Source organism: bacterium, from assembly GCA_024226335.1.
In the GTDB taxonomy this organism is placed as follows: domain Bacteria; phylum Myxococcota_A; class UBA9160; order SZUA-336; family SZUA-336; genus JAAELY01.
The window spans coordinates 1-57,671 of the sequence record JAAELY010000499.1; the positions used below are offsets into that span (position 1 = coordinate 1).

Annotated in this window: 54 protein-coding genes and 2 tRNA genes (1 of these 56 running past the window's edge); 38 read left to right on the forward strand and 18 right to left on the reverse strand. The window is 62.6% G+C overall.

The window, feature by feature from the left end; genetic code table 11:
• The first annotated feature begins 102 nt into the window (after positions 1-102).
• Both GY725_24385 and GY725_24390 read left to right on the forward strand, forming a co-directional pair.
• Positions 103-189, forward strand: a tRNA-Leu gene (locus GY725_24385).
• Between the two features lie 17 nt (positions 190-206).
• Positions 207-614 (forward strand): hypothetical protein, encoded by a 408-nt coding sequence (locus GY725_24390; protein MCP4007334.1) that lies wholly within the window; start codon positions 207-209, stop codon positions 612-614.
• A gap of 43 nt (positions 615-657) precedes the next feature.
• Here the strand turns inward: GY725_24390 and GY725_24395 are convergent, their stop codons facing one another.
• Positions 658-1,176: a hypothetical protein gene (locus tag GY725_24395; GenBank protein MCP4007335.1), complete on the reverse strand. Its 519-nt coding sequence runs from the start codon at positions 1,174-1,176 to the stop codon at positions 658-660.
• 132 nt (positions 1,177-1,308) lie between these two features.
• The gene (locus tag GY725_24400) at positions 1,309-2,520 is read right to left on the reverse strand and encodes a glycosyl transferase (GenBank protein ID MCP4007336.1); all 1,212 of its coding nucleotides are present in this window, start codon (positions 2,518-2,520) and stop codon (positions 1,309-1,311) included.
• Positions 2,521-2,552: 32 nt separating this feature from the next.
• Between GY725_24400 and GY725_24405 the strand changes: the two genes are divergently transcribed.
• On the forward strand, positions 2,553-3,554 hold the full coding sequence (locus tag GY725_24405; GenBank protein ID MCP4007337.1) for a hypothetical protein: 1,002 nt from the start codon (positions 2,553-2,555) through the stop codon (positions 3,552-3,554).
• On the opposite strand, the gene GY725_24410 is transcribed toward GY725_24405, so the two are convergent.
• Complete coding sequence (locus GY725_24410; GenBank protein ID MCP4007338.1) at positions 3,527-3,883, reverse strand: PilZ domain-containing protein; 357 nt, start codon at positions 3,881-3,883, stop codon at positions 3,527-3,529. The genes GY725_24405 and GY725_24410 overlap by 28 nt on opposite strands.
• Positions 3,884-4,001: 118 nt before the next feature.
• Between GY725_24410 and GY725_24415 the strand changes: the two genes are divergently transcribed.
• Positions 4,002-5,183 carry an efflux RND transporter periplasmic adaptor subunit gene (locus tag GY725_24415; protein MCP4007339.1) on the forward strand — a complete coding sequence of 394 codons (1,182 nt, stop codon included), beginning with the start codon at positions 4,002-4,004 and terminating at the stop codon, positions 5,181-5,183.
• Between the two features lie 24 nt (positions 5,184-5,207).
• Positions 5,208-8,282, forward strand: a complete 3,075-nt coding sequence (locus GY725_24420; GenBank protein ID MCP4007340.1) for an efflux RND transporter permease subunit — start codon at positions 5,208-5,210, stop codon at positions 8,280-8,282.
• Here GY725_24420 and GY725_24425 read toward each other — a convergent pair.
• Genes GY725_24425 through acpS form a run of 3 tightly spaced genes read right to left on the reverse strand, consistent with a single transcriptional unit; the run spans position 8,268 to position 12,163 of the window.
• Positions 8,268-9,317: a hypothetical protein gene (locus GY725_24425; protein ID MCP4007341.1), complete on the reverse strand. Its 1,050-nt coding sequence runs from the start codon at positions 9,315-9,317 to the stop codon at positions 8,268-8,270. The genes GY725_24420 and GY725_24425 overlap by 15 nt on opposite strands.
• A gap of 57 nt (positions 9,318-9,374) precedes the next feature.
• Positions 9,375-11,747 carry a penicillin acylase family protein gene (locus tag GY725_24430; GenBank protein ID MCP4007342.1) on the reverse strand — a complete coding sequence of 791 codons (2,373 nt, stop codon included), beginning with the start codon at positions 11,745-11,747 and terminating at the stop codon, positions 9,375-9,377.
• Complete coding sequence (gene acpS / locus GY725_24435; GenBank protein ID MCP4007343.1) at positions 11,744-12,163, reverse strand: holo-[acyl-carrier-protein] synthase; 420 nt, start codon at positions 12,161-12,163, stop codon at positions 11,744-11,746. Before acpS ends, GY725_24430 begins: the two co-directional genes overlap by 4 nt.
• A 125-nt stretch (positions 12,164-12,288) precedes the next feature.
• Here acpS and gap point away from each other — a divergent pair, with 125 nt between their 5' ends.
• From gap to GY725_24470, 7 genes are all read left to right on the forward strand, one after another.
• Positions 12,289-13,305 carry a type I glyceraldehyde-3-phosphate dehydrogenase gene (gap, locus tag GY725_24440; protein ID MCP4007344.1) on the forward strand — a complete coding sequence of 339 codons (1,017 nt, stop codon included), beginning with the start codon at positions 12,289-12,291 and terminating at the stop codon, positions 13,303-13,305.
• Entirely contained in the window at positions 13,302-14,456 is a 1,155-nt protein-coding gene (locus GY725_24445; GenBank protein MCP4007345.1) for a phosphoglycerate kinase, read from the forward strand. Before gap ends, GY725_24445 begins: the two co-directional genes overlap by 4 nt.
• Before the next feature lie 21 nt (positions 14,457-14,477).
• Complete coding sequence (locus tag GY725_24450) at positions 14,478-15,245, forward strand: triose-phosphate isomerase (GenBank protein MCP4007346.1); 768 nt, start codon at positions 14,478-14,480, stop codon at positions 15,243-15,245.
• Between the two features lie 3 nt (positions 15,246-15,248).
• Positions 15,249-15,653 (forward strand): preprotein translocase subunit SecG, encoded by a 405-nt coding sequence (gene secG / locus GY725_24455; GenBank protein MCP4007347.1) that lies wholly within the window; start codon positions 15,249-15,251, stop codon positions 15,651-15,653.
• 49 nt (positions 15,654-15,702) lie between these two features.
• Positions 15,703-15,791, forward strand: a tRNA-Leu gene (locus GY725_24460).
• 446 nt (positions 15,792-16,237) lie between these two features.
• Positions 16,238-16,645 (forward strand): hypothetical protein, encoded by a 408-nt coding sequence (locus GY725_24465; GenBank protein MCP4007348.1) that lies wholly within the window; start codon positions 16,238-16,240, stop codon positions 16,643-16,645.
• A gap of 70 nt (positions 16,646-16,715) precedes the next feature.
• Positions 16,716-18,875, forward strand: coding sequence for a PQQ-dependent dehydrogenase, methanol/ethanol family (locus GY725_24470; protein MCP4007349.1), 2,160 nt, complete (start codon positions 16,716-16,718; stop codon positions 18,873-18,875).
• A gap of 27 nt (positions 18,876-18,902) precedes the next feature.
• Here GY725_24470 and GY725_24475 read toward each other — a convergent pair whose 3' ends face one another.
• Genes GY725_24475 through GY725_24485 form a run of 3 tightly spaced genes read right to left on the reverse strand, consistent with a single transcriptional unit; the run spans position 18,903 to position 24,021 of the window.
• Complete coding sequence (locus tag GY725_24475) at positions 18,903-22,070, reverse strand: efflux RND transporter permease subunit (GenBank protein MCP4007350.1); 3,168 nt, start codon at positions 22,068-22,070, stop codon at positions 18,903-18,905.
• On the reverse strand, positions 22,067-23,230 hold the full coding sequence (locus tag GY725_24480; protein MCP4007351.1) for an efflux RND transporter periplasmic adaptor subunit: 1,164 nt from the start codon (positions 23,228-23,230) through the stop codon (positions 22,067-22,069). The genes GY725_24475 and GY725_24480 overlap by 4 nt, the downstream gene beginning before the upstream one ends.
• Positions 23,227-24,021 carry a FadR family transcriptional regulator gene (locus GY725_24485; protein MCP4007352.1) on the reverse strand — a complete coding sequence of 265 codons (795 nt, stop codon included), beginning with the start codon at positions 24,019-24,021 and terminating at the stop codon, positions 23,227-23,229. Before GY725_24485 ends, GY725_24480 begins: the two co-directional genes overlap by 4 nt.
• A gap of 259 nt (positions 24,022-24,280) precedes the next feature.
• Here GY725_24485 and GY725_24490 point away from each other — a divergent pair, with 259 nt between their 5' ends.
• Entirely contained in the window at positions 24,281-25,402 is a 1,122-nt protein-coding gene (locus GY725_24490) for a nitronate monooxygenase (GenBank protein MCP4007353.1), read from the forward strand.
• Between the two features lie 40 nt (positions 25,403-25,442).
• On the opposite strand, the gene GY725_24495 is transcribed toward GY725_24490, so the two are convergent.
• The 9 genes from GY725_24495 to GY725_24535 form a co-directional block, all read right to left on the reverse strand.
• Positions 25,443-25,919: a flavin reductase family protein gene (locus tag GY725_24495; protein MCP4007354.1), complete on the reverse strand. Its 477-nt coding sequence runs from the start codon at positions 25,917-25,919 to the stop codon at positions 25,443-25,445.
• A gap of 8 nt (positions 25,920-25,927) precedes the next feature.
• A complete protein-coding gene (locus tag GY725_24500) occupies positions 25,928-26,737 on the reverse strand; it encodes a DUF5347 domain-containing protein (GenBank protein ID MCP4007355.1) in 810 nt (269 codons plus the stop codon).
• 1 nt (position 26,738) lies between these two features.
• On the reverse strand, positions 26,739-27,302 hold the full coding sequence (locus GY725_24505) for a hypothetical protein (protein MCP4007356.1): 564 nt from the start codon (positions 27,300-27,302) through the stop codon (positions 26,739-26,741).
• Positions 27,289-28,569, reverse strand: coding sequence for a DUF4147 domain-containing protein (locus GY725_24510; GenBank protein ID MCP4007357.1), 1,281 nt, complete (start codon positions 28,567-28,569; stop codon positions 27,289-27,291). The genes GY725_24505 and GY725_24510 overlap by 14 nt, the downstream gene beginning before the upstream one ends.
• The gene (locus GY725_24515; GenBank protein MCP4007358.1) at positions 28,566-29,348 is read right to left on the reverse strand and encodes an OmpA family protein; all 783 of its coding nucleotides are present in this window, start codon (positions 29,346-29,348) and stop codon (positions 28,566-28,568) included. Before GY725_24515 ends, GY725_24510 begins: the two co-directional genes overlap by 4 nt.
• Positions 29,345-31,738: an endopeptidase La gene (gene lon / locus GY725_24520; GenBank protein ID MCP4007359.1), complete on the reverse strand. Its 2,394-nt coding sequence runs from the start codon at positions 31,736-31,738 to the stop codon at positions 29,345-29,347. The genes GY725_24515 and lon overlap by 4 nt, the downstream gene beginning before the upstream one ends.
• A complete protein-coding gene (locus GY725_24525) occupies positions 31,738-32,178 on the reverse strand; it encodes an Hsp20/alpha crystallin family protein (GenBank protein MCP4007360.1) in 441 nt (146 codons plus the stop codon). Before GY725_24525 ends, lon begins: the two co-directional genes overlap by 1 nt.
• Positions 32,179-32,184: 6 nt before the next feature.
• Positions 32,185-34,089 carry a molecular chaperone DnaK gene (gene dnaK, locus GY725_24530; GenBank protein MCP4007361.1) on the reverse strand — a complete coding sequence of 635 codons (1,905 nt, stop codon included), beginning with the start codon at positions 34,087-34,089 and terminating at the stop codon, positions 32,185-32,187.
• A 90-nt stretch (positions 34,090-34,179) separates the two neighbouring features.
• Positions 34,180-34,650: a hypothetical protein gene (locus tag GY725_24535; GenBank protein ID MCP4007362.1), complete on the reverse strand. Its 471-nt coding sequence runs from the start codon at positions 34,648-34,650 to the stop codon at positions 34,180-34,182.
• A gap of 152 nt (positions 34,651-34,802) precedes the next feature.
• Here GY725_24535 and GY725_24540 point away from each other — a divergent pair, with 152 nt between their 5' ends.
• From GY725_24540 to GY725_24660, 25 genes are all read left to right on the forward strand, one after another.
• Positions 34,803-35,711, forward strand: a complete 909-nt coding sequence (locus GY725_24540) for a hypothetical protein (GenBank protein MCP4007363.1) — start codon at positions 34,803-34,805, stop codon at positions 35,709-35,711.
• Positions 35,712-35,718: 7 nt separating this feature from the next.
• Positions 35,719-38,208: a type II secretion system secretin GspD gene (gene gspD, locus GY725_24545; GenBank protein ID MCP4007364.1), complete on the forward strand. Its 2,490-nt coding sequence runs from the start codon at positions 35,719-35,721 to the stop codon at positions 38,206-38,208.
• 13 nt (positions 38,209-38,221) lie between these two features.
• Complete coding sequence (gene gspE / locus GY725_24550; GenBank protein ID MCP4007365.1) at positions 38,222-39,964, forward strand: type II secretion system ATPase GspE; 1,743 nt, start codon at positions 38,222-38,224, stop codon at positions 39,962-39,964.
• A 6-nt stretch (positions 39,965-39,970) separates the two neighbouring features.
• Positions 39,971-41,194, forward strand: coding sequence for a type II secretion system protein GspF (locus GY725_24555; GenBank protein MCP4007366.1), 1,224 nt, complete (start codon positions 39,971-39,973; stop codon positions 41,192-41,194).
• Positions 41,195-41,219: 25 nt separating this feature from the next.
• Positions 41,220-41,678 carry a type II secretion system major pseudopilin GspG gene (gene gspG, locus GY725_24560; GenBank protein MCP4007367.1) on the forward strand — a complete coding sequence of 153 codons (459 nt, stop codon included), beginning with the start codon at positions 41,220-41,222 and terminating at the stop codon, positions 41,676-41,678.
• Between the two features lie 3 nt (positions 41,679-41,681).
• Positions 41,682-42,251 carry a prepilin-type N-terminal cleavage/methylation domain-containing protein gene (locus GY725_24565; protein ID MCP4007368.1) on the forward strand — a complete coding sequence of 190 codons (570 nt, stop codon included), beginning with the start codon at positions 41,682-41,684 and terminating at the stop codon, positions 42,249-42,251.
• Complete coding sequence (locus GY725_24570) at positions 42,251-42,799, forward strand: type II secretion system protein (GenBank protein ID MCP4007369.1); 549 nt, start codon at positions 42,251-42,253, stop codon at positions 42,797-42,799. The genes GY725_24565 and GY725_24570 overlap by 1 nt, the downstream gene beginning before the upstream one ends.
• Positions 42,796-43,719 (forward strand): prepilin-type N-terminal cleavage/methylation domain-containing protein, encoded by a 924-nt coding sequence (locus GY725_24575; GenBank protein ID MCP4007370.1) that lies wholly within the window; start codon positions 42,796-42,798, stop codon positions 43,717-43,719. Before GY725_24570 ends, GY725_24575 begins: the two co-directional genes overlap by 4 nt.
• Entirely contained in the window at positions 43,719-44,774 is a 1,056-nt protein-coding gene (locus GY725_24580) for a general secretion pathway protein GspK (protein MCP4007371.1), read from the forward strand. Before GY725_24575 ends, GY725_24580 begins: the two co-directional genes overlap by 1 nt.
• Positions 44,774-46,342: a pilus assembly protein PilM gene (locus GY725_24585; GenBank protein MCP4007372.1), complete on the forward strand. Its 1,569-nt coding sequence runs from the start codon at positions 44,774-44,776 to the stop codon at positions 46,340-46,342. Before GY725_24580 ends, GY725_24585 begins: the two co-directional genes overlap by 1 nt.
• A complete protein-coding gene (locus GY725_24590) occupies positions 46,339-46,908 on the forward strand; it encodes a hypothetical protein (protein ID MCP4007373.1) in 570 nt (189 codons plus the stop codon). Before GY725_24585 ends, GY725_24590 begins: the two co-directional genes overlap by 4 nt.
• A gap of 56 nt (positions 46,909-46,964) precedes the next feature.
• Positions 46,965-47,840, forward strand: coding sequence for a beta-lactamase-like protein 2 (locus GY725_24595; protein ID MCP4007374.1), 876 nt, complete (start codon positions 46,965-46,967; stop codon positions 47,838-47,840).
• A complete protein-coding gene (locus GY725_24600) occupies positions 47,837-48,574 on the forward strand; it encodes a hypothetical protein (GenBank protein ID MCP4007375.1) in 738 nt (245 codons plus the stop codon). Before GY725_24595 ends, GY725_24600 begins: the two co-directional genes overlap by 4 nt.
• Before the next feature lie 12 nt (positions 48,575-48,586).
• Positions 48,587-49,171, forward strand: a complete 585-nt coding sequence (maf, locus tag GY725_24605; protein ID MCP4007376.1) for a septum formation protein Maf — start codon at positions 48,587-48,589, stop codon at positions 49,169-49,171.
• Positions 49,168-49,872 (forward strand): YggS family pyridoxal phosphate-dependent enzyme, encoded by a 705-nt coding sequence (locus tag GY725_24610; protein MCP4007377.1) that lies wholly within the window; start codon positions 49,168-49,170, stop codon positions 49,870-49,872. The genes maf and GY725_24610 overlap by 4 nt, the downstream gene beginning before the upstream one ends.
• Before the next feature lie 13 nt (positions 49,873-49,885).
• Positions 49,886-50,710 (forward strand): pyrroline-5-carboxylate reductase, encoded by an 825-nt coding sequence (locus GY725_24615; GenBank protein MCP4007378.1) that lies wholly within the window; start codon positions 49,886-49,888, stop codon positions 50,708-50,710.
• A 39-nt stretch (positions 50,711-50,749) separates the two neighbouring features.
• Positions 50,750-51,274, forward strand: coding sequence for a DivIVA domain-containing protein (locus GY725_24620; GenBank protein ID MCP4007379.1), 525 nt, complete (start codon positions 50,750-50,752; stop codon positions 51,272-51,274).
• 3 nt (positions 51,275-51,277) lie between these two features.
• The gene (locus GY725_24625; protein ID MCP4007380.1) at positions 51,278-51,574 is read left to right on the forward strand and encodes a DUF167 domain-containing protein; all 297 of its coding nucleotides are present in this window, start codon (positions 51,278-51,280) and stop codon (positions 51,572-51,574) included.
• A gap of 64 nt (positions 51,575-51,638) precedes the next feature.
• Positions 51,639-51,995, forward strand: a complete 357-nt coding sequence (locus tag GY725_24630; protein ID MCP4007381.1) for a zinc ribbon domain-containing protein — start codon at positions 51,639-51,641, stop codon at positions 51,993-51,995.
• Positions 51,996-52,052: 57 nt separating this feature from the next.
• Positions 52,053-52,904: a bifunctional 5,10-methylenetetrahydrofolate dehydrogenase/5,10-methenyltetrahydrofolate cyclohydrolase gene (locus GY725_24635; protein ID MCP4007382.1), complete on the forward strand. Its 852-nt coding sequence runs from the start codon at positions 52,053-52,055 to the stop codon at positions 52,902-52,904.
• A gap of 1 nt (position 52,905) precedes the next feature.
• Positions 52,906-54,000, forward strand: coding sequence for a glycine cleavage system aminomethyltransferase GcvT (gene gcvT / locus GY725_24640; protein ID MCP4007383.1), 1,095 nt, complete (start codon positions 52,906-52,908; stop codon positions 53,998-54,000).
• The gene (gene gcvH, locus GY725_24645; protein MCP4007384.1) at positions 54,000-54,407 is read left to right on the forward strand and encodes a glycine cleavage system protein GcvH; all 408 of its coding nucleotides are present in this window, start codon (positions 54,000-54,002) and stop codon (positions 54,405-54,407) included. Before gcvT ends, gcvH begins: the two co-directional genes overlap by 1 nt.
• Positions 54,408-55,730, forward strand: a complete 1,323-nt coding sequence (locus tag GY725_24650) for an aminomethyl-transferring glycine dehydrogenase subunit GcvPA (protein MCP4007385.1) — start codon at positions 54,408-54,410, stop codon at positions 55,728-55,730.
• Positions 55,727-57,226, forward strand: coding sequence for a glycine dehydrogenase subunit 2 (locus GY725_24655; GenBank protein MCP4007386.1), 1,500 nt, complete (start codon positions 55,727-55,729; stop codon positions 57,224-57,226). Before GY725_24650 ends, GY725_24655 begins: the two co-directional genes overlap by 4 nt.
• On the forward strand, positions 57,226-57,671 hold the 5' end (the start) of the coding sequence (locus GY725_24660; protein MCP4007387.1) for a M48 family metalloprotease. 1,105 nt of this gene lie beyond the right edge of the window; 446 of the gene's 1,551 nt are visible here — the first part of the coding sequence; the start codon lies at positions 57,226-57,228; its stop codon lies beyond the right edge, outside the window. The genes GY725_24655 and GY725_24660 overlap by 1 nt, the downstream gene beginning before the upstream one ends.

The window sequence follows — 57,671 nt, forward strand, 5'->3', positions numbered from 1 at the left end:
ATCGAAGCCACCGAGACGGCACTGGCCGGTTGAACGGGGCCAAAACAACCCTGGCCCGGGTCCCGCCATTCAGCTACCGTGCCCGCTCGCTTCGCGACACCTGCCCAGGTGGCGGAATTGGTAGACGCGCTAGGTTCAGGACCTAGTTCTCGCAAGGGAGTGCTGGTTCGATTCCAGTCCTGGGCACCAACCTCCCGGAGTGCGCCGTGTCCGCAGTGTGCATCGTGCTAGGCATCCTGATCATCGCCAGCCGCGCGCCGCTCGTCTTCGCGCCGCAGGCGACGCTCTTGTTCTATCGCCAGATGGTTGCCACCAATGGGCGGGTTCGCGCACTGGGCGTCGTGGTTGCGGGCCTCGGACTGGCGATGCTGATCAGCGGCCGGAATTCGGACGCCGGGGCTGAACTGGCGTTGTTCTGGTTCGGCGTGTTCATGAGCGCGGTCGCGGGCGGACTGCTCCTGATCCTGCCGGGCGCCTATCGCACGATGGCCGCGGGCGTGCTCGATTTCATGGGAGATCCGGAGTCCGCCGACCTGGCCGTCACTCGCGTGGCCGGTGTCTTCGGAGTCGCTGTGGGAGGGTTCTTCGTCTACCTGGGCGCTCGCGTCGTCTGAGAAGCGCGTCCGTCTGAGAACCCGCCTTTCTGAGACTCACCTGTCAGGCCGATTCCTCAAACTCCTGGTACATCGTGCGCGCGAGTTCCACGCGACTGATGCCCATGGGAGCCACGCGAATGTCGAGCCGCGCACCGGGCAGATCGAACTGACGTTCCTTGAGGATCTCCTCGGAGAGATCATTCTCGTCCAGATAGTCGAGCAGTTCGTCTTCGGACATCTGGAAGCGCGCGGCGACCTCGCTCGGTCTCTGCTCCCGGTAGCCATCGCGTTCGGTAATGAACAGATGGAACGCACAGAACACACTGAAGGGTGTCAGATCCGTCAGCTCACTGAGGATCGGTGCGTCTGCGCGCTCGCTACTCGAGTGGCGATTGCGATCGGGATTCTGGCCGGACCTGCCCCCGCGCGAATGCGGCTGACCTCTACCGCCACGGCCGCGACCATTGCCTCGGCTCCCGTCTCGTCCGCTTCCATCTCGTCCGCTTGGTCGGCCCTGGCGCTCGGAGGCTCCGCCGCCCTGGGAGCTACCGCTACGACCTCGCCTTCGGGATCCGCTCATTCGTTTTCCGTTTCGGAGTGGAGCCCCTCCAGGGGCTTCTCCACTCATCGTCACGGACCGGAGTTTTCTAGATGCCGGGGGCCGAAGAATCGCCAGGCGCTACAGACCGCGGCAGAACGCCTCAGGATCGGATCAGCCGCGGCGGTCGATCTCTGCGGCGTAGCGCAGATCGGCCAGGAACTCGGGCAGCGCGGCGCTCACGCGGTGCCAGTTCGGAATCAGGCGCTTGGGTGCGGGATCGCCCACGAATGTCAGGCCCGCACCGCGCAGACCGGACGTGAAGGTCTCGACCATGAGTTCTTCGTCGTGCTGGTCGAAGCGCAATCCGTTGATCAGCGCGTCGTCCGCGTAGGAAGAAACCGTGTCCTGGGCCTGGCGCAGATAACCGGCGCACAGGGTGTTCAGGAAACCCGCATCGAACTGCACGCCCACACTCGCCAGGTTGTGGAACAACGTCGATGCGATATCGATCACCATGCGGTGCAGACCGCGCGTGGCGTCCTCAGCGGATAGCTCCTGATGCTTGTGATCGTAGTTGTCGCAGAGTTCCACCTGACAGATTCGATGGGGTGAAGCGGTGCGGAATACTTCGGCGAGTAGACCGATCTCCAGACCCCAGTCGCTTGGAATGCGTACCTGACGCGCCAGGGCGGTCTTCATGGCGAACTCTCCGGCCAGTGGATACCGGAAGCTCGAAATGAATCCAATGAGCGGTAACTCGGTCAGAGTCTGCTTGAGGGCGGCCAGTAACGGGGTCAGGAAAAGGCGCGTCACACGACCGTGAAGTCGGTCGGTCGCTCTGCCGTAGTAACCCTTGCAGTAGTCGTAGTCGAGATTCGGATGGATGACGGGAAAGCAAAGGCGCGCCAGAAACTCGCGGTCGTAACTCAATACGTCGCAATCGTGGAATGCGAGTGCGTCGGTCTGGCCGCGCGCCAGCGCGTAGCCGGCACCGATCCAGACCGCCCGGCCCTTCCCGTCCGGCCCTGGCGCCAAACCGCTGGAACGCAACTGATTGAGCAACTCGCCCACGGTCGGACCGCTGCTCCAGATGCAGAGCGCGTTGGGCAGGGCTTCGAAGTATTTCTGAACGTCCCGGAACTTTTCCGCGTCCGCGGTCCCCGAGACGCTGACGATCACCTCCTGCAGATAGGTGACCTCACGCAAGACCTCGAGGATGCCCGGGAGCCCGGGTCCCTGGATCTCCGTGTACAGACAGGGCAGCACCAGCCCCATGGGCCGGTCGCGCGCGAAGTGTTTCAACTCGCCCTCCAGGCGGCCCACATTGGGGGGGCCCAGCCGGTGCAGGGTGGTCGTCGCTCCGCTCTGATGGAAATCGCTCATTTGAATCGGCAGCTTAGCGGCTCGGCGGTCGAATGACTACGCTCCGCCTCATGCAGCCTGGGAGCAAACGCAGCCAGAAGCGGCACACGCTCGGCCTGGCCCTGGGCGCGGGCGGTGCCCGAGGACTCGCCCATGTCGGGGTTCTGAAGGCTCTCGGCGAAGCCGGCGTCCAGATCGATGCGATCGTGGGCACGAGCATCGGCGCTCTGGTCGGAGCGATCTACGCCGCAGGCCAGCTCGAGAACTTCGAACGCCAGGTGGCGGAACTCGAATGGGCCGATGTGATGCGCCTTTTCGATCCGGTCTGGCCCCGCTCCGGGCTCGTGTCGGGCGAGCGCGCCACAGAGTGGCTCCAGGGCCTGCTGGGCGATTGGCGCATCGAAGACCTGGCGATCCCGTTCGCCGCCGTCGCCGTCGATCTGGTGACCGGCGAAGAAGTCCTGATGGACAAGGGGCGCGTGGTCGACGCCGTGCGTGCGAGCATCTCGATTCCCGGCATCTTCGTACCCCATCGCATGGGCAAGCAACTGCTCGTAGATGGCGCGTTGCGCAATCCGGTACCGGTTTCGGATCTGGAATCCTTCGACGTCGATGTTCGAGTCGCAGTCAATCTGCACGCCCAACCGGTCCGCGAGATCATCTCGCGCAAGACGAACGGCACGAAACTCAGCATCGGCGGCCGGGTGTCGGAAACGATCGAGAAGGGACTCGCGCGTTTTCGCCGCAAGGGCAGCCGCTCCAATGCCGGGGCCGTAAGCGACGAGAGTGGACCGAATCTCTTCGAGGTCCTTACCGCATCGATGACGGTACTGGAACACGAACTCGCCCGGCACCGTCTGGCCAATGACCCCGTCGACGTGGTGATCGCACCCGATGTGCGCGGAATCCGCGCGCTGGAATTCCACAAGAGCAAACGCGCCATCCAGGCCGGGCACCGGGAAGTCGCTGCCCATCTGGACGACATCGAAGCCGCTCTCAAGCGCAGACGCCGAAAGCGTACGCGCCGTTACTGGTCGGCGGGCTCGATCTCGTGAGGCTCCGGCAGGTACTGCTGGAGCAACTCGAGTACCTCCGGATCGATCTCCAGGAATGACAATCCCAGTTCCTGGGTAAACGTGTCGAGGTCCGTGACGCGCACCAGTTCGCCGACGATGTCGACGGTCTTGTCGCCCAGCGTCAGCGATACGCGTATCCGCTCACCGACCTGGAGATCCAGGCCGACGGTCTGGAAGCGAATCCCGCCGATCGAAACATCGAGGGCCTGGGCCAGGCTGTCGCCGGAATCCACGCGGGCGATCGACACCAGGGATTCGGTGTGTACGCGATGGAATTTTCTTCGTTCGTCGCTGCTGTCTTCGGCCACGGCTGCTCCTCCGCTCTACCCTTCGGAAAGCGCCCCGGGTGGGCTTTAGCGGCGTCCCTGACTTCGGTCCCGGTCGAAGCCCTTGACGGGCCCCGGCCAGGACAGGTAAACACGTGATGTGCCGAGGGTTTTTCCTCACGCGCGAGGCTTCTCGAAGAGCATTCGAGGAGTTCTTGCCCTGCTGCTCGCCGTTGTCGCAACGAGCTGTTCCGACACCGCCGAGAAGAAGGGGCCGCCGGATTCGAAAGACAAGGCGACGCCTGTTGCGGTCGTGCGCGTGGTGCAAGAGCGCGTGGAGGGCGCTTTTCTCGAGCGAGAGGCCACGCTCCATCCCGTTTCACAGGTCGTTCTTTCGACGCGTCAAGAAGGCTTCGTGTTGTCGCGCCACATGGAAGACGGCGACACGTTGCACAAGGGCGACCTGGTCGTCGAGATCGATTCGACCGAACACCGCCTGGAACTCGCCGAACTGCGCGCGGCCGTGCGCAGGACATCGGCGACCCTCGACGACGCACAACGCGCACTTGCGCGCACCCAGGCGCTGTTCAAGAAGAACGTGATCTCCGAGGGCGAGCGGGACGATAAGCGGACGGCACTCGCACGCGCCGAAGCCGACGTCGCCGAAGCCCGCGCCCGACTCACGCGCGGCGAGGAAGCACTTCGCGAATTCTCGGTGCGCGCACCCATGGACTCTGTGGTCTCGGATGTCTTCCTGGAAGCGGGCACCTATCTCGAACGCGGCGACAAGATCGTGCACCTCAAGCGCATCGACAATATGCTGGCCGTCGCCAGCATTAGCGAACGCTACCTGTCACAGATCAAAGAGGGCATGCCGGTCGAGGTCTCCGTTACGGCCTTCCCCGGCCGAACCTTCGAAGGACTGCTCTGGAAGATCATCCCAGACGCGTCACTGGAAAGCCGCAGCTTTCCCGTACGCATTCTGGTGCCCAACCTCCGGCACGAACTCAAACCGGGCATGTCTGCAAGTGTGAAGTTCACTCACGAAATCCACGACGCCCTCCTGGTGCCAAAAGATGCAGTGATCGGCTCGAAGGCTCACCCGTACGTCTTCATCGCGAGCGAAGAACACGCAGAAAGGCGCGAGATCGAGATCGGTCAGGCCGTCGGCGACCGTTGGCATGTGCTGTCGGGCCTGACGACCGAAGACTGGGTCGTGGTCACAGGCAACGAGGAACTCTCCGAGGGCCGCGAGATCCAGATCGTAGACCTGCCCACTCCGGGTCTGCCCAAGCTACCCACCCAGCTCGAAGCAGGACGCCCCGAAGCTTCGGATTCCTGAGCGCGTCGCGGAGGTCGTCAAGGAATGAAGCTCGTCGAGGTCTCGATCCGCTATCCGGTGAGCGTGATCGTCGGCGTGTTGTTCTGCGCCACCTTCGGAATCCTGTCGTTCTACCGGCTGCCCGTGCAGCTGATCCCGACCGTCGACAAACCAGAGATCTCGGTCGAAACCTGGTATCTCGGCGCAGGTCCACTCGAGGTCGAAGAAGAAGTCACGGCCCGCCAGGAGGAACTGCTCAACACCCTCGAGAACCTGAAGGAGATGCAATCCACCTCCTCGGAGGGTCGCAGCCAGATCGTACTCAAGTACGAGTGGGGTACGAACAAGGACGTCGCGCGCATCGACGTATCTGAAAAACTGGCGGCCGTTCGCGACCTTCCGGATGACATCGAAGAGCCGATCGTGCGCGCGGTCAACTCCGTCGAGCAGTCGCCCGTAGGCTGGATCGTCTTGCTCGCCCCCGGGCAGGACCTCAACGATGTCCGCCCCTATGCGGACGACGTCATCAAGCCGCAACTGGAGCGCGTTGCGGGAGTGGGCCAGGTCTGGTTCTTCGGCGGCGAGGAACGCGAAGTCCACGTAACGGTCGATCTGGCGGCGCTCGCACAACGCGGCATCTCGGTCGACCAGGTTCGCCAGGCCCTGATCCAGGAGAATCGAACGATCAAGGCGGGCGGTTTCGACGAAGGCAATCGCCGCTACGGTGTGCGCACCGAGGGTCGATACCGACGCCTCGAGGACATCGAACAGACGATCGTCTCGCGAGATGCCTTTGGCTCGATCCGCGTCAAAGACGTGGCCGATGTCGAAATGAGCAACGAGGAAAGAACTTTCGTCATCCGCCAGAGCGGCGAACCGGCAATCATCTTTGGCGCCATCCAGAAAACGGGTTCGAACACCCTCGACGTGATGACCAAGGTGCGCGAAGTCGTCGATCAGGTCAACGAGCGCAATCGCGACCGCGGCATCGAGTTGCGCCTGGTCTACGATGCCTCGATCTACATCGAAGAAGCACTGGCCCTCGTGCGTTCGAACGTGGTCCTGGGCGCGGCGCTCGCGATCGCCGTCCTCTTGTTCTTCCTGCGCAGCGGTCGCGCGATTCTCGTGCTGGGACTTTCGATCCCGATCTCTCTGATCTCGACATTCATCTTCATGGCGGCTCTCGGTCGATCGCTGAACATCATCTCACTCGCAGGCCTGACCTTCGTGACGGGCATGGTGCTCGACAGTGCAATCGTGGTGGTGGAGAACGTCTTCCGACATCGAGAAATGGGCAAGGGCGCGGCGCGGGCCGCGGGAGACGCAACCACAGAAGTCTGGGGTGCCATTCTCGCTTCGACACTCACGACGCTGGTCGTCTTCTTGCCGGTCCTCCTGATCGAGGACGAGGTAGGTCAGATCTCCCGGGACATGGCGATCGTGATCTCGATTGCGGTCGCGTTGTCGCTCTTCGTGTCCATGACCGTGATCCCGATGCTCTCGGCCAACCTGCTCAACAAGCCGCTTCGAGAGTCGATTGGCGGTCGACTCGTGGGCCGCTTCTCTTTGTGGCTGACCGCCAAGGTGGACTGGATCCTGAAAGAGAACTGGCGCAAGGTCGCCGTGATCGTCGGTATTCCGATCGCGGCGCTCGTCATCGGCCGGGTCAGCCTGCTCGACCGGGACTACCTGCCGGAAGGCAACCGCAACCTGGTCTTCGCCTCGATTCGCACCCCACCCGGCTATAACCTGCCCCAGATCGAACGCATTATCGGTTCCGCCGAAAGACAGATTCTCGCCCAGCCCGAGGTCTATCGAATGTTCTCGGTGGTGCGCTATGAGCGAGCTTTCCTCGGAGTCGTTCTCAAAGAGGAACATAAGGACAAGCAGACGCTTCAGGCCTTCGTCGACACCGTGAGGGGAATCGTCACGGGGATTCCCGGGGTCAAGGGCGCCGGCGTCAGTCAGATGCCACTGATCCGCACCGGCAGAATCGGTGGGGGCAAGATCAATCTCGTCGTCACCGGACCCGAACTGAGGCAGATCCGCAAGATCGCAGACGATATCGAGTTCGACCTGGCAAAGGTCGACGGCGTGACCTTCACCGACGTGAGTTTCGAAGAAGGCAAGCCGGAGTACGTGGTCGATGTGAATCGCGCGCGCGCCTCCGAGGTCGGACTGTCGGTTTCTGAAGTCGGAACGGTGGTCGAAGCCTCCGTCAACGGTCTGCTCGTGGGAACCTACGACGATCAGGGCCGCGAGATCGATCTGCGCCTGCAAGCGCCCAAAGGAGCGGTCACCAGCGACCGCGAACTCGGCCACATCGTGCTCGACACGCCCGCCGGCCAGACCATCCAACTCGCCGACGTCGCGCGAGTCGATGCACGGGCAGGACCGACCAAGATCGAGCACCTGGACATGGACCGGATCGTGAAGGTCTCCCTGGGCATCGAAAAAGAGCTACCGCTGGGCACGGCCGTCGCCAATCTGGATGAGGTCTTGCGTGGGCATCGCGCCAGGCTCCCGTTGGGCTACGCCGTGGAGTTCACCGGAAATGCCGCTGACCTCGCGAGCACCGAACTTCAACTCTACGGCGTGATCGCCCTGGCGATCTTCATCACCTATCTACTGCTCGCCAGCCTTTTCGAGTCGTTCACGCTTCCGCTGGTCATCATCATGACGGTTCCGTTCGCCGTCACCGGTGGACTGGTCGGGCTCAAGCTCCTGTCGGCCTTCGATTCCAGCGTGAAACTCGACACGATCACGATGATGGGCTTCGTCATCCTGATCGGGGTCGTCGTCAATAGCGCGATCCTCATCGTGCATCAGACCCTGCTGCGACTCGACGAAGGTCTGGAACTGAACCAAGCCGTCCTCGACGGGCTGTCGAGCCGTGTCCGGCCGATCTTCATGACCACGTGCACGACCGCATTCGGCCTACTGCCTCTGGTACTTGCGGCAGGATCGGGTTCCGAACTCTATCGCGGTCTCGGAGCGGTGCTGGTATCGGGACTGATCGTCGCCATGATCTTCACGATGGTGCTGATTCCGACGCTACTGTCCGCCGCCCTCGGCTTCCGCCAGCGCGCACCCTCGGGGGTCGCCTCAGAACAGCCGTAACTGGCGATTGTCGCCGCTGTCGGAAACGCTGCGAAGCCGGGTCACCTGCAGTTTCAGGCGGCGTGCGCGACGCACGCCCGCGCGGGCCCTCACCAGGAGTTGCAACGCCACCTCGGCAATTTCAGCGCGCGTGCTGATCGCTGGATCGACGGACTGAGTACGTGTGATCTGCGTACCATCCACGTAGGCGAGACCGAGCGTCAGAGTGCCGGCAGCGCGACGTTCGCGCGCGAGCAGGGTCTCGATCAGGCCCGCGAGTTCCTGGATTTCTTCACCTAACGAACGCAAGTCCACAGTCGGCTCATCGAGCGTGCGCTCCTGCGAGATCGACTTTGGCCGCGGATTCGGTTTGAGTGGGTCGTCGTCTTCACCCCTCGCAAGTTGCAAGAACTGATCGGCATTGCGCCCGACGATCTCTTTCAACTCCTCCACGGCGAGGTCTTGCAGGTCGGAAATGCGCTGAAATCCGCTTTCGGCCAGTTTCTCTGCGCTGCTCGGACCCAATCCCCAGATCTCGGTGACCGCGAAGCCGCCCAGGAATTCGCGCACCTCATCGAGCTTCACTTCTCGAAGACCCGACTCGCCCGAGTGATTCGCGGCCATGTACGCCACGTACTTGCTCGGACCGATGCCCGCGCATGCAGCCAGTCCCAGTTCGGTCTTCAGACGCACACAGAGTTCAGCGGCCGTCGTTACGGGATCGACGGAAGGCAGCGGTTCGATGAAGGTACCGCCGGGCTTGAACTCCTCGATGCGTTCGTGTTCGTTGCGCAATAACGCCCGGATCTCCGCGCCAACCTCGCGGTAGCGCTTGAGACGCGTGGGCCGGATTTCCGCTTCGGGGCACAGCTTCAGGGCCTCTTCCACCCGCATGCCCGTGACGATGTCGAACTGGGCCGCCTCACGGCTCACGCTCGTGACCGTTCCGCGTTTGCCGGGATTGCCCCCGACGATCACGGGGCGGCCGCGCAAGCCGCTGTCATCGGCCTGTTCAATGACCGCGTAGAACCCCGGAACGTGGATATAGACGATCATGCGCGTCGCTCAGACCCCATGGAGTCTTGCGACCGGAGCGCGGGAGATCCCCGTCGCTCAGTCACCCGTCGGTCGCAATTCCCACTTTCCAACTTGATGATAGGAAACATCGCTCCAGTGCATCCACAGGGGCCGCGCGCGACCCGCCAGCCAGTCCTGGAGCGCATCCGAATAGTTGGGGTGCCCGGCGTGCCCCGACTGTCCACCGGCCAGACCGATCTGCGCGTGGTCAGCATCCGACATATCGACGGCGTAGCGAAGCGCCGGTCCCACTTCCGCCTCGTTCTCGGGCAGGCTGCGGTGGTACATCGTCCAGGCAGAATCGGGCCCCCCGGCCGCCGGAAACGGGCCCAACCCCAGAGGTTGTCCGGCCAGCTGTACGCGCCCGATACCCAACTTCTCGAAGTCGTGCTTCAAACGAACCTGGTGTAGGCGCCCCCAGTTCCATTTCTTTGGATTGGAACTGACGTGCGTGCGCATATGACGCCAGGTGTCGTCGAGGGCTTGCTCGACCACGCCCTTCAACTGGCGATCGCGTGCGCGGTCCAGATAGCGCGCCAGCACGATGCCCGGCAACGGACCCGTGTTCGCAGTGATCTGCTCCAACCGCTCGTCGGCCTTCTCGAAGCGGTCCTGCAAAAGCCGCACGGTGAGCCGTTGACGAAACACGTGATAGACCGACGCGCCAATCGAGTCCTCGACCGCGCGACCATCCCAATCGAGCAGGAGCGTTCGAATACGTCTGGCGTGCTCGGCCGTGGGTTCGACATCATCGACCAGATAGCGAACCGTCGAGCGGCCGCGATGGGAGCCGCGGTCTCGCTGAACCTCCAGTACGCGTTCCAGATCGATGTGCCGACTCGACGAAAGCAGCCCGCCGATGCGCCGGGCCCCCGCGGGACTGCTCCACAGCCAGACGATCGGAGCCTTGAAATCCGCAGCGTCGGGATGCGTCGACACGACGATCCACGGCTTGTCGCCATACGAACTGGGCAGACCGTCAAAATCCATGAATCCACGCCAGTCGTAGAAACTCGAACCGCCGGTCACCGGCAGCAGACCGGTCTCGATTGCGCGCACCGGCAGATGCCCAGCGACTTGCGTACCGATATGGCCTTCGCGATCCGCGTACAGGAAGGTCGCTGCTGGGGCGGGCAGCCGCCTCAGACTCTTGCGGAATTCGTCCCAATCGCCCGCGCGCTGCACGCGCAACAGCGCTTCGAAACCACTGCGCTTGTGATGCCCGGTCCAGCGCAGCGCAAGCGTGTGCACGCGCGTTTCTTCGGGCTCCATGGAGCGGAGTACCGGTCCGTGATGGGTCGAAAGAACTTCGACCTCGAGAGGTTCGGCGTCCTTGATCTGTATGGTCTCGACCCGACGAACGGCCTTGCGCCAGCGACCATTGCGATCGAAACGCAGTGGATCGGTCGGATGGAAGGTCTCATCGAAGAGATCCGACACGCTGGCGTGTAGCGCGACCTGACCCCAGGCGATCTCTCCGTTGTTTCCGGCAAAGAACAGCGGAACCCCCGGCCAGGTTGCACCGGACACGTTGTCGTCGTTCACGCGCAGATGCGCCAGATAGAAGAGTGCGGGAACGCCGAATTGCACGTGTGGATCGTTTGCGAGAATCGCCCCACCCGTGGCCGAGCGCTCCGACGAGACGACGAAGCCCAGGCTGCCCACGGGTCCGTTCATGCCGACGATGCTCGCCAGCCGGTCGGCCGCCTTGCCGAGTTCGAGAACGGGCCCCAGCGGGTCGTGGGCTCCGTCCTCGGGTCGGGTCGGGAAGAAATCGCGCGCGGGTACGCCTCCTACTTCGCGCACCAACTGATCGAGCAGGAGACTCGCACCCAGAGAACGCCCGGTGTTCCAGGCGCGCAGGCGCAAGATCGCGAGTGTATCGGCGGGGCTCCAGGGTTCGGGTTCGTACTCCAGGAACTCGAACTCGTAGGGCAGCGGCGCCTCGCCGCTGCGAAGGTGTTCGATCCAGGAGTTCACGCCGGCGGAATAGGCATCGAGTGTCCGGGCTGCGGATCCGGACAACTGCGTCACCTCGGCCTCGGCATCGCGTCCCAGACCCAGGGTTCGAACGAGGCGATCCTCATCGACGGTACTCGCCCCAAACACCTCGGAGAGCGTTCCACGTGCGGCTCGACGCAGCATCTCCATCTGCCAGAGCCGATCCTGAGCGTGGACGAAACCGAGAGCCAGGGAGGCATCGTCGCTGCGCGTCGATTTCACATGCGGCACGCCAAGGGGATCACGCAGGATTTCCACGGCTTGTGCCAACTCGGGAATCACGCGGCTACCGCGCGCCTCCGGCCCTTCCTTCTGGGTTCCGGCGCGAAACGACCACCACTCCACCACGGCAACGATTCCGGCCAGCACAGCCACCAGCGCCAGACCCCGCATCAACCAGCGTTTCATGCCCTCTCCGTTCCGGTGGAAAGCGACTCGAGCACCACCTGGGCCACCGCGTGTCTGCGGGTCCAGGACGCATCGACCCAGGCCCGCTCGAAACCGCGTTCCCGGGCAATCTCGAGCGCACGAGCGTGCAAGCGCAGCTGGAGACCGCGTGGCGTTTCGAGGATCTCGAAGTCCGTCCAGGCTACGCCTCGTCTCCAACCCGTACCGATCGCTTTCATACCGGCTTCCTTAACGGCAAAGCGCAGCGCAAAATGGCGTCCCGAACGAGCCCGGCGTTCGCAATCCCTGCGTTCCTGGGGCGTAAACAGGCGCTGGCGTATACGGTCGCCGCGGCGCTCCAGCGCGAGTTCGACCCGCGCGATTTCCTGGATGTCGATGCCGGTACCGATGATCACATCGCGGAGGCTAGCCCGCATTTCCGATCAGGTCGCCCGGACACTCCTCCGGAGCGGCGGCAATGGCCCAGATGGCCGTTTTTCCGCCAATTGACGCTGGTTTACCCAGGCTCTATCCTGCGCGCCCTGAAGGAGGAATCCCCCGCATGGCTCGAGTTGGCATCAATGGATTTGGACGGATCGGGCGCTGCACGCTGCGCAGTGCTCTCAAGAGTGGAATTGCCGGTAATGGTGACCTCGAGTTCGTGGCGGTCAACGACCTGACCGACCCCGCAACACTCGCCCATTTGCTGAAATACGATTCCGTACACGGCCGGCTCGACGCGAACGTCGAAGCGACCGACGACGGCATCCGCATCGGCGATCGCGAAATCAAGGTCATCGCAGAACGCGATCCAGCCAATCTCCCCTGGGGCGAACTCGGTGTCGACATCGTCATCGAATCAACGGGTCTGTTCACGAAACGGCCCGACGCCGCGAAGCACATCAGCGCTGGCGCCAAGAAGGTGATCATCAGCGCGCCGGCGGGCGAGCCGGATGCCACCATCGCCCTGGGTGTGAACGAAGAGGTCTACGAGGCGAGCAACCACCACGTGATCTCCAATGCTTCGTGCACCACCAACTGTCTGGCGCCGGTGGCCAAGGTCCTGAATCAGGAGTTCGGGCTGAAGCGCGGCTGGATGACCACCACGCACGCGTACACCAACGACCAGTCGATCCTGGACCTTCCCCACAAGGACCTGCGCCGCGCGCGCGCGGCCGGTGTGTCGATGATCCCCACCTCGACCGGTGCGGCCAAGGCCGTGGGCCTGGTCTTGCCCGATCTCGCCGGAAAGCTCGACGGTATCTCGATTCGCGTCCCGACCGCGGATGTATCGGTGGTCGACCTGGTCGCCGAAATCGATCGCTCCGCGACCGCAGAGCAGATCAACGAGGCCTTCCAGAAGGCGGCCGATGGCCCCATGAAGGGGATCCTCGACGTATCGAACGAACCTCTGGTTTCGATCGACTTCCAGGGCAACCCACATTCCTCGATCGTCGACGGCCTGAACACCAAGGTGCTCGAAGGTAATCTGGTCAAGGTGCTGTCCTGGTACGACAACGAGTGGGGCTACGCCAATCGCGTGGTTGATCTCGCTCGAATGGTCGCCTCGAAGCTGTGAGTTCGGGGAAAGCGCCCCGCTCCGTCACCGACCTCGCGTTGCGAGGTCGGCGCGTCTTCATCCGCGTCGACCTGAACGTCCCCTTGCGCGATGGTCGCGTGTCCGATGACACGCGCATCCGCGCGGCGCTTCCGACGATCGAGCACGTGCGCTCACAGGGAGGTCGAGTCGTACTCGCCTCTCACCTGGGAAGACCGAAGGGCCAGCGCGTCGACGAGTTTTCGCTGCGCCCCGTCGCACAGGCGATGAACCTGCCTCTGGCTGCGGATTGCATCGGCCCAGAAGTCGAAAAGCAGATCGATGAACTCGGCGACGGCGATGCACTGCTACTCGAAAACCTGCGCTTTCACGCGGGCGAAGAGAGCAACGAGGCGAAGTTCTGTGCCGCGCTCGCGCGACTCTGCGACGTGTACGTGAACGACGCGTTCGGGACCGCGCATCGCGCGCATGCGAGCACCGCGGGCTTGCCGGGATTGATCGAAGAGTCGGCAGCTGGACTGCTGATGGCGCGCGAAGTCGAGGCGCTGACCCGGGTGCGCGAAAACCCGGAACGGCCCTATGTATGCGTGCTCGGCGGAGCCAAGGTGTCGGACAAGCTGGCGGTACTCGAAGCACTGGCCTCGCGTGCGGACTCGATCGTGATCGGTGGCGCGATGGCGTACACATTCCTGCTGGCGCGCGGCGAACCCGTCGGCAAGTCACTCGTCGAGCCCGATCTGGTCGACACCGCACTCCGACTGCTGGACGGCAAGGCCGAGATCCTGCTACCGGTCGACCACCGGGTCGCGCCTTCGCTCGATGATCCGGAGCGAGCGGAACTGGTCGAGCAGATCCCCGCCGACCAGATGGCGCTCGACGTGGGTCCCGCGAGCATTGCCGCAATCGCGCAGCGACTGGAGTCGGCCCGCACCGTGTTCTGGAACGGCCCGCTGGGAGTGTTCGAGATCCCCCCCTTCGACCACGGCACCTGCGCGGTCGCCGAGATATTGGCCTCGTCTTCGGCGTACAGTGTGGTTGGCGGTGGCGATTCGCTGGCCGCCGTACAGGCCGCAGGGGTCGGCGAGCGCATTTCCCACCTTTCGACGGGAGGCGGCGCGTCTCTCGAGTTCCTCGAGGGCAAGACCTTGCCCGGCATCGAGGCCCTGTCGTGACCGGCCAACGGAGAGAAAACGATGAGAACGCCGCTGATCGCAGCCAACTGGAAACTGCACAAGACCGTGGCAGAGGCCGAGAGCTTCGCCAAGGAACTCGGCGCCCAGCTCGGTGAGCTCTCCGGCGTAGAAGCGGCCATTGCCCCGCCCTTCACGGCGCTTGCGGCTCTGGGACGTGCTCTCAGCGGGACCAGCGTGGCACTCGCCGCCCAGAACGTGCATCCCGAGCCCAAGGGCGCCTTCACAGGGGAGATCTCCGTCGGGATGCTCGCCGAATTTCAGGTTCGCTACGCGATCGTGGGGCATTCGGAGCGCAGGCACGTCTTCGGCGAGACCGATGCCTTCATCGCAGCCAAGGTCCGGGCCGTCCAGGACGGCCGAATGCGCCCCATTCTGTGCGTGGGCGAGACCTTCGAGGAGCGGGAAGCCGGGCGAACTTTCGACGTTCTGCGAGCCCAGATCGAGGGCTCGCTGGCACAGGCGGACCCGGAGTGCTCCTCGGAACTGGTGGTCGCCTACGAGCCGGTGTGGGCAATCGGCACCGGCCAGACGGCGACTCCGGAAATGGCCCAGGAAGCCCACGCGTTCCTTCGCGACCGTCTGCAGGCCAGGCTCGGAGCCGCGGCAGCCGCGGAGATCCGAATCCAGTACGGTGGCTCAGTCAAGCCGGAGAACGCAGCGGAACTCATGGCGCAAGCGGACATCGATGGGGCCCTGGTGGGGGGCGCTAGCCTTGACCCCGCCAGCTTCTGCGCCATTATCCGCTTCTCGGATCGCCCCCAGGAGTAAGGTTTGGAGTATCTGATCACGATCCTGCACGTTCTGACGTGCCTCTGCCTGATTGCCATCGTGCTCTTGCAGCACGGCAAGGGCGCCGACATCGGCGTGGCCCTGGGTGGAGGGGCCAGCCAGACGGTTTTCGGTGCGCGCGGCGCGGGCAGCTTCCTGACGAAGCTGACCACCGGTGCGGCCATCCTGTTCATGATCACCAGTTTCACGCTCTCGCGCATGGGCGGAAGCTCGGACGTGGAAAGCATCATGGCACCGGCCAGCGAGGCGCCCGTGGCCCCGGCCGAGGTTCCCGAATCGAGTTTCCCCGAAGCCGCACCCATCGAGCAAGACGCTGACGCACCGTCGGGTTTCGAAGCCATCGAACCTCCGGCTACCGAAACCGAGTCAGACAAGAGCAAAGAGTAAGGCGAACGCTTCTTTCGGATCGGCGCTGCCCGAGCGGCGCCTTCCACCTGCCCAGGTGGTGAAATTGGTAGACACGCCAGGTTGAGGGCCTGGTCCTGATTATTCGGGGTGCTGGTTCGAATCCAGTCCTGGGCACCAAGTCCCTCAAGTGCTTCCCGTCAGCAGAAGTCGGACATCGAGCACTACGCGCCGATGGTCTCGGACGGGGGATACCTGGTGCTGGGCGACGCATCCGCGTTCCTGGAGGGTTCCCGATTCTGGAAGGGCTACGCTTCCGTCTCCAGGGCGGCCCGCTGTCTCCCTGACCGGGCGGGCTCGAGAACGTGCTCAACGTGGATCACAAGCGCATCTACCGAGCCTGCGGTCCGGATCCCCACGCCGAAGGCACCGGCGCGGGCTCAACCCGGGCCACGCCGGTCTGGAGCCCGCCGATGGTGCGGCGCCTCCCGAAGGCCAAATAGGGTAAGCAATTCAAGCCCCGCTTTTGACCCGGCCGATAACGCGCAACCAGGGAAACGGACGAGTAGAGTCCGAGAGCAATGAAGTAGTTCACAGTGTGGCGAACGGGCTGCGGATAGAATCCAGTGAGACGATCTACTGGAAAGAAGCGGCTCTTGACCAAGCCGGCTCGCGAAACAGCCCGCTCACTTCTTCTGAAGCTGCAGCGAGATTTGCGCCGCGCCTCGATCGACGAACTGATTCGACTGATCGGGTCAGAGCATTTCAAACGCGTAAAGGAATGCGACATCCGTGCGGTCGCTCAGTACGGCGCGCTCGAATTCGACGGCGAGCACTTCTTCGAACGGGCCTTCTCCACTGGCAAGGAAGCCGCTTCCAGTCTCGCACTCGCTCACGTCATCGGCCCGGAAGTGGTGCTCGAAGACCTGCGCTCCCTGAGATCGAGCGGGTTCGGACCCGACCCTCTTTCAGAAAGAGAGCCGGGCGCTGTAGCGCCACCGACCGGTTCTACAGTCAAGCCGGAACCCAGGTAGCCGCAACCCCATTCGCCGGAGATCGGGTCGGAGTACACTGGGGCCCCTCATCCTCCTGGAGACACTCTTCTTGGCACGCCAATCGGTAGGAGTTCTGATCGCTTCTTTGTATTTCGCACTGGCCTGCGGGCAGAGTTCGAGGGACGCCGAGCCAGTGGTCGAAGTGCCCGTCGATGCAGAAGCTGAAGCGACACCCTTCTCGATCCCCGGCAATATCGATGGCGAGCGCATCGCGTCCGCGGACACAGACACCGAAGCCGACCAGTGGCTCAGTCATGGGCGTACCTATTCAGAGCAGCGCTTCAGCCCGCTGAAAAAGATCGACCGCAATACCGTCGCGGGGCTCGGGCTGGCCTGGAGCTACGATCTGGAATCGACGCGCGGCGTAGAAGCGACGCCGATCGTAGTGGATGGAGTCATGTACGTCTCGGCTCCCTGGAGCAAGGTACACGCGCTCGACGCCGCCACGGGGAAGAAGATCTGGAGTTTCGATCCCGAAGTGCCTCCGGATACCGCCCACAAGGCGTGTTGCGACATCGTCAACCGCGGAGTCGCCGTCTGGAAGGGATCCGTCTTCGTCGCAACGCTGGATGGACGACTCGTATCGATCGACGCAAAGAACGGGCGCATGAACTGGAGTGTGCAGACCGTCGACACGAAGCGTCCCTATACGATCACGGGTGCACCCCGTGTGGTGAAGGATTTCGTGTTCATCGGAAACGGGGGCGCTGAATTCGGCGTTCGCGGATACATCACGGCCTATCACGCCCAGACCGGAGAACAGGCCTGGCGTTTCTACACAGTGCCCGGCAATCCGGCTGAGCCGTTCGAACACTCGGAACTCGAGCGGGCCGCGAAGACCTGGACCGGCAAGTGGTGGGAAGTCGGGGGCGGCGGAACCGCCTGGGATGCCATGGCGTACGACCCCGATCTCGACCTGCTCTACGTCGGCACAGGCAACGGTTCTCCGTGGACTCGTTATGCCCGCAGTCCCGGTGGTGGCGACAATCTCTACCTGTCGTCAATTCTCGCCCTGCGTCCCGCGACTGGAAAACTCGTCTGGCACTACCAGGTCAACCCGGGAGACAACTGGGACTACACCGCGACGCAACCCATCATCCTGGCGGATCTCGAAATCGAAGGCGAACTCCGCAAAGTCCTCATGCAGGCGCCGAAGAACGGCTTTTTCTACGTACTGGATCGTGAAACCGGAGGCCTGATCTCCGCCAGACCGTACGTATCCGTCAACTGGGCGAGCAAGATCGACCCCAAGACCGGCCGCCCGGTCGAAACCGAGATCGCGAACTACGAAAAGGAAGCGCGCAAGATTTCTCCCGCACCCCAGGGCGCACATAGTTGGCACCCGATGGCGTTCAGTCCCGAGACGGGTCTGGTCTACGTACCCGCGCGAGAGCTACAGGCCTGGTTCATCAACGATCCGAAGTTCCCGGGCGCACGCCCGGGCGAGTGGGCGCTGGGAACGGACGTGGACCGGGTGATCGATAAGACGCTGGACTCACCTCCGGAGCCGTCGGGCTTCATTCTCGGCTGGGACCCGATCGCCCAACGCGAGGTCTGGCGCGTAGAGCACGAGGATTTCTGGAACGGCGGTGTGCTTGCGACTGCGGGCGGACTCGTCTTTTCAGGCACGGGAGCGGGTCGCATTGCGGCCTACGACGCTGAAAACGGTCGCACTCTCTGGGAAGTCCATTCGCAGACGGGAGTGATTGCGGCTCCGGTGAGCTATGAGATCGACGACGAGCAGTACATCGCTGTGGCCGCGGGTTTTGGGGGTGGAGTCATCGCCGCAGGTCGCGTCGAGAATGCGATCATCAACCGCTACCACAACGAGGGACGCATCCTGGCCTTCAAGCTAGGCGGCACCGAAATCATGCCGCAGAATCAGAGCCGCGATCAGACCGTGCCCGCACCTCCGCCAGTCATGATTTCCGCTGAACAGCTCACGCAGGGCAAGAGCTTGTACAACCGGTTCTGCATGCAGTGTCACGGCTTCGCCGCAGCGTCGAGCTGGCTGACACCCGATCTGCGCTACCTGAGCCCGGAACGGCACGCCGCTTTCCAGGCGATCGTGCGCGGCGGAATTCTGTCGGGCAAGGGCATGCCCCGATTCGAAGATCTGCTCAGCTCCGAGCAGGCCGACCTCATCCATGAGTACGTGAACTCAGAAGCGCAGAAGCTCTACGACTCGGAGAGCAAACCGAGCGGCTGAGGACGGCCCGCGAAAAATGCGGGCAGCTCAGGTAGCGGATGCAGGCTGCTCAGAGGTCGCTGTGTCGCGCGAGGATCGCCGCATGAATCGCGTGAGATCCTCGACGATCAAACAGCCGCACGGCACCAGAAACAGTGTGATCGCCGTAGCGGCCACCACTCCGAAGGCCAGCGAGATCGCGATCGGAACCACGAAGTAGGTCGCCTCGGATGCGCTGAAGATCAGCGGCAAAAGACCTGTAAAGGTCGTCGCAGAGGTCAGAAAAACGGCGCGGAAGCGCTTCATACCCGCCGAACGAACCGCATCCGATAGCACGAGCCCTCTCGCCCGTTCGCGATTGATGAAGTCGACCAGCACCAGGCTGTCGTTCACGACGACACCTGCGAGTGCGACGATTCCCAGGAGCGAGAAGAACACCAGATTCCAGCCCATGATGAAATGCCCGATGATCGCGCCGACCGCGCCAAAGGGAATCGCGGCCATGATCACGAGCGGCTGCACGTAGGAACGCAGCGGGATCGCCAGCAGGGTGTAGATGACCAGGAGCGCGAGCACGGCACCGCGGAACAGTCCTGTGAGGGCCTTGCTGCGCTCGCGCTGCTCACCCTCGAGGGAGTGCGTGAGACCGGGGTATTTCTTCAGGATCTTCGGCAACGGCCCGGTGAGCACGCTCTTCATGATTTCTTCCGGCGTGACGGTCGTGCGGTCGATATCGGCAGTCACTTTCAGAACCCGTTTGCCATTGTTGCGGCGAATCGTCGCAAAGCCACGGCCCAGTTCCGCGCGGGCCACCGCACCGATCGGAATCTCGGTACCGTCGGGCGTACGGATGCGCATGTTCTCCAGGTTGCCCAGTGAGCGCCGCTCTTCTTCGGGATAGCGGAGCATCACGCGCACATCGTCCGTGCCGCGTTGGATGCGCTGAACCTCGACGCCGTAAAAAGCCGTTCGCACTTGCCGGGCCAGATCGTTGAACGTGATCCCGAGTGGCTCGGCCTCCGGGAGCAGCGAGAGCCTCACCTCCTGCTTCCCGGGTCGAAAGGAATCCGCGATGTCGAACACACCCTCGTATCCTGCGAGCGCGGTGCGCAACTCTTGTGCCGCAGCTTCTAAATCCTGGGCATTGTCCGAACTGAGCTGAATGCCAAAGGCATCGCCCGCGTGCATGGTGAAGGCTTCGAATTTCAACTCGACGGCGTCGGTAATCGGTCCCGTGAGGTCCCGCCAGACCTGAGTGACCTCGCGAGTCTTGACGTCGCGCTCGTTCCAGGGCGCGATTTCCACGACCACCTGGGCGAGGTGAGTTCCGCCCCCTCCTTCGCCACTTCGACGCGGGCCGTCGCGCCCCACCTGCTTTCCAATCGATGACAGCACGTGGCGAACCATCGCCCCTTCGCTTTCATCTTCCAGTTTCACCCGCGTGGCTTCCGCGGCGCTTTCAATTTTTCGAACCGCCGCTTCCGTGGTTTCCAGCGGTGTACCCTGTGGCATCGTCAGCGTGGCGTAGATGCGATCACCCTCGATTCCGGGAAAGAACTGAAACGCCATGCGCCCACTCGCGAATAGCGATGCTGTAAGAACGACGACGCCCAGCGCAACCGATAGGGCCAGGTAGCGCCAGTGAAGAACCCACTCGAGCGCCGGTTGGTAGTAGCCCGCCACAAAGGCTTCGAAGCCGCCTGATACACGGTCCTGGATCTCGGCCCAACGGCCCCTTCGTTCGGACCGAGAACTTTTGTGGCGACGCGCGAGATGCGCCGGCAGGATCAGTTGTGCTTCGACCAGTGACATGATCAGGCACAGGATCACCGTGCCCCCGAGGACCGTGAAGAACTGGCCCATGCGCCCGGGCACGAAGATCAGTGGAGAAAACGCGGCGATCGTCGTCAAGACACCGAAGATCACCGGAATGGAAACCGCGCTCGTGCCGTCGATGACCGACGTCCGCAACTCGCTACCGGCCTGTTCATGTGCGTAGACGCTCTCACCCACGACGATCGCATCGTCGACCACGATCCCCAGCACCAGAATGAAGCCCATGATGGCCAGCGTGCTGATGGCGTAACCGAAAGCAGGAAAGAGCATGACCGCACCGAGCATCGAAATCGGGATCCCAGCTGCAACCCAGACGGCGATCCGGAAGCGCAGAAGCAGAGCCAGGACCAACAACACGAAGGCGAGTCCCCCGGATGCGTTGCGCAGCAGCGCATCCACGCGATCGCGCAAACTCTCGGCTTCGTCGCTCCAGATGGTCAACTCGATGCCTTCGGGCATGCGTGTGCGAGCCTGCTCGACGTAGGCCTTCACGGTCGCTGCTACCTCGAGGATGTCCTCTTCCCCGATGCGATTGACCTGGACCATGACGGCGGGTTTGCCGTCGAAGAAGGCGCGAATATCGTCGTCACGAAAGCCATCGCGAACAGTCGCGATGTCGCCGAGATTGACGGAGGTGCCATCCGAGCGGGTCAGGACCACGATCGAAGCGAACTCCGCACCGCGGTACGCCTGTCCCTTGGAGCGCAAGAGGATTTCGCCGCCTTCGGTCTTGACCGAACCTCCGGGCAAGTCGAGTGAAGAAGAGCGAACCGCCGCCGCGACCTGCTCGAAATTCAGACCGTGCCGACGCAGCATCTGTTCGGACACTTCGATCGAAATCTCGTACGGCCGGACATAGCTCAATTCGACCTGCGAGACACCCGGAAGCGCGGCGATCTCGTCGCGCATCGTCTGGCCGATGACCTTGAGGGAGCGTTCATCTGCATCGCCCGAGATCGCGATGCGCAACACGTCACCCAATAAGACCAGATACGACACGACCGGCTTTTCCGCTTCGGCGGGCAGGGTCGAAACATTGCTGATGCGGCCTTCGATCTCCGAGAGTGCCCAGTTCGAATCGGTTCCTTCCACGAGTTCGATGTTCAGGACACAGGTTCCCTCGACCGCAATCGTACTCACCCGATCGATATGGGGCGTGCCATCGATCGCATCCTCGAGGCGGATGCAGACGGCCTGCTCGACTTCTTCCGGGGATGCGCCAAGGTGGGAAACGCTGACCTGCACCACCTCGGTGTCCATGCTGGGAAACTCTTCCTGACGGATCGAAAACAGCGAGAGCCCGCCACCGATCAACAGCACCGCCATCAGCAGGTTCGCAGCGACGGGATTGTCGACGAACCAGGTGATGATCCGTCTCAAGCGCCATCCTCCCCGGCTTCGGCACCGACCGGCAACACGCTCATACCGTCGACAGGCGCCGGAATCGAGGAGATACAAACGCGCTCACCGTCTTTGAGACCGCTGCGCAACAGGACCTGCTCACCGTCGATTCGCAGCACTTCCACAGCCCGGAAACGCAGGCGGTTCTCGTCGTCGAGTACCAACACGCGTTCATCGTTCAATAGCGCCTGGCGCGGAACTGCCGCTACATCGGTCGCAACCCGACCGGTGATTCGCGCTTGCACGAAGAGCCCGACAGGTAGCGGCGACTGAACCTGAGTCTGCGTATTGGGAACACGGGCGACGATATTGACCAGACGACTCTTGGAATCAATTTCGCCCTCGGTGCGCACGATGCGACCGACCCAGGTGCGAAGCTGGCCTGCGAAACTCGCGGAAAGCGTGACCTCGGGAAGCAGGTCTTCTGCAGGGGGAACTCGCGACCAGAGAGGCAGCTCGAGGTAGGCGAGTTGCGAATCCGCGATCGGCAGTCTTACCTCGACGAAGTCAGTCGCGTACAAAGTCGCATAGGACTGACCGCGATTCGCGAACTGCCCGACGTCGACATGCTCTTCTCGAACCCGGCCGTCGAACGGTGCCGGAACCTCCGTTCGGTCGAGGTCGCGCTGAGCTTGTTCGAGAGCTACGCGTGCTTCGCTCGCGCCGGCCTCGGCCACCTGGGAGGTGCGTTCCGCATCGTCGAGTGCCGCACGACTCACCACGTTTCGTTCTTTCAGGTTGCGCTGGCGTGCGAGCGTCTGGCGTGCGTGTTTCAGTTCACCGCGAGTCCGAGCCAATGCGGCACGTGAGCGTGTGACGTTCGCCTCGTAGTCGGTGCGATCAATGCGCAGCAGCGCTTCGCCCTTCTCGAAGTAGCCGCCGGAAACCAGTTTCGGCGAGGTCCAGACGACCCGGCCGGAGACCTCGGGGATCAACTCGCTTTCGGTGCGAGGTGCCACAGTCCCCTGCGAACGCACTTCGAGTTGCACGGTCCGGTTTTCGACGAGCGCAACTCGCACGGAGCGAAGCTGGCGCTCAGTCGGGCGACCTTCTACGGGTGATGAGGTCGCGACGACGATCGCAGCCAGAACACAGAAGGCACCAAACACGGCGACGGGAAGGATGACTCGGGAATTCATGGGAGGGCTCCTGCGCTCGTGCGTCGCGGCAACGCGGCGTTTTCTCGGGAGGTTTCGAGCACCTGGCGGACGCTTGCGCGGAAACGCGTCCAGATCTGATGCACCGCTTCATAACCGGCCAGTCCATCGCGCGTCTCTAGCGCGTGCGAGAACGCTTCGATGTGCGCTTTCACATCGACGAAACCCGCGAGCATGATCTGATGCGTCGCCGCCGAGTTCTGCCCGTCCACTCCCCCAGCGCGAGCACTCTCACGGACCGCCTCGAGACGTGACAAGATTTCCGTGCGCAGATCCCGTCGCACAATGCGCATCACCAGATTGTCGGTCGCGTCCATGAACGCATGGGCGAAGTCGTGAACGATCTGGTGCATCTGCTCGTGTTCGAGGTCGGGGCTGCCGAGTTTTGCGATCAACTCCTCGACGCGCTCCAGCTTTTCGGACTCGGCCCGTTCAATGGTCATGCGCACGTTCGCGGCCACCAGCGCACCGACCACCTCCAGGACCTGATCCACGAGGTTCGGGTCGGGCGGGCTCTCGAGTTCTATCAGGTGCCCGATCACTTCGAGACTCGATTCGCCCAGCGGTTGCACGCGAGCGCCTCCCGGCTGAATCGCGACCATGCCCATCTGCTCGAGTTTCTTCAGAGCGATCCGGGCCACGCCGCGCGTCGTCTCGAAGCGCGAAGCCAGTTCCCGCTCCGACGGAAGTCGCTCCCCGGCCCGATACTGACCGCGCAAAACCTCTTCGCGCAACACTCGCGTGACGTCTTCTGTCCTGCTGATTTCGCTCAAGTGACCGATTTTCCTGACTTTTCTGTTTCCTGGAGCTTCTGGCACTTTGGACCCGCCAAATTGGGAGTACCAGATTGGACCCCCTATGTTTAGCACGTCTTCACCTCTTCGCTGGTTTCCACCAGGTAAAGCTGTGTGAAGCCTCGAGTGAAGGCCTGAGCAACGGATCGAGCTCCCTCGGAGGGCGGCTACAAAAATAGAACGTGTTCTAGTATGCTGCTCCGAGCCTTCGAACGGCCATCGCCCAGGGAGAACGAGCATGCGAACCCCAATCTGTGACCAACTCGGGATCGAGTTCCCGATCTTTGCTTTCACCCACTGCCGCGACGTGGTCGCCGCCGTCAGTCAGGCCGGAGGACTCGGCGTGCTGGGCGCAGTCGGCTTTACGCCCGAACAACTCGAAATCGAGTGCAAGTGGATCGACGAACACGTCGGTGACAAGCCCTACGGTGTCGACATCGTCATTCCGGGCAAGTACGAAGGCATGGACGAACTCGACCCGGCCAAGCTCGAAGAGCAGCTCAAGGCCGCCATCCCCGCCCAGCATCGCGAGTTCGCAGCGAAGCTACTGAGCGACTACGGCGTTCCCGAACTTCCCCCGGAAGACAAACACCACGAGCTTCTGGGCTGGACGGCCGCCACGGCTTCCCCGCAGGTGGACATCGCGTTGCAACATCCGAAGGTGCGGCTGATCGCAAATGCGCTGGGCACGCCTCCCGACGATGTCATCAAACGCGTCCAGGATTCGGGAAGATTGATCGCGGCACTCTGTGGTCGAGCCGACCAGGCGTTGAAGCACAAGGCCGCGGGGATCGACATCATCATCGCTCAGGGCTACGAAGGTGGAGGACACACCGGCGAGATTGGCAGCGTCGTACTCTGGCCGCAGGTCATCGATGCAGTGGCTCCCACGCCTGTGCTGGCGGCCGGGGGAATCGGAACGGGACGTCAGATTGCAGCCGCGCTTTCCATGGGTGCGGCCGGAGCCTGGACGGGATCACTGTGGTTGACGGTCGAAGAAGCCGAGTGCCCGCCCGAGCAGATGGACTCCTACCTGGAGGCGACGAGTCGCGACACGGTTCGCTCGCGCTCGTTCACGGGCAAGCCGTGTCGAATGCTGCGCAACGAATGGACCGCGGCCTGGGAAAACCCCGACAACCCCGACCCACTGGGCATGCCGTTGCAGGGGATGGTGACCATGGACGCGGTACAGCGCACTCACAAGTACGCGAAGTCCGCACAGAAGGTCGCGTTCAACCCCGTGGGTCAGATCGTGGGTTCGATGAACGACCTCAAATCCGTGCGCGAATTGATGGTGGAACTGGTGACGGAGTGCCTCGACTCCTTCGAAAGAGTGCAAAAGCTACTGCCGACGGAGTAACCGCGAATTCGCGCGCAAAGACCGGCGACGGCTTTCCCGCTCACACCAGGCCGCGATAGGCTCCGCGGAAGTAGACCAGCGGATCGCTTTCGCTGATTTCGGCGGCCTCGACCAACCCGATGTAAACGATGTGGTCACCCGCTTCGACGGCGCGCTCGACGCGACAGTCCAGATAGGCGAGCGCATCGGGGATCCTCGGACAGCCGGTCGCCCCGGGCGGACAGTCCAGACCCTCAAAGCGGCTCGCCTCTTTCGATTTGCTCGCGAAAAGATTCGAAACCCCGTCCTGATTCGCGGCCAGCACGCTCACCTGAAAGACCTTCGAGTCCCGGATCATGGCGTGGGTTCGCGAGCCCTTGTCCGCACAGATCAGGACCAGCGGGGGATCCAGGCTGACCGACGCGAACGCGGAAACGGTCATGCCATGCCGTTCTCCGTCGAGTTGCGACGTGACGACCGTAACGCCGCTGGCAAAGCTCGCGAGTGTCTGTCGAAATACTTCGGGATCGATGCTCATGGAGTTCCCTACTGCACTGCAATCTGCAGGATATCGCTGAACTTTACACGACCGGAGTTGGCGGTGAAGCCACCGAGGGGTTGCTTGCCGCGTCCGGGAACTTCTACGGAGCCATTCGGCGAACCTTTCTCGGTGCCGTAGAAGAACACCGCGCCTAACGGATAGGTACCCGCGCCGGCCGGTGCCTTGAGTCGATAGGTGACGCGAACGCTGCCGAACTGATTATTGGCCGGATCCGCACTCACGCCGTACACGTTGACGTAGGAGATCCCTGGTGCGAGTGCCTTGTTCCGCCTGTCGGTGAACTCGGTCTGGGTATCCCCTTTCTGGCCCAGGATGGTTGGCGCCTCCAATACCTGCCAGCCACGCGACGGTGCAGGACTCGCCTGCCAGCGCTGATTCGAGTCGACCAGACCGATGCCCACGACGGGACCGCCCCCTCCCGTGGCTTCGACCGTGACTTCGATGATCGCACCCGCCTTCACGCTCAAAGGAGCCAGGACTTTCACATTTGACACCGCGTCGATTCTCTTGATCGCGTCGATGAGTTCGGCGCGTTGTGATTCGCTCAGCTTCTCGTACGGGCTGCCGGTCTTGGCAGCTTCGATCTTGGCCAGGTGCTTGGTCGCTGCGAGTTCATTGCGAACTCGCCCCTCGGGCACACCGATCAACTGGCTATCCGACGTAGATGAATGGCAGCTCGCGCAAAACGGAGCGACATCGGCGACGTAACCCGGCGTACCTCCGGCATAGGCGGAGGCCAGGGCAGGAACGAACCCGATGGCGAAGCTCAGGGCGAAAGAAACCAGGCGACTCATTTCAGAACTCCTCATGACATAACTGACAGGCTCGATTTACCGGCCGCTCGATCAAAAAGCTGAAAGCCTCGTTACCACCTTTTGGGTGAGCCAGGTGGCACTCGACACAGCGGACATCAAAATCCGCGCGATTGTGAACTCCGATAGCGTGGTAGGCGTCTTCTCGCTCGGGATCATACCCCGGATGACACTGAACGCAGTCCTCGTCCCAGAGCGGCTGTTTCATCCGTTCGGGTTCCCCAAAACGACCCAGCACGAACAGTAGAGCATCCCGCGCTGCCACGGCCTTCACGCGCAACCGATTCCCCAGTCCCGCGCCTCGATGACAGGTGATGCAACGGAACTGAGGATCTGCGAGACGGTGAACGGAGGCGAGATTGACGGGTCGCAGACTCTCGAAATCCGCCAACTTGTCCGCGTGCAGGACCGTCGCCGCGTCGAGATGACAAGAGACGCAGAAGCCATCGTGCGACTCGAGTTCTTCGCTGGCCAGCCAGCCCAACGGCGCAGCGATCACACTGCCCAGAAGAAGCGCCTGCCAGAGCCTTTTCCTACTGCTCGACACGGTTCTCGCGCAAACAGAACAACGCCAGATCGTTCACGTTCGTGCGCGTGGGACCCGTGCGATACAGATCGCGACAGACCTCGAGTAGAGGATGGGAGTCGTTGCGCGCCAGCGAATCCGCCGGATCGAGCCCGGCCTCCCGTGCGCGCGTGAGTGTTTCACCGTCGCAGAAGGCACCCGCGGCATCCGTGGGGCCATCGCTTCCATCCGTCCCGGCAAACAGTGCCGTCACGTCCGCATCCCCGTCGATCTCGAAAGCGCAGGCAAGTGCCAGTTCCTGGCAGCGCCCGCCCTTCCCTCGCCCGCGCAGGGTCACTATCGGCTCACCGCCGGCGATCAGGATTTCGATGCCGTCGCGTCGCGCGCGCTTCAACTCGCGTGCGAGCTCAGGTGCCAGATCACGCGCCTCGCCGTACAGCAACGGACCGAGGCTACGCGTACGAAGACCCAGCCCGCGAGCGCAGTTCGCCGCCGCAAAAAGGGCCGCGCCCAGCGACGTGATCACGTGATACTCCGAACGCCGGGGGGCGCCGTTGCGAGGCGGGCCCTCGTGATCCAGATACTCCAGCAGCACTCCAGACACATCGGGCTCCGCAATTTCGTACTGCCGGAGGATCCGAAGCGCCTCTCGCTCCTTCGGATCTTCAAACACCGTCGGCCCGGAGCCGATCGCCTCAGGCGGATCACCCGCAACATCCGAAACCGCAAGCGTCGTGACCGATCCGGGCGGTAGCCCGCGAACCAGGCCGCCCCCTTTGATGCGCGAGAGTGCCCTGCGGACTGTGTTGAGTTCGCGAATCGTCGCCCCACTGCGCAGGAGCGCCTCGGTGCAGCGCTGCTTGTCTTCGAGGTCGAGACCCTTGGCCGGCGCACACCAGAGTGCCGATGCGCCCCCGGATAACAACACCAGCAGGTGGTGGGATTCGGGAAGCGCCGCGGCAAAGGAAAGCGCAGCATCGGCCGCTTCGAGACTCGCCCGATCGGGTACGGGATGTCCGGCCTCGCGCACTCGGAAGCCCTCGACGGGAAAGCCGTAGGAGTGTTTGGTCGTGAGTTCACCCGCGACGATACGCGTACCGAGGACCTTGCGCGCCCCCTCGGCCATCGCCGCAGCCGCTTTGCCGGCGGCCAGCACGTGAATCGGCCGACTCGCGAGCGCGTGGTGTCCCGGCAGCAACCTGCGCAGTGCGCGCTCGACTGCCTTTCCGGCATCGGCGACCTCGAGGGCCGCGCCGTGCAGCCGGATCAGTACCTCGCGATCGATCAACGCTCCCCTTCGGGAACCAGCAGGATCTCGATGCGTCGATTGCGCGCGCGACCTTCGTCGGTGTCGTTGCTCTCGATCGGGGAGAACTCCCCAAAACCCGAAGCCGAGATCTTCGCGGGATCGACCCCCTGTTCCACCAGAAAACGCACGACACCAATGGCGCGATCTGCGGAAAGGTCCCAGTTCGAAGGAAACTCTTGAGTGGCAATCGGCACGTCGTCAGTATGCCCTTCGACGCGCGTGCGGTGTCCCGAAAGATTTACGATCTGCCGGGCCACAGCCGAAAGCACTTCTCGGCCGATCGGCTTTACGATCGCGCTCCCGGACGCGAACAGGATCTCGTCCGATGCGCGCAACTGGATTCCGTTGCGCAGAGTCTGGATCTCCAGCTGTCCAGCTTGGAGTTCACTCTCGAGTTCCTCCACTACGCTTGTGTAGGTGCCCGCGACTTCCTCGAGTTCGGCTTCCTTCTGCTCGCGAATTCGGCGCTCGAGTGCGAGATCGAGCGAGATCTGCTCATTGCCCTCGCGCAGTTTCTCGAGGCTATCGAGCAACTCGATGCGCTCCTGGTCCAGGGACGAGCGCTCGAGCTTGAGCTTCACACCGGACTTCAAGAGATCGCGATTGCGCTGCTCGAGCACGCCGTAGCGCTTTTCACACGCTTCAATCCCGTGTTCGAGGGCGCGCGTCCGAGCGACCTCGGCTTCGAAGTTCGACCGGGTGACCAGACAGCCGCTCGTGGAGAGCAGAACCAGCGGAAGGATGCATCGGAGATTCATGACGAGATGATGTCTTCTCCAAACGCCGAGCGCAGCACTTCTTCGATACGTTCGACCGGCTGGACCTTGAGATCCGCGATTTGATCTTCTGGAATCTCGATCAGGTCCTTCTCATTCCCCTTGGGAATCAGCACGTGGCTTATCCCGGCGCGCTTCGCCGCCAGGATCTTCTCCTTGATTCCGCCTACCGGCAGGACCTTGTCTCGCAGAGTGATCTCACCCGTCATGGCGAGCCCGGGAGGCACCGGCCGCTCGGTCAGGAGACTGGTGAGAGCCGTCACCATCGCAACTCCAGCACTCGGCCCATCCTTGGGTGTTGCCCCGGACGGAACGTGGATATGGATGTCGCTCTCAGCGAACAATCCGGGGTCCAGGCCGAGTTCCTTCGCGCGCGTGCGCACCAGGGTGACCGCAGTCTGTGCAGATTCGCGCATCACATCGCGCACCGAGCCCGTGATCTTCAGGTTCCCCTTGCCCTTCATGCGCGTGGCCTCGATGAACAGGATCTCGCCACCGGCGCCCGTCACGGCCAAGCCGACCGAAACGCCGGGAATCTGTACGCGCCCGGCGACCTCGGGTTCGAAGCGCTGTGGCCCGAGCAACCCCTGCAGACTCTTCACGTCGATGTGGGGCGGGTCGATGTCATCCTCGACAATCTGCCGGGCAATCTTGCGCGCGGCCTTGCCGAGTTCGCGTTCGAGGTTGCGCAGACCCGCTTCGCGAGTGTAGCCGCGGATCAACGCGCATAGCGCTTCATCGTCGATTTTCGGAGCGCGGTCGCTCAGACCGTGGCGTTCGAGCTGGCGTGGAATCAGATAGCGGCGGGCGATCTCTACCTTTTCCTCTTCGGTGTAACCCGGGAGTTCGATCACCTCCATGCGATCGCGCAGCGCCGGCGGAATGTTCTCGAGCAGATTCGCAGTCGCGATGAATAAAACCTTCGACAGATCGAACGGCACTTCCAGATAGTGGTCGCTGAATGCGTGGTTCTGCTCGGGATCCAGCACTTCCAGTAGAGCAGAGCTGGGATCGCCGCGGAAGTCTGTGCCGAGCTTGTCGATCTCGTCCAGCATGAATACCGGATTGCGCGTACCGACACGCTTGAGGCTCTGAATGATGCGGCCGGGCAAAGATCCGATGTAGGTGCGCCGATGTCCGCGAATCTCTGCTTCGTCGCGCACACCGCCCAGGGCGATGCGTGCAAACTCCCGATCCATGGCGCGCGCGATCGAGCGGCCGAGGGAGGTCTTCCCCGTACCCGGTGGTCCGACGAAGCACAGTATGGGGCCGCGCATATCCCGCTTGAGCTTGAGCACCGCAATGAACTCAAGCACCCGCTCCTTGACCTTCTCGATGTCGTAGTGGTCCTCGTTCAGGATGTCGCGCGCACGCGCGACATCGAGCGTATCTTCGGTTTCCTTCGCCCACGGCAGGTCTGCGATCCACTCCAGATAGGTGCGAATCGTCCCCGCTTCCATGGCCCCCGGAGGCTGTGCACCCAGACGCCCGAGTTCGCGCTCGGCCTGGTCCATGACTTCTTCTGGCGGATCGGCTTCTTCGATACGGCGCCGCAACTCGTCGACTTGCTCCGTCGGGCTGTCGTACTCGCCAAGCTGGCGGCGAATCGCACGCGCCTGCTCGCGCAACACGTACTCACGCTGACTTCGAGACAGCTCTTCCTGTACCTGTTCGCGGATCTCCTGCTCGAGCCCCCTCACCTCCTGCTCGCGCGCCAGATGCTCGGATAGACGCTCGAGCCGAGCCTGTACATTGAGCATCTCGAGGAGTTCCTGCCGGTCTTCGACCGAGAGACCCATATTGGAGGCAACCACCTCGGACAGCGCCGCCGGATCCTCGAGGTTGACGACCATGGCGCGCACCGGCTCCGAGACGTCCTGGGCTTCCGCCGCGTACGCCATGAACATGCGGCTCACATTGCGATGCAATGCCTCTAGTTCGAGACCATCGATCGCTTCGTTCTCCAGCTGTTCCAGATCGCCCAGAAGATACGGTTCGGTCTGTGTGACGGCGCGGATGCGCATGCGCCGCAGCCCCTGGACCCAGAGACGCTGGGACCCGTCATCGCCCTTGACCATGCGCAGAATGCGCACGGCGGTACCGACGCTGTGAAGATCGTCCACACCGGGAATCTCGACCTCGGGATCGCGAACCGCTACCGCCAGCAGCAGGCGCGAACCGGCCAGTGCGTCGTCGACGAGGCGCCGCGCGCGGTCGGCAGTGGCCAGCATCGGCGCGACCAGGGTCGGAAACAGAACGGTGTTACGAAGTGGCAGGATCGGGAGAGAAGTCGGCAACGGCTCTTCCGAGACCTGAGCCTCGTCCGCGAACTCCTCCTCTTCCGCCTTTTCTTCTTCGAGTTCTTCGCTCATCAGCCTGGCTCTACCTTGATCTTGTGCGGTTCCGACTGTCTTCGAGGCAACTCAACCGTGAGCAGACCGGCATCGAATTTGGCAACCACGCGCTGCGAATCGTATGGGGTGCGCAATCGCAACACGCGCTCGAAGTAGCCCTGGGGAATTTCCATTTGCACGTGGCGCACGGGCGTGGAACCACCCTCGGCGACGCGACGTCCGCTGATCTGGAGATACTCGCCGTCGACAGTCAGGCGTACGTCCTCGCTGCGGACACCCGCCAGTTCGACGCGCACGACCGTCGCGCCCTCGATTTCAAAGACGTCGATCGCAGGCCGGAACGAATCGCCAGAGGCCGGCAGACGCACGCCCGGTTCGAACACGCGCTCCAACGCGCGCTCCATCCGTTCTTCGAGCGCGGCCAGTTCTCGTGCGACTTCGCCCCGGAGTACCTCCAACCCGGCTCACTTCTCCTCAGTGAACTCGGCGTCGACCACGTCGTCGCCATCATCACTGGGCGCGGCTTGTTCGCCTCCGCCCTCAGCCTCCGCCTTTTGCGCGTTTTCCTGCTCCTGGTACAGAATCTGACTGACCGCGTGGAGGGAGGTCTGTAGCTTCTCCGAGACCGCCTGAATCTCTTCGAGTGACGCACTCTCGTTCTGGAGCAGGGTCTTGCACTCTTCAAGCGCGGATTCGCAACTGTTCAGATCGTTGACCGGGATCTTTTCCTTGTGCTCGGCGATGGTCTTCTCGCCTTCGTAGACCATGCTGTCGAGGGAGTTGCGCGAGTCGATGGACTCGCGGCGTTGTTTGTCGTCGCTGGCATGGGATTCGGCTTCCCGCATCATCCGGTCGATTTCGTCCTTCTCCAGACCGCCGGAACCCTCGATACGGATCGACTGCTCCTTGCCGCTGGCCTTGTCCACGGCCGAGACCGAAAGGATGCCGTTGGCGTCGATATCGAACGAGACCTCGACCTGCGGGACTCCGCGCGGCGAAGGCGGCAAGCCGTCGAGAATGAAACGACCGAGCGTGCGATTGTCGGCGGCCATCTCGCGCTCCCCCTGCAGCACGTGGATCTCCACCTGCGGCTGGTTGTCGGCCGCCGTCGAGAACACCTGACTGCGCTTGGTGGGAATCGTGGTGTTGCGCTCGACCAGCTTCGTCAACACACCTCCGAGCGTTTCGATGCCCAGAGAGAGCGGTGTCACATCGAGCAGCAAGACGTCGCTGACATCGCCCGTGAGCACACCGGCCTGGACCGCGGCTCCGATCGCCACGACCTCGTCGGGATTCACGCCGCGATTCGGTTCCTTGCCAAAGAAGTCGGCAACCAGTTTGGCCACCCTGGGAATGCGCGTGGAGCCACCGACCAGAACCACCTCGTCAATCTCACCCGGCTGCAGGCCCGCGTCCTGGCAGGCCTGTTTGATCGGCGCCAGAGTGCGGTCGATCAGGTCGTCCACGAGCTGCTCGAACTTCGAGCGCGACAGCTTCAAATTCAAATGCTTGGGACCCGCCTGGTCTGCCGTGATGTACGGCAGGTTGACCTCGGATTCGGTGACTGTGGACAGTTCGATCTTGGCCTTTTCCGAGGCTTCCTTGAGCCGCTGCATGGCCATTGCATCCTTCGCCAGGTCGATGCCCTGGTCCTTTTTGAACTCGTCGACCAGGTAGCGAATGATGCGATCGTCCAGATCGTCGCCGCCCAGATGGCCATCCCCGTTGGTCGACATGACCTCGACCGTATTGTCTCCGACCTCGAGGATCGAGATGTCGAAGGTTCCGCCTCCGAAGTCGTAGACCGCGATCTTTTCCTCGGTTTTCTTGTCCAGCGAGTAGGCCAGCGACGCCGCCGTGGGCTCGTTGACCAGGCGCAAGACCTCCAGGCCGGCCACCACACCGGCGTCCTTGGTCGCCTGGCGCTGGGAGTCGTTGAAATACGCGGGAACCGTAATCACCGCCTGAGTCACGGTTTCGCCCAGATACGCTTCCGCTGCCGCTTTCAGCTTCTGGAGCACCATGGCGGAAATCTCGGGCGGCGAGTACTCGGTGCCGAGGGCCTCGACTACCGCCAATTCGCCCTTGCCCCGTTTTACGGTGTAGGGAACGAGCTTCATCTCATCGCTCACCTCATCGTATCTGCGACCCATGAAGCGCTTGATCGAGAAGATGGTGTTCTCGGGGTTCTGAATGGCCTGGCGGCGCGCGATCTGTCCGACCAGCCTCTGGCCGTCTTTGGTAAAAGCGACCACGGAAGGGGTCGTGCGCCCCCCCTCCTCGTTCGCGATGACTTTTGGCTCTCCGCCTTCCATGATCGCGACCACCGAGTTGGTGGTTCCGAGATCGATTCCGATGACCTTCGGCATGTCCTAGACCCCCGATTGAAGAATCCTGTGTACCTTCGCGCCTTTACGGGCGCTCCGCGGATTCGCAAACTAGGGACGGCACGCCAGGTGTCAAGAGGTTCCGAGGATAGGGCGGCCGGCAATGTCCAGGTAGGGAAATGGCCTGACCTCGAAGGGGATCCGGTGCACCTCCTGGACGTAACGCCCCCCCCACCAGGAGCGGCCGAAGACCTCCAGGCGCAGGTGATTCTTGCCGGCGACCAGCCCGACGATCGTGCCACCGGCGCCATTGCTGCCAAGGGTGAGTCGCTCGGTGATATCGTCGTCATTGAGCAGGCAGCGAAATGTGTCTACCGCCACCCGGTCGCTGTCTGGAAATCCCACCAGAACCTCGATGGACCCCACCGGCACCTGAGTGCCAGCGGCCGGCAGTCGGATCTCGAGCAGCGGGGAGCCCACGTAGAGCACCCGGCCCAGGCGCTCAGCGAGCGTTCCGGAGCCGGGCAAAAGCACGGCGGCCGTGGCGACAGCTACGCCGAAAAGGATTGAAATTCCTACGAATAACCTGGTTGCTTTAACCATCAGACCCGATCAACTGGTGTATCCCGTTTGCCGATGAATGATACGCCACGCGCCGGCAAAGGCTCATTGCGACCTAAACCACCCGCGCGTAGACTGGCTCGGAATCTCTTAGGTTTTTTTCTCGGGTCCGCCACCCGGTGGCCCGTGCTGGGGTGAAATTGCTTCTCAGTTACGCTTTGCGCGCGATCCAGATCGCCCTGGTGGCGGCGTGCTTCTACGCCGCCTATGTAGGGGTCTCGCCGATCATCAGTTCCGTCTCGATCGCCGAGACGACCATCCCTCCTGCGGCCCCACCGCCGGAGCGCAATCTGGAATTCGCGCGTTTTCAGGTGATCGCGTCGCGCAATTTGTTCAAGAGCAGCAAAACCGTCGCAACCGAAGTCGAAATCGAACAGGACGAGATCAAGGAAACCAAGCTGCGCCTCAAACTGATCGCCACCGCCGCATCGAACCCGGTCGATTTTTCGATCGCAGTCATCGAGAACCTCGACCTGCGTCAACGTCTGGTCGTGGGAATCGGCGAAGAAGTCGCGTCCGGAGCGACGCTCTCTTCGGTCGAACCACGTCGCGCACTGATCGACAACAAGGGCGTCACGGAAGCGATTTCGATGGACGACGAAGAGGAAGTGAAGGCGCGCAATGCCAAGAACACCTCTCGCCAGCGCAAAGAAGAACAGCGCCGCACAGACAGGGAACGTCGTCGCCCCAACCGAACCCCCAACGCGCGGTCGTCGCGCGGCAAGAGGCCGACCGATCGCGTGCGCGATTTGAAAAAGCAACTCACTCCCTCCCCGAAGCCCCGGATAAATGCTTTGCTCAACAGTGCCCGCGTGCTGCCACACCTCGACGAGAACGGCCAGTTCAGCGGAATGAAATTGAGCAAGATCAAGCCCAACAGCCCATTTGCCGGAATGCCGGACGGATCGGTCTGTTTTGAGATCAACAATTCGCCGATAACGAGTCAACAGGCGCTTGCACAGGCGATGAACTCGTTGGACGACGGAACCGCTTGCGTCAAGTGCAGGACGCCCGACGGTTCAGAAATTACCCGCTGCTTCTGAGATGAAAATGTTTCGACCCTCCATCCTGTTGATAGTCTTCGCGCTGCTCGCCCAGCTTCCAGGCAGCGCCTTCGCGCAACCCGCGGACAAAGACTCCAAGATCAATCTCGACTTCCAGGAGACGGAACTGACAGAGGTGATCAGCACGATCGCCAAGTTGACAGGAAAGAACTTCCTGTACGACGACCGCGTGCGGGGCCGCGTGACCGTGATCTCGCCCCAACCGGTGACCGTCGATGCAGCCTATCGCGTGTTCGAGTCGATCCTGCAGGTGAAGGGCTTCACGACCGTACCCGGCCCCGGGGGAATCCTGAAGATCGTACCGACGCGCGACGCGAAACAGTCTCCGATCGAGACGGTGCCCGGCAATCGCAGCGTGCAAAACCGCGACCTCTTCATCACCCGCCTGCTGCCACTGAAGTACGTGAAAGCCGACGCGGTTTCGGGAACGCTGACGCCGCTGGTCTCCAAGGAAGCCAGCGTGATCGCCTACGCCCCCACCAACACCCTGATCATCACCGACACCTCCGCAAATATCCGCCGACTGATCGGCATCATCAAACAGATCGACGTCGCCAGCTATAGCGAGAAGATCAAGGTCGTTCCGATCGAATTCGCCGATGCCGGTACGCTGGCGGGACAACTCAACGAGATCTTCTCTGGCGATAGCGGAAACCAGAACACGACGAGAAGAGGTCGTCCGCGCGCGCGCGCGGCCAATCAGGCCACCGGTGCCGCGGCCGCTCTACAGGCCAACACGAACCGCGGCGTGATCGGCGCGGCGGGCAAGTCGCGGTTCATCACCGATCAGCGCACCAACTCGATCATCGTGATCGCCACGCAGACCGCGATGGGCGAAATCGGCCGCATGATCCGACTGCTGGACTATCAGCGCAAAGGCACGGGCGGGATTCACGTCTATCGCCTGCAAAACGCCGACGCCGAGGAGATTTCCTCGACACTCGCCAGCCTCACATCGGGAAGCGGTGGAGGCGGCGCCGCACCCCGGGCCGGAGCTGCGGGTGGAGCACCCGCTGCGGGTGGGATCGTGGCAGAACTCGGCGACGGCGTGCGCGTAACGGCCGATGCGCCGACCAACTCGTTGATCATCCAGGCCAGTTCGGAAGGCTTCTCATCGCTTTCCGAAGTGATCGAGGCCCTCGACATCCGGCGACCCCAGGTACTGGTCGAAGCACTGATCATGGAAGTCGACATAACCGACGGCGCCTCCTTCGGAGCGAGCCTGTCGCACCGGGCCGCGACCCACGGCACTGGGCAGATCGGCATCGGTGGAGCGAACACCGCCAATACGCCGGATGCTCCAGCTCTATCGGGTGGTTTTGGCTCCACGACTACAACCAGCACAGGCGAGGCTTTCGCGCCTGGCCAGTTTAGCGCCGCAGTGCTAGGCAAGCTGATCGATGTGGTCCTCCCAAACGGCGACGTTATTCAGGTGCCGGTCATTCAGGGAATGCTGCAGGCGGCAGAGTCGGACGAAAACACGAACATCATCTCTGCACCGACGATCCTCACCGCTGACAACGAAGAAGCTGAGATCGTGATCGGCAGCGAGATCCCGATACCCACGACTATCCTTTCAACCCAGGACAGTTCGAACGACGGCTTCCAGACCTCTCAGGACATCGCGCGCCAGAACGTTGGCGTCACACTGCGCGTCACCCCGCAGATCAGCGAAGGCGATACCGTGCGCCTGAACATCTTCCAGGAGATCAGCGAGGTCACCAGCAACGATCCCGATCTCGGACCGACCACGAGCAATCGCCAGGTAGAGAACACCGTGTACGTGCGCGACGGCGAGGCCGTGATGATCGGCGGCATCCTCAGCGAGGTACAGAGCGAGTCCGAGAACAAGGTGCCGTTCCTGGGCGACATTCCGATCCTGGGCTGGGCGTTCAAGGGCGTGAGCCACTCGACGCGCAAGGTGAACCTGCTCGTCGTCCTGACGCCGCGCATCGTGCGCGACCCGAACGACCTGAATCGCCTGACGGTCGAGAAACGCGAGCGCTTCCGCGATTCCGCCAGCGATACGCTTTCCTATGGCGAAGAAGAGCGGGAAGAGCGCGAAGCGGCCCTGCGCGCGGGCGTCGAACTTCCGGCCGACTCCAATCCCGTGCGTCGCGAGATGGACCGCCACGACACCCAGTATCCGATCGAGTCGCTACCCGAAATGCGTCGGCAACAGGAAGAGCGCGAAAAACAGCGCGTCGAAGAGATCGAGAGACTCAAGGCCAGCCAATCCGCGGGCAGCTACATCGTGCAGTTCTCCTTGTTCCGCAAAGTCGACGGGGCCGTCACCTTATTGGAGCGGCTGACACGTGAAGGGTATGACGGTTCCATCTACTCTCTTCAGGAAGCGGGTGAACCGGCCCATTACGTTCAACTCGGACCCTATGCGACCGAAGTCAAAGCCCTGGCCGTAGTGCGTGAGGTTCGAGCAGGGATGGACTTGAGCGCGATCGTGATCGTCGAGCCCTAGGAGCGATGGTACGGTGACGACACGTCTTCAGCTTCACTCCGCACTACTCGGGTACACCTCGCTCAGCGAGGAAGGACTCGAGCAGGCATTGAAGCGCCAGGAGCAGAGCGGCAAGCGTCTGACCGACCTGCTGCTCGATCTCGAACTGGTGCCGGAGGGTGAACTTCTGGGCGCCCTCGCGGGTCTGTACAGCATCCCGGTGCTCGACAGCCTGAAGCCCGAAGAGGTCGACGCGGAACTCGCCACGCAGCTTCCCATCTCCTTTGCCAAACAGCATCACATCCTGCCGATCTCTCTCGAGGACCGACAACTCAAGGTCGCGATCGCAGATCCGCTATTGACCGATCCACTCGACGATCTGCGCCTCATCTTCCCCGGGGTCGAGTGCAAGCCCGTTCTGGTGACGCGTCGCGCCCTGCTCTCCTGCATCAATCACGTCTATGACTCGTCGACCACGGCCGAAGACGTCGCGGGTTCGATGTCGGAAGAAGAACTCGAAGACGTCGCTTCCGAACTGATCCACGAACCCGAAGACCTGCTCGACTCCAGCGAAGACAGCGCGCCGGTCATCCGGCTGGTCAACTCGCTGCTGCAGCAAGCGGTCAAAGAGCGCGCGAGCGACATCCACATCGAGCCACAGGAGCGCGAGGTCGTCGTGCGCTTCCGCACAGACGACATCCTGCACGAGCCGATCCGCCCACTGCCTCGACGCCTGCAACAGTCGATCGTTTCGCGCATCAAGATCATGGGCAAGCTCGACATCGCCGAAAAGCGCCTGCCCCAGGACGGTCGCATCGTGCTGAAGATCGCGGGTCGCGACTACGATGTGCGCCTGTCGACGATCCCCACGCAGTACGGCGAGCGCTGCGTACTGCGCCTGCTGCCGCGCACTCAAGAACTCCTGAGCATCGAGCGCATCGGCCTGTCGCCCTCGCATCAGGCCACGCTGCGCAAGCTGATCCGGCGCAGCAACGGCATCGTCCTGGTCACGGGCCCGACCGGTTCCGGAAAGACCAATACGCTTTACGCGGGCCTGGCCGAGATCAACGAACCCGAAACGAACATCATCACGATTGAAGACCCGGTCGAAATCCGGCTCGATGGCATCGGCCAGATCGAGATCAAGCCGAGCATCGGCCTGACGTTTGCGGCGGGGCTGCGCTCGATCCTGCGCCAGGATCCCAATGTGATTCTCGTCGGTGAGATTCGCGACCTGGAAACCGCTGAGATCGCCATCCAGGCCAGCCTCACCGGCCACCTGGTGTTCAGTACGCTTCACACGAATGACTCCGCGGGCGCAGTCACGCGGTTGATCGATATGGGGGTCGAACCCTTCCTGATCAGCTCGTCACTTGCGGCCGTCGTTGCACAGCGCCTGATCCGCCTGCTCTGCCAAAAGTGCAGGGAAGCCTACTCGCCGGGCGTCGACGAACTGGAAGAACTGGGAATTCCTCAGAATCTGCTCCAGGGTAAGTCGCTGTACCGCGCCAAGGGCTGTGTGCATTGCAGCAATAGTGGCTATCACGGCCGTACGGGAATCTTCGAGATCCTGCCGATCGACGATCGGATCCGGAAGATGATCACCAAGGGCGTGGATTCCAAACAGATTCAGGACGCCGCAATCGCCGATGGCATGAAGTCGATGCGCAGCCACGGCGCAGATATGGTTGTCGAAGGCGTCACCTCCGTTGCGGAGATTCTTCGACAGACGGAGGAAGAAGCGGTCATCGCAATCGACCCGGAGACGAAGTTCTAATTCCCTATGCCCGTGTTTCGCTACAAGGGTGTCACCGCCGGCAATACATCGGTCAGTAGTACGATCGACGCCGACAGCTTGCGCAGCGCGCGTTTGCGTCTGCGCGCGGAAGGCATCTACCCGACGGAGATCAGCGAGGGCAAGACCTCGAACATCGTCGCCGACATCCTGGCGCGCTTCCAGTTGCCCCAGCTCTGGAAGATCCCGGATCTCGAACTCTCGATGTTCTCGAGTCAACTCGCCACCCTGCTCAGCGCCGGCGTACCGCTCGTCCAGGCCCTGGGGGCGCTGACCGATCAGGTCGAAAACGAGCGGCTCAGAGCCATCGTCGGCGAACTGCGCGAACTGGTAAACCAGGGCAGCACACTTGCGGACGCTCTCAACGAGCACCCGCGGGTCTTCGATGAACTCTTCGTTTCGATGGTTCGCTCGGGTGAATCCTCTGGTGCGCTGGAACTGGTCCTGAGACGACTCGGCGAGTACGTGGAAACGCGCATGGAGCTGCGCAATCAGGTCGTCACGGCCCTGATCTATCCGTGCCTGATGCTCCTGGTGTCCATGGCCGTCACCGGTGTCCTGCTGATCTACGTCATTCCGAACATCACCGTGATGCTCAACGACCTGAATCAGGAACTTCCGCTGCTGACCCGCATCGTGGCAGGTGTGTCCGATTTCTTGCGCGACTACTGGTTCCACATGGGCACTACCGTGGGGATCAGCTTCCTCGTCTTCAACCGCGTGATCCAGACACCGACCGGACGTCTGGCCTGGGACGGCTTCCGTCTGCGCCTGCCCGTGCTCGGCAAGGTGGTGCGCTATATCGCGATCTCGCGCTTCGCGCGCACTCTCTCGACTCTGGTCGCCGGTGGATTGAACATCGTGCACGCCCTGGACATCTCAAAAGACGTCTCGGGCAACGCGGTGATCGGCCAGGCGATCGCACACGTTCGAGAGCAGATTACGAAAGGCGCCTCAATCGCGGGCACCATGCGCCAGAGTGGCGAATTCCCGGCCATGGTCACGCATATGGTAGCCGTGGGCGAAGCGTCCGGTGAACTCGATTCCATGCTGGGCAAACTCGCCGACACCTACGACAAGCTGGTCGAGGTGGCACTGAATCGCATGATGGCCCTGATGGGGCCGGTTCTTCTGATTTTCGTGGCCGGGATCATCCTGGCGATCATCCTGTCAACCATGCTTCCGCTACTCAGTCTGACCTCGGCGCTGTAGCGGATCGAACCGAGAGGCCTGGAATATGAATACCAGCGAGGAACTCAGAGAACAGGGCTTCACCTTTCTCGAGATCATGATCGTGGTGATCATCATCGGAATGTTGATGACACTCGTGGCAACCAACATCCTGAGCCGCCAGGACGAAGCCAAAGTAAAGATCGCCCAGAGCCAGATCCACAAACTCGCACAGGCGCTCGAATTCTACCGACTCGACAACGGCCGCTATCCGACCACCGATCAAGGGTTGCAGGCCCTGGTGACCCAACCGACCGGCGAACCCCGCCCGAAACGCTATCCGCCCAACGGCTACGGGCGCCGGGCCGATCTGATCGACCCCTGGCAGTCGAACTTCCACTACGAACAACCGGGCCAGCACAACAGTCACAGCTATGACCTGTATTCCTTCGGAACCGACGGCCAGCAGGGCGGCGAAGGCACTAACGCAGACATCGGCAACTGGGACGACCCGGCCAACCTGTAACCCGTGAGCACGACGCGCAGCAACTCCGGCTTCACGCTGCTGGAGGTCATGGTCGCCGTGGTCTTGATGGCCCTGCTCATGGGTGCGCTTGCCACGAGACTCGGCGGGGGCTTTGGCGTCCACCTGAGCAACTCGGGACGCCGCCTGGCGGCCGAACTCGAGTACGTCGGACAGCGAGCGATCACGACCGGCCGACCGCATCGCTTCGTCATCGACATGCAGAAACAGGCCTTTCGTATCGAGGAACAACGCGAGAGGTCAGATAGAGATGTCGACGAACTACCCGCACACTTCGAGGACCTCGACCTGAGCATCGACCTTGCCAGCCAGGCGTTCTCGCCGATCGAGGCGAGCCAGGGCGACTGGCGTTGGCTTGACGACGGCGAAGTGGCCTTTGACGAAATCGTGATCGGCAACGAATCGTTCACCAGCGACGAGATCTCGATCGGCTTCTCTCCGGACGGCGGTGCCGAACCCGCACAGATCTGGCTGGTCGACGACGGCGGCTACTCCCTGCAGGTGCGCCTGGTCGCTTTCACCGGCGAGGTACACGTCGAGGAAGGCGAGGAGTGATGCGTTCGATCCCGAGACACGCCGACGGCTTCACTCTGCTCGAGGTGTTGATGGCCGTGCTCGTGGTGGGACTCGTCTACGGGTTCCTCTTGCGCTTCGTGACCCAGAACCTGGAACGCGTCGGAGACTCGCGGCGCGAGATCGAAGTCGCTCGTCTCGCCGAAATGAAACTGCGCGAGACACAGGACCGGATACTGAGCGGTGAAGCAGTCACTCCCGGCGTCGACGCCGGATTCTTCGAAGAGCCCGACGAGGCCTACCAGTACCAGGTTTCGATCGAGCCCTTCAGCATTCCACTGCCGCCGAGTTTCAAAGGTGAGATCGCTCCATCTTCGGTGTTCACACCCACCGGACAGCACGACCCCGCGAGAACGCCACTTTTCGTGGTGCAATCGAGGGTATTTCGCGAAGACGATGAAGTCGAACAGGCGATTCCATTTACATCGATCTTGACTCCGCCGCCCCCGCTAGCTGCCACGCCGACCGGGCCAGCGGGATCTCCGCGTCCCCAGCCTGCCCAGGCCACACCTCCGGATCCACGCCAATGAACCGGCGCGACGCAGACGGCTTCACGCTGATCGAGATCCTGCTCTCGCTCGCGATCATGTCCATGGTGCTGACCTTTGCCTTCCAGGCCTATATCGCCATCAAGGATGCCCAGCAGCGGCTCGCGGGAGGAATGGATCGGGACCGCGCCGCTGGAGTCCTGCTCGATCGACTCGAGCGCGAGTTCGTCGGTGCCATCATCGTGGAACGCGAGACAGGAGCGGATCCACTACTACACCCGTTCCTGTTCGTTTCGCAGGACTCGATGCACGATGAAGGCAGTGACGCGGTCCGCTTCATCACACAGACGCCCACGCGCATGCCCGGCACTCAGCGACGGGGTGGACTGTTGATGGTCACCTACGGTCTGCAGAGTCAGGAATCCGACATCTACGAGCTGGTGCGCAAGGAAGACCCACTTCCGGATCAGATGTACAAAGACATCAGCCTGCAGGACGGCCAGGTCGTGGCGGAGCGTCTGGCGGGCTTCAAGATGCGTTTCCAGTCCGCAAACCGCGAGTGGATGGATCGCTGGGACAGCACGGGCATCTCGGATTTCGACCAGTTGCCCAACGCAGTCGAAATCACGGTCAAACTGTGGAACAAAAACGAATACGGCGAGCTGACCGAAGGCAACCCGCACATGCGCCAGATCCGTCTGCCCGTGCGCCCCTTCCCGCTCGCGCCAGACGACCCCAACCAGCTGCTACAGGCCTGCGAAACCGGAACCAGTGTCCAGGAATGTCTGGCCAAGGCCAGGAACGCAATCGAGTTTGATAGCGAGATGATGAAATCGATCGAAAAGGCGATCCAGAACATCACCGACGTGTGCTGGAACAGCGAAGAGCCCAGCTTCCTGCTGGGTGAAGTCAAGACCGCCTACGAAGATCAAGGCTTCGACTCCAGAGGGGAGTGCCCGTAATGCGCGCACGAGATGAAGAGGGCGTGGTCTTGCTGCTGGTGATCGTGTTGATCGTGGTCACGATCAGTACGGTCTACGCAATGGCCGCCACCTCGACTCTCGAGATCATGGGCACGCGGTATCGAATCGAACGCACCCGCGCAGATCTGCTGGCGAAGTCGGCCATGCCGATCGCAATGCGCGCGCTACACGACGACCTGAGCGTCAACGACGCATTGGCGCAGGTCGTGGAATCGGGCCAGGACGGATGGGCGCTACTCGGAGAGCAGCCGATCGTGGTCGAAGGAGGCGGGGGCCTCGACATCCGCGTGCTCGACATTGGCTCCAAGATCAATATCAACGCGATGATCGACGTGAAAGGCGAACCCATAGGCGAACAGAGCCGGAGCTTTCTGAAAGCCGCCTTGCGCCAGATCATCGATTCCACTCCCGCATTGCTCGAGGAATCGTCCTATACAGACGAGAAGGTCAACAACCTGACCGATGGGATTCTCGACTGGATCGACAAAAACGACCAGACGCGTCTGGGAACGCCAGAAGAGGAGTTCTGGGTCGCGATCGAGAAGGCCGAGGTCCCGCCAGCGGATCGGCCTCTCTTTTCCCTGGACGAACTGGCTCCAATCCCGGGCATGGGGCCCTTGCTGCTGGAAGCCATGAAGTCCTACTTTACGACCTATCCGATGTTCCCTCCGCCCGGAACGGGTGGCATCAACCTGAACACCGCGCCCGCTCACGTTCTCGGGCTGCTTTATCACGGAACCGCCTTGGACTCCGAATTCATCAAAGAACGCGACATCCTGGAAGTTATGCGCGCCCGCGAGGAAGGTCGCGTGTTCTGCCCGTCCCAGGCCGATGAGCGTTGCATAGGCGTTTCGGAGGTTCTGGGCGTGGTGAGACAGGGCGAGATCTTCTTCCCGCAGATCCAATTTAAAAGCGATGTGTTCCGGATCGAGGTAGAAGCCCGGTACGGAGAAACCCGATCCTGCCTCGCGAGCGTAGTCGACCGCAGCCGTCCGGCCGAAAACCAGACGCTTTACTACAGGCTGGGCTGTTGATGTTCGATCGCAGCATTCTCGGACTCGATATCGGAAGCCATTCGGTCAAGATCGCGCTCCTGCGCTCCGGCCTGCGCGACGCGTCTTTCGAGGGCTTCGACGAACTATTGCTTCCCCGGGGCGCCGCTTCCGAAGAAATCGAAGCGACGATCCAGCTCTGGGCCCAGCAGCGCGGATTCCCCTTGGAATACGTGGTCACTGCGCTGCCAGCAGACCGGATCACCCAGCGCCATCTACGCTTCCCCTTCAGCGGAGCAAAGCGCGTCAACCAGGCGATCGAGTTCGAAATCGCAGAAGACCTGCCGGTTCCGCTCGACGAGATGATCATCGCCAGCGAACAGGTACTCTCGCGCCCCGAGCAGACCGACGCGCTCGTACTCGTCGCACCCCACACAGAGGTGCGCATGCTGCTCGACTCGATGCAGCGCATGGAATTCGAGCCTCAGATCATCGAAGCGGGTGGCGCAGCGCTCGCGAACCTGAGCGGCTACCTCGGCCTCGCGGACGTGAGCCGAATCATCCTCGACATCGGTCACTGCAAGACGAATGTAGTTCTGCTGGTCGACGGCAAGCCGGTCATCTTGCGACGCATCGGACTCGCGGGAGAGCAGCTGACCGAAGCCATCGCGGCCGATCACCACCTGTCGTTCGAGCAGGCGGAGTCCTATAAGCACACACACGGCCTATTCGAGACCGGTGGGAACAAACCCGTGTCGCAACGAGTGCGCTTCCTGCTCGAGCAGTTGATCAGCGAAACCCAGCGTTCGATTCAAGCCGTGATCGGTGATCCACTCGATGCGATCGCGCCGACCGAGATGCTGCTGGTCGGAGGCACAAGTCGAGCCAAGGGCCTCGCCTCGTACTTCGAAGAACACGCGAGCATCAGATGCCGCGTACTGACCGCCGAAGACGCAAATCGCTCGGATGCCCCGCTCTCGGAAGCCGGTCCCGCGCTGTACGCACAAGCGGCCGCCCTCGCCTTGCGGGGTTCGAACACCGAGCGCGTAACCCAGGTCGACTTCCGGCAGGACGAACTGGCTTACACGCCCGATATTTCGGGCATGCGCGGCCAACTTCAACTCTGTGTCGCTCTGTTCGCGCTCTTCCTGGCGTTGTGGACGGGCAGTGCCATTGCACGCAAAATGGCGAACGGTCAGAGGGTCGAACAGCTGCGCGCAGACGTCGCTTCGATCTACCAACAGACCTTCCCAGATGCGCCGCCTGTGGATGATCCGCTCCCGGTCATGGAAACGAAGGCCCGCGACATGAACGAGCTGGCAAATCACCTGGGCGTGATGAACCTGGGACTGTCCGTACTCGACGTGCTGCGAGAGATCTCCAATCGCACACCGGAAGAGCTCGACATCTCAATCGACGACCTGCGCATCGAACGACGCAATATCGTGGCGCGCGGCCGCAGCAACGACTTCGTATCCGCCGATCAGTTCAAGGCAGAACTCGCCAAGTTCCCGGCGTTCAAGCAGGTCCTGATCACCGATGTGAAGACGGACACGCGCCGGGGCGGAAAGACCTTCGTCCTCAACATCCGCCTGGAGGATGACTCGTGAACGCCCTCCTCGATCAGATCCGTGCCTACTGGCAGGAGCGCAGTGCGCGGGAGCGCTGGCTCGTGGTGCTCGGCGGCTGTGTGATAGCACTGGTTCTCGTGCAGACCACAGTCATCGGGCAAATCGACGCGAGCGCACTCCGTGCCGAACAGGAAGCCTCCCAACTCGAAGATGATCGCATTCGCGCCACTCGTCTGGCCACAGATATTCGAGCCGTCCAGGGGGGCCTCCGGGCGGTCGAAGCCCGCATCCGGCCGGGTGAGAAAACGAACCTGCTGGCGCTTCTCGAGCGCCTGGCGACCACGGTGCAGATCTCCAAGGACCAGCTCGAGTCGATCAAGCCGCGCCAACCAGGTCGCAACCAGAAATACCCAGAGACCGGCGTGGACGTGCGTCTCCGGGGCGTGACTCTCGATCAGACCACCCGATTCCTGCACAAGATCGAAACCTCCGAGTCGCACATGATCATCCGTTCGCTGGGCATCCGCTCGCGCGCAAATGACAAGAGTCCTTCTCCACTCCTGGATGTGAAGTTCTCGGTATCGAGCTTCGAAAAGCGCGCCTGAGGGGTCCGCGGGCCGTTCCTGTACCGAACGGGTCCCATTGGGATAAGCTCTCGATCATGGACTCCATGCAGGGCATGAAACTCAGCGACATCGAGCGCTGGTCAGAACGCGTTTTGGTCGTCCGCGGGTTGAACCCGGGAGTTTTTCCCGGCCCCGGAACCAACACCTACCTGCTGGGTACCGGCGAGCGCCCCCTGCTTCTCGACACGGGCTCCGGAGAGGCGGACTATATTCCCCTGCTCGCGGGTGCGCTACGCGAACACTTCAAGAGCGATGTTCTGGGCGATATCCTGCTCACCCACGTCCATCCCGATCACATTGGCGGCGCAGCGTCGATCATCAAACACTTTGGACCGCGCCGGGTCTTCAAGATGCCCTGGCCGGTTCGCGATGATGACTTCGACGTCGAACTCACCGCGACCTACGATGGCGAGGTCTTCGAATGCGAGGGCGTAACCCTGCGGGCGATCCACACCCCGGGACACGCCCGCGATCATCTCTGCTTCTATCTGGAAGAGGAGCGCGCGCTGTTCACCGGTGACGTAATCCTGGGTGCGGGCACAACCGTCATCCCCACACCGGAGTCCGGCGGCGATCTGGCGCAATACATGGAGACACTGTCTTCACTGCTCGAGTTGGATATCGAACGCATCTATCCGGGCCACGGCCCCCTGATCGCCGAGCCGATCGAGAAGATCCGCGAGTACATCGCACACCGCAACGAACGCGAGCGGCAGATCATCGAAGCCATGAATGCCGGCGCGCAAACGGTCGAGAAGATCGTCGAGCGCGTGTACGTCGACACGCCGCGCTACCTGCACACGGCGGCAGGCGCCTCGGTGCTTTCCCACCTGATCAAGCTCGAACACGAAGACCGGGCCCAGCGCCAGATCGACGCCGCCGGCCAGGAGCACTGGACCTGCGGGAGATGAGCGAGTCCGAAGCAGCGCTCTCCGATCTCCTCGAGCGACTCGGTTCGAAGCAGCGCAGCGAGCAACGCCGGGCGTGCGATGAGGCGACCCAACGATTGCAGAAGGATCCCGAGTTCCAGTGGGTCCTGCGCGATCTACTGCGCGACGGCAGTCGACTCGCTCGCTTTGCGACCGCCTTCGTGCTCTTCCCGTTCGAGCGACCCGGTATGCGCCTGCTTCCGGCCCTGCTCGATGCACTCGATCTCGAAGAGGGAGACATCCGCTGGCAGGCCACCCATATGCTCGCCACCCTGGGACGCATGCAGGGCGAAGTACTGCCCGTGCTCTTGCACGAATGCCGCCACGCCGAATCAGCGGTACGACGACGAATGTCGCTCTACGCTGTGCGCGAACTCGCGCCCGAGCGCACCGAGACCGCGGAAGCACTCATGGGCGCACTGAGCGATGGCGATGCGGAAGTGCGACGCGCAGCCCTCACCTGCTTTGCAAAACTGATCGAACCCGATCGCTCGGTACTCGATCGCGTGCTCGAGATCGCGCGCGACCCCGCTGATTTGCGCATGGCGCGAATCGCGACTGTCGTATTGCCCGACCTCGTCGGACACCACCCCGAAGCACTCGGCGAGGTCGAAGCCCTGGTCTCGGACCTCACCCGTTCCGATGATGCATCGCTCGCGCGCGCCGCGCAGACGGCGGCCCATCGCATCGAACCCGGCTCTGCCCACGGCGCGTAGACGGGAGGCCACGTGTCCAATTACCCGCTGGTCCTCGCCAGCACTTCACCGCGTCGCCGCGAACTGCTCACACAGGCCGGCTTCCGCTTCCAACTCGAGAAACCCGGCATCGACGAGTTCGAACTACCGGGCGAGAGTCCGGAGGAACAGGCGCAGCGTCTGGCCAGCGAGAAGGGACGCGCGGTCGCCGATCGCATGGAATCGGGTCTGTGTGTTCTTTCGGCGGACACGCTCGTCGTGATCGACCGGCAGGTCCTGGGGAAGCCGGTGGACGAGGCAGAGGCAGCGCGCATGCTCTTGAGCCTGGCCGGCCGAACCCATCGCGTGCTCACGGGTTTTGCGCTCATTCTGACCGGCACGGAGCGTTTCGAGGTCGCCGTGATCGAGAGCCTCGTGCACATGCACCCGGTGACACCGGAGGAAGCAAAGGCCTATGCGCACGGCGGGGAACCGCTGGACAAGGCCGGAGCCTATGCGGTGCAGGGCGAGGGAGGACGCTTCGTCGCGGGGATCGACGGCTCGCGAACCAACGTCATCGGATTGCCGCTGGAGGCAGTCACTCCCCGACTCGACGCCTTCGGTGTGAGGCGAATGTGAATCCGGCTGAGCGCATCGGCGCCATCCGCGCACGAGTCGACGCGGCCGCGCGAAGTGCGGGACGAGATCCCTCGAAAGTGCGATTGCTGGCGGTATCCAAGACTTTCGCCGCGGAGCGCGTACTCGAAATGGCCAGCGCCGGACTCGAAGCCTTCGGCGAGAACCGCATCCAGGAAGCCAGCCGCAAGATCCCCGAAGTCGCGGCGAACTGCGAACGCAATCTCGAATGGCATCTGATCGGTCAACTGCAACGCAACAAGGCGCGCAAGGCCGTCGAGCTTTTCGACGTGATTCACACAGTCGATCGGCCGGAACTGGTGGACGAACTGGCGAAGGCGGCACGCGCTCTCTCGCGCAGGCCACGGATTCTTCTGCAACTGAACATCGACCGCGAGCCCCAGAAGGGCGGAGCCGATCCCGGCGCCCTGCCCGACCTGGTGCGACGCGTCGGCGAACACCCGGAACTCAGACTGGAAGGGCTCATGGCGATCCCGCGGGTATGCGAAGACCCCGAAGAGGTGCGACTCCCTTTTGCGCGTCTGCGAGAGTTACGCGATGCAATCAACGCGGGTCGCGCAGCGGCTGAACAATTGCGCGAGCTGTCGATGGGCATGTCGTCCGACTTCGAGGTCGCCATCGCGGAAGGCGCCACATGGGTTCGGCTGGGAACGGCCTTGTTTGGCCCGAGAGATTCGAAATGAGCGGAGAGCAATGATGACGGGTCTTCCCGATAGCCTACCGAAGAGCGTCGGCACCATCGGCGCGGGAAACATGGCGGAAGCCATCTTGCGCGGTCTATTGCGCGCGGGCCTGGCACCCGAACGACTCGTGGCTTCGGATCTCGATGCGGGGCGTCGCGAACACATCGAGCGCGAACTCGGCGTGCCCACCAGCGACAGCAACGCCGATGTCGCCGAGCGCGCGGAAGTGGTGGTCCTGGCGGTGAAGCCCGCTCATCTCGAGTCCGCCAGCACAGACTTGCCGCGTGATGACGGACCTCTGTTCGTCTCGATCATCGCGGGCAAGACCTCCGCAAGCCTACAGGCTCATCTGGGCGCCGGTGCACGCATCGTGCGGGCCATGCCCAACACTCCCGCCTTGATCGGAGAGGGCATCACCGCCATCGCTTCCGATACCGGTGTCTCCGCACAGGACCTGAAGTCCGCGGAAGCCGTCTTGAGTGCGGTCGGCCGCGTCGTGCGAGTTCCCGAAGCCTTGATGGACGCGGTAACGGGCCTGTCCGGTTCCGGCCCCGCCTATGCGTATCTGTTCATCGAAGCGCTCATCGACGCCGGGGTGCGCGAAGGCCTACCCGCGGCTACGGCTCGCGAGCTTTCCACGCAGACCGTGCTCGGGGCCGCCGCCATGGTGCGAGAGACCGGAGAGAATCCGGCGCTACTGCGAGAGCGCGTCAGCTCGCCCGGCGGTACGACGATCGCGGGCCTGGCTTCTCTTGAAGAAGGCGGACTGAGGGAGGCGATCTTCGCAGCGGTGCGCGCGGCAACGGTCCGTTCGGGTCAACTGGGCGGTGATTCGTAAAACGGCTCAAGCACGCAGCCCTTTCCTCCGATTCTGCCTGTGAAAGTTATGCGTCTGACCCCAATCGAAATCAGCCAGCACAAGTTCAATGTGCGTTTCCGCGGCTTTGACAAGGACGAAGTTCACGCCCTGCTCGCCATGGTCGTGGCGGACTTCGAAGAGGTCGTGCGCGAGAATGCCCAACTCCGCCGCGAGGCCGAACGCCTGGGACGCGAACTCGATACTCACCTGGGACGCGAGCGAACGATCCAGGAAACACTGACTACGGCCCAGGGCGTGGTCGAGCAGATGCAGCGGGCCGCATCCAAAGATTCGGAGCAGATCATCGTCGACGCGGAATTGCGCTGCGAGAAAATGGTGGCCGAAGCCCGACAGCAGTGTTCGGATCTGACGCACAACATCGCCGAGTTACACCACCTGCGGGAGCGGCTGGACGGCGATCTTCGCAATGTGCTCGAGAGCTATCTGAAGATGGTTGACGCATTCGACGAAGCTCGCCACGATCGCAAGATGTCGTCGGTGGACCCGAGCTACTCGAACAAGGCCGACACGCGCGCCACCTGAGCCGTGCCCGGCCCGGACGCTGGCTTCGATTTCTGGGTCCACGTCCATCCGCGCGCGAGTCGCGAACTCGTCGGGGGTGAACACGATGGGGCCCTGCGGGTCGCCGTGCGCGCCGCGCCCAGTGACGGTGAGGCCAATCGGGCCGTCTGCCGGGCCGTCGCGGCCGCTCTCGAGCTGAAAAACCGGCAAATCAGCCTGATTTCGGGGGGCAAGAGTCGCCGAAAGCGCCTGCGAGCGCAGGGCGACCCGCAGGTTCTCGCATCCAGGGTTCAAGCCCTGCGCGAGACATCGAGCGTTTGACTGGACCCGAGTCAGGGCCTAGATTGCGGCCTTCGCTGGCGAATTTCGCAAGGGAATCGGGCACATGCCGACCTACGAGTACGAATGCACCAAAGGGCACCACTTCGAGGTGGTGCAGCGCATCACAGAAGAACCGCTTCAGCGATGCACGCAGTGCAAGGCCAAGGCGACCCGTCTGATCTCCGCGACCAACTTCATCTTGAAGGGCGGAGGCTGGTATTCTGACGGCTATAGCTCCGGGGGTGGTGGGAGCAAGTCGGGCGGTTCGGAAAAACCTTCAAGCAGTTCTTCATCCAGCAGCTCGAAGTCTTCGTCTGACAGCTCGAAGTCTTCGTCTGGCAGCTCGAAGTCTTCGTCTGGCAGCTCGAAGTCTTCGTCTGGCAGTTCATCCTCGGGTTCATCTTCCTCTTCTTCCGATTAGAATCAGCCAGCAGACCGGGGCACTCGCCCCGGGTGCACGAGTCCGGGGGGCGAACTTGTGACCGAGATTGTCGACGGTAGAGCGATTGCGGAGAACATCCGCGCCGAAATTTCAGAGCGCGTTCTGAAACTTTCCGGGGGCCCTCCTGGCATCGCCGTGGTTCTGGTGGGGGACGATCCCGCCTCTCAGATCTATGTGCGGAACAAGGGCCGGATGGCGCGCAAGCTGGGCATGAACTCTTTCGAGATCAAGCTGCCCGAAGAAACCAGCGAAGCCGAACTGCTCGAACAGGTCCAGCGACTGAACGAGGACCCCAAGGTGCACGGCATTCTGGTTCAGCTCCCGGTCCCCGAGCAGATCTCCGAAGCGCGGGTGGCGGCGGCGATCCTGCCGGAAAAAGACATCGACGGATTGCATCCGGAAAACGCCGGAAATCTGCTCGCGAATCGACCGGGGTTCGCGCCGGGGACTCCCGAAGGGTGCATTCGCATCCTGGAGCACCACGAAATCGCGATCGAAGGCGCGCATGCGGTCGTGATCGGTCGCAGTGAGATCGTGGGCAAGCCGGTGGCGTTGATGCTCTTGCATCGCAACGCCACCGTGACCGTCTGCCACTCGCGCACGAAGAACCTGCCCGAGGTGGTACGGCAGGCCGACATCGTCATCGCCGCCGTCGGCGTGCCCGAGATGATCAAGGGCGATTGGATCAAGCCGGGTGCCGCCGTGATTGACGTCGGAACCACGAAGGTCGAGGGCAAGCTCAAAGGCGACGTCGACTTCGACGACGTAAACGGTCGCGCGGGCCTGCTGACACCGGTCCCCGGTGGCGTCGGACCGCTGACGATCGCGATGGTGTTGCTGAATACCCTGCGGGCGTTCGAGCGGCTGAACCCCCAGGTGGCCACCTGAGGTGAGCACTCCCCTCGCCCGCACTCCTCTCTACTCCACCCACGTCGAAGAAGGCGCCAAGCTTTCACCGTTTGCCGGTTTCGAAATGCCGGTGGTCTATTCCTCGATCATCGACGAGCACCGCGCGGTGCGCAGTTGTGCGGGGTTGTTCGACGTATCGCATATGGGCGAGGTCCGCTTCCGAGGACCTGATGCGATCGCCCTGGCCCAACAGATCTTCAGCAATGATGTGGCCGGTACCGCTCCGGGACGCGCGCGCTACGGGATCCTGTGCCTCGATGACGGCGGTGCGGTAGACGACGTGTTGTTGTATCGGGTGGGCGAAAACGAGGTCTTGTTCTGCCTCAATGCTTCGAACATCGCCGCAGACCTGGCCTGGATCCACGAGGTTCACGGGCGCGGCTCGCTCGAAGTCGAGATCATCGACGAGAGCGAGAGCACCGCCTTGCTCGCGATCCAGGGCCCCGCCGCGCTCGAAATCACGCACGAACTGGCCGGCCCGGATCTGAAGCCGCCGCGACGCTGGCGCTTCGCAGAAGCAGAACTCGAGGGTGTGCCGGTCTGGCTGTCTCGCACCGGCTATACCGGCGAAGACGGCTACGAGATCTACGCACCGGCCGATGGCGCGACCCAGCTGTGGAAACGCCTGAGGGAAGTGGGCGGTACCCGCCTGGTTCCCGCGGGACTCGGCGCGCGCGACACCCTGCGCACCGAGATGGGTTATGCGCTGTACGGCCACGAGCTCGATCGCACCCGCACTCCGATCGCCGCGGGCCTGGAGCGCTCCGTCGCCTTCGGCAAGGGTTTCGTGGGTGAAGCTGCGCTGGCGCGGGACCGCGACGATGGGGAAGAGCGCCTGGTGGGGCTGGTACTCGAGGGGCGCCGCGTCGCGCGCAGCGGATACCCGATCCTGACCGACGCCGGAAGGGGTATCGTCACGTCGGGAACCCACGGCCCCAGCGTCGAGCGATCCATCGCAATGGGCTACGTTCCGACTGGAGCCGCCCGTCTCGGAGCCAAGCTCCGGGTAGAAATTCGAGATCGCGCGATACCGTGCGAGGTAGTCAAAACCCCCTTTTTCAACAGGAAGAGTTGATGGCAGAGACCGAGTATCAATTCCCCGATGACTGCAAGTACACCGAAGCCGACGAGTGGGTCCGCGTCGACGGCGACACGATCAAGATCGGCATCACCGATTACGCCCAATCCGAACTCTCGGACATCGTCTTTGTCGAACTGCCCGACTTCGGCCGTGAGGTCGAGGAGGGCGAAGCATTTGCGGTCGTCGAATCGGTCAAGGCGGTCAGCGATTTATTCGCCCCGATCTCGGGCACGGTTGCAGAGGGCAATATCGATCTCGATGATCACCCGGAGTGGATCAACGAGGATCCGTACGGACGCGGCTGGATTCTCACGATGACCCCCAAGGACCCCGCGAGCCTCGAGAACCTGATGAGTTCGGAGCAGTACGCCGCTCACGTAAAGGCGCGCGCTGGAAAGTAGTTGAGCTACACCCCTCACACAGAGGATGAGATTCGCGAGATGCTTGCGCGAATCGGCGTGTCCAGCACCGCGGAGCTATTCGCGAATATTCCCGGCTCCTTGCGCAGTCGCGCAGAGCTGAAGCTGGCCCCGGCCCTGGACGAACGAGCCCTGCTCCGGCACATGCGCGGCGCAGCCGCGCAAAACCGCACCGTGAACAACGAGACGAGTTTCCTGGGCGCAGGTGCGTATCATCACTTCATTCCGGCGGCGGTTGGCGCCCTGGCGGGACGTGGCGAATTCACGACGGCCTACACGCCCTATCAGGCTGAGATCAGCCAGGGCACTCTACAGGCGATCTTCGAGTTCCAGTCCATGATCTGTCAGCTGACGGGCCTCGATGTAGCCAACGCGTCGCTCTACGACGGCGCCAGCTCGATCGGCGAGGCCGCCCTGATGGCAATGCGCGCCACGCGGCGCCGAAAGATCTGTGTCAGCGCCGGCCTCCACCCGCACTGGCTCCAGGTGCTGCGTACTTACGTGGAAGGCATCGGCACAGAAATCGAAATCCTGCCGCTGGGCGATGACGGTCGGACGCAGGCCTGCGCGCCGGATGAGCAGGTAGCTGCCGTGATCCTTCAGTCGCCGAATTTTCGCGGTTGCATCGAAGATGTGGCTGCGTTCTCGCTGGCCGCCCACGACAGCGGCGCGCTCATGGTGTTGGGTACTTCGGAAGCGCTCTCGCTCGCGCTACTGAAATCGCCCGGCGAACTCGGCGTGGATATCGCCTGCGGCGAAGCCCAGAGCTTTGGCGTCCCGCTCTCCTTTGGCGGACCGTACGTCGGCTATATGGCGAGCGTGAAGAAGCTGGTGAGACAACTCCCGGGACGATTGATCGGCCAGACCGTCGATGCCGAAGGGCATCGCGCCTTCGTCCTGACCTTGACCACACGCGAACAGCACATCCGGCGCGAGAAGGCGACCAGCAACATCTGCACGAACCAGGGCCTGATGATGCTGCGCGCGACCATCTTCCTGGCATTGCTCGGCAAGCGGGGACTGCGCCGGATGGCGGAAATGAATCTCTCGCTGTCCAGCTACGCGCGCAGCCGATTCGAAGCCGCGGGTCTTCACCTCATTCACTCCGCACCCACTTTCAACGAGTTCGTCGTCGAGGTTCCCGGACTCGAACAGAAGCTGGAGCGTTGTCGGGAACAGGCGATCCAACCGGGCACGCCACTCGGGGATTTCGAAACGGGCGCAGCCGATCATCTACTGGTATGCGTAACAGAAATGAACTCGCGCGAAGAAATCGATCGCCTGGTTCGAGAGCTGGCGGCATGAGCACTCCCGGACGCAGTGGTCTGGTTTTCGAAGAGCCCCTGCTCTTCGAGCGCTCGCGCCCGGGGCGCAAGGGTGTTTCCCTGGATGATGCTGGCGTACCCGCCATCGATCCGATCGAGGCGCTGGGTGCAGATCTGGTACGTGAGGAAATCCCGAACTTCCCCGAACTGTCCGAGTTCGACGTAGTTCGACACTTCACGCGCATCTCGCAGTGGAACTACGGCATCGATACCGGCTTCTTTCCGCTCGGTTCCTGCACGATGAAGTACAACCCCAAAGTAAACGAAGCGATGGCCGACCTGCCGGGCATCTGCGATGTGCACCCGATGGCACCGGACGCCGATGTTCAGGGCTTCCTGGCTCTGGCGCACGAACTCGAAAATGCCCTCGCCGAAATCGCGGGCCTCGATCACGTGACACTCCAGCCCGCGGCGGGTGCCCAGGGAGAGTTCCTGGGCATGCGCATGGTGCAGGCCTACCACCGGGCGAACTCCGAACCCCAGCGCACACGGGTCCTGATCCCCGACACAGCTCATGGCACAAATCCCGCGAGCGCGGCGCTAAACGGCATGGAGGTCGTCGAAGTCGAGTGCGACGAGGACGGGGTGCTCCACCCCGAGATGCTCGAACCCCTACTCGACGAACGCCTTTCGGCTCTGATGCTGACCAACCCCAATACCCTGGGATTGTTCGAACCGCACGTCGAGAGACTCTCGGAAATGGTTCACGCGGCGGGTGGACTCGTATACATGGACGGCGCAAACATGAACGCGTTGATGGGTGCGGCCAAGCCGGGCCATATGGGCGTCGACGTGATGCACTTCAATCTGCACAAGACCTTCTCCACGCCGCACGGCGGCGGAGGTCCGGGCTCCGGGCCAGTTGCGGTGCGTGACATCCTCGCACCCTATCTTCCCGTCCCCGTCGTGCGACGTGAGGGCGAGGGAGAGGGAGAGGGGGATCGATACGTACTCGACCGCGACCTCCCGCACACGATCGGTCGCATCCACGGATTCCTCGGCAACGCGGGTATCTGGATCCGTGCCCTCGCCTATATCCGAACACTGGGCGCAGAGGGCCTGGAAGAACTGACCGAGCGCGCGGTACTGAACGCAAACTACCTGCTGAGCGAGCTTCGGCAGGACTACGATGTGCCGCACGATCAGCGGGTCATGCACGAGTGCGTACTGACCGACAAGCGCCAGCACGATCACGGCGTAACGACCGCCGATATTGCCAAGCGTCTGATGGACTACGGTTTTCATCCACCCACGATCTATTTCCCGCTGGTCGTATCGGGCGCCTTGATGATCGAACCGACCGAGACCGAATCACTGGAGACACTCGACGGCTTCGTCTCGGCCATGCGGGCGATTGCCCGCGAGGCGGAAACGTCTCCAGAGAAGGTCACCAACGCACCGCAACGTCCCGTGGTTCGCCGACTCGACGAAGTGCTTGCAGCTCGCAAACCTCGGTTGCGCTGGACGCCGGAGTAATGAGCGGACGCCGCGGAGTCGTTCTCATCGCGATATGGGCCGCGCTGAGCGCCTGCAATATGGCCGCCGTTCGGGAAAACCCGCCGACGGGCGGCGATATGAGCCTCGAGAAGGAAATCGAGCTCACCGCCGAAATCCATACGAAGATTCGCTCGCAGGCCCGATTCATCAGCGACCCGATCGTACTGGATTTTGTCTACGAACTCGCGGAAGAACTCGTTTCCGTCACAGACCCCCAGCCATTCGTCTACCGGTATTCGGTAATCGACGACGACACGCTCAACGCCTTCACGATCGGCGGCGGCTATGTGTACATCAACTCCGAGGTCATCGCGCAGGCCGGTGATATCAGCGAACTGGCGGGCGTTCTCGCTCATGAAATCGCCCACGTGCGCGAACGCCACGTCGCCCGACGATCCGAAGGACAGGGACTCGCAACACTCAT

Bases quoted from the DNA above. Each gene is read 5' to 3' on its own strand.
- GY725_24395 (MCP4007335.1), bottom strand. From the start codon at position 1,176: ATGAGCGGATCCCGAAGGCGAGGTCGTAGCGGTAGCTCCCAGGGCGGC.
- GY725_24400 (MCP4007336.1), bottom strand. From the start codon at position 2,520: ATGAGCGATTTCCATCAGAGCGGAGCGACGACCACCCTGCACCGGCTG.
- GY725_24405 (MCP4007337.1), top strand. From the start codon at position 2,553: ATGACTACGCTCCGCCTCATGCAGCCTGGGAGCAAACGCAGCCAGAAG.
- GY725_24420 (MCP4007340.1), top strand. From the start codon at position 5,208: ATGAAGCTCGTCGAGGTCTCGATCCGCTATCCGGTGAGCGTGATCGTC.
- GY725_24425 (MCP4007341.1), bottom strand. From the start codon at position 9,317: ATGATCGTCTATATCCACGTTCCGGGGTTCTACGCGGTCATTGAACAG.
- GY725_24430 (MCP4007342.1), bottom strand. From the start codon at position 11,747: ATGAAACGCTGGTTGATGCGGGGTCTGGCGCTGGTGGCTGTGCTGGCC.
- acpS (MCP4007343.1), bottom strand. From the start codon at position 12,163: ATGCGGGCTAGCCTCCGCGATGTGATCATCGGTACCGGCATCGACATC.
- gap (MCP4007344.1), top strand. From the start codon at position 12,289: ATGGCTCGAGTTGGCATCAATGGATTTGGACGGATCGGGCGCTGCACG.
- GY725_24450 (MCP4007346.1), top strand. From the start codon at position 14,478: ATGAGAACGCCGCTGATCGCAGCCAACTGGAAACTGCACAAGACCGTG.
- GY725_24480 (MCP4007351.1), bottom strand. From the start codon at position 23,230: ATGAATTCCCGAGTCATCCTTCCCGTCGCCGTGTTTGGTGCCTTCTGT.
- GY725_24490 (MCP4007353.1), top strand. From the start codon at position 24,281: ATGCGAACCCCAATCTGTGACCAACTCGGGATCGAGTTCCCGATCTTT.
- GY725_24495 (MCP4007354.1), bottom strand. From the start codon at position 25,919: ATGAGCATCGATCCCGAAGTATTTCGACAGACACTCGCGAGCTTTGCC.
- GY725_24500 (MCP4007355.1), bottom strand. From the start codon at position 26,737: ATGAGTCGCCTGGTTTCTTTCGCCCTGAGCTTCGCCATCGGGTTCGTT.
- GY725_24515 (MCP4007358.1), bottom strand. From the start codon at position 29,348: ATGAATCTCCGATGCATCCTTCCGCTGGTTCTGCTCTCCACGAGCGGC.
- lon (MCP4007359.1), bottom strand. From the start codon at position 31,738: ATGAGCGAAGAACTCGAAGAAGAAAAGGCGGAAGAGGAGGAGTTCGCG.
- dnaK (MCP4007361.1), bottom strand. From the start codon at position 34,089: ATGCCGAAGGTCATCGGAATCGATCTCGGAACCACCAACTCGGTGGTC.
- GY725_24535 (MCP4007362.1), bottom strand. From the start codon at position 34,650: ATGGTTAAAGCAACCAGGTTATTCGTAGGAATTTCAATCCTTTTCGGC.
- gspD (MCP4007364.1), top strand. From the start codon at position 35,719: ATGTTTCGACCCTCCATCCTGTTGATAGTCTTCGCGCTGCTCGCCCAG.
- GY725_24555 (MCP4007366.1), top strand. From the start codon at position 39,971: ATGCCCGTGTTTCGCTACAAGGGTGTCACCGCCGGCAATACATCGGTC.
- gspG (MCP4007367.1), top strand. From the start codon at position 41,220: ATGAATACCAGCGAGGAACTCAGAGAACAGGGCTTCACCTTTCTCGAG.
- GY725_24570 (MCP4007369.1), top strand. From the start codon at position 42,251: ATGCGTTCGATCCCGAGACACGCCGACGGCTTCACTCTGCTCGAGGTG.
- GY725_24575 (MCP4007370.1), top strand. From the start codon at position 42,796: ATGAACCGGCGCGACGCAGACGGCTTCACGCTGATCGAGATCCTGCTC.
- GY725_24580 (MCP4007371.1), top strand. From the start codon at position 43,719: ATGCGCGCACGAGATGAAGAGGGCGTGGTCTTGCTGCTGGTGATCGTG.
- GY725_24585 (MCP4007372.1), top strand. From the start codon at position 44,774: ATGTTCGATCGCAGCATTCTCGGACTCGATATCGGAAGCCATTCGGTC.
- GY725_24595 (MCP4007374.1), top strand. From the start codon at position 46,965: ATGGACTCCATGCAGGGCATGAAACTCAGCGACATCGAGCGCTGGTCA.
- GY725_24600 (MCP4007375.1), top strand. From the start codon at position 47,837: ATGAGCGAGTCCGAAGCAGCGCTCTCCGATCTCCTCGAGCGACTCGGT.
- GY725_24615 (MCP4007378.1), top strand. From the start codon at position 49,886: ATGACGGGTCTTCCCGATAGCCTACCGAAGAGCGTCGGCACCATCGGC.
- GY725_24630 (MCP4007381.1), top strand. From the start codon at position 51,639: ATGCCGACCTACGAGTACGAATGCACCAAAGGGCACCACTTCGAGGTG.
- gcvH (MCP4007384.1), top strand. From the start codon at position 54,000: ATGGCAGAGACCGAGTATCAATTCCCCGATGACTGCAAGTACACCGAA.
- GY725_24655 (MCP4007386.1), top strand. From the start codon at position 55,727: ATGAGCACTCCCGGACGCAGTGGTCTGGTTTTCGAAGAGCCCCTGCTC.